General features: G+C 71.2%; 45 protein-coding genes and 6 pseudogenes (2 of these 51 running past the window's edge). 17 read left to right on the forward strand and 34 right to left on the reverse strand.

Features of this window, described 5'->3' with window-relative positions; genetic code table 11:
- From V6V16_RS03975 to V6V16_RS04005, 7 genes are all read right to left on the reverse strand, one after another.
- Nucleotides 1–1,100: the 5' portion of an argininosuccinate lyase gene (locus V6V16_RS03975; RefSeq protein ID WP_334559535.1), read on the reverse strand. The gene continues 391 nt to the left of window position 1, outside the view; 1,100 of the gene's 1,491 nt are visible here — the first part of the coding sequence; it begins with the start codon at nucleotides 1,098–1,100; the stop codon falls past the left edge of the window.
- Between the two features lie 969 nt (nucleotides 1,101–2,069).
- The gene (locus V6V16_RS03980) at nucleotides 2,070–2,288 is read right to left on the reverse strand and encodes a hypothetical protein (RefSeq protein WP_334559537.1); all 219 of its coding nucleotides are present in this window, start codon (nucleotides 2,286–2,288) and stop codon (nucleotides 2,070–2,072) included.
- 150 nt (nucleotides 2,289–2,438) lie between these two features.
- Nucleotides 2,439–3,122, reverse strand: a complete 684-nt coding sequence (locus V6V16_RS03985) for a GNAT family N-acetyltransferase (RefSeq protein WP_334559539.1) — start codon at nucleotides 3,120–3,122, stop codon at nucleotides 2,439–2,441.
- Nucleotides 3,123–3,447: 325 nt separating this feature from the next.
- Nucleotides 3,448–4,788, reverse strand: a complete 1,341-nt coding sequence (locus V6V16_RS03990) for a hypothetical protein (protein ID WP_334559541.1) — start codon at nucleotides 4,786–4,788, stop codon at nucleotides 3,448–3,450.
- Between the two features lie 108 nt (nucleotides 4,789–4,896).
- Nucleotides 4,897–7,770: an AfsR/SARP family transcriptional regulator gene (locus V6V16_RS03995; protein ID WP_334559543.1), complete on the reverse strand. Its 2,874-nt coding sequence runs from the start codon at nucleotides 7,768–7,770 to the stop codon at nucleotides 4,897–4,899.
- Nucleotides 7,771–7,902: 132 nt separating this feature from the next.
- Nucleotides 7,903–8,805: a C40 family peptidase gene (locus V6V16_RS04000; RefSeq protein ID WP_334559545.1), complete on the reverse strand. Its 903-nt coding sequence runs from the start codon at nucleotides 8,803–8,805 to the stop codon at nucleotides 7,903–7,905.
- Nucleotides 8,806–9,300: 495 nt separating this feature from the next.
- Nucleotides 9,301–9,966: a Type 1 glutamine amidotransferase-like domain-containing protein gene (locus V6V16_RS04005; RefSeq protein ID WP_334559547.1), complete on the reverse strand. Its 666-nt coding sequence runs from the start codon at nucleotides 9,964–9,966 to the stop codon at nucleotides 9,301–9,303.
- Between the two features lie 204 nt (nucleotides 9,967–10,170).
- Between V6V16_RS04005 and V6V16_RS04010 the strand changes: the two genes are divergently transcribed.
- From V6V16_RS04010 to V6V16_RS04020, 3 genes are all read left to right on the forward strand, one after another.
- Nucleotides 10,171–11,652 carry a gluconokinase gene (locus V6V16_RS04010; RefSeq protein ID WP_334559549.1) on the forward strand — a complete coding sequence of 494 codons (1,482 nt, stop codon included), beginning with the start codon at nucleotides 10,171–10,173 and terminating at the stop codon, nucleotides 11,650–11,652.
- Nucleotides 11,653–12,044: 392 nt separating this feature from the next.
- Complete coding sequence (locus V6V16_RS04015; RefSeq protein ID WP_334559551.1) at nucleotides 12,045–13,277, forward strand: RCC1 domain-containing protein; 1,233 nt, start codon at nucleotides 12,045–12,047, stop codon at nucleotides 13,275–13,277.
- Nucleotides 13,278–13,598: 321 nt separating this feature from the next.
- The gene (locus tag V6V16_RS04020; RefSeq protein ID WP_334559552.1) at nucleotides 13,599–14,354 is read left to right on the forward strand and encodes a formylglycine-generating enzyme family protein; all 756 of its coding nucleotides are present in this window, start codon (nucleotides 13,599–13,601) and stop codon (nucleotides 14,352–14,354) included.
- A 151-nt stretch (nucleotides 14,355–14,505) separates the two neighbouring features.
- Here V6V16_RS04020 and V6V16_RS04025 read toward each other — a convergent pair whose 3' ends face one another.
- On the reverse strand, nucleotides 14,506–15,162 hold the full coding sequence (locus tag V6V16_RS04025) for a ThuA domain-containing protein (protein ID WP_334559553.1): 657 nt from the start codon (nucleotides 15,160–15,162) through the stop codon (nucleotides 14,506–14,508).
- A 66-nt stretch (nucleotides 15,163–15,228) separates the two neighbouring features.
- Complete coding sequence (locus V6V16_RS04030; protein WP_334559554.1) at nucleotides 15,229–16,734, reverse strand: PQQ-dependent sugar dehydrogenase; 1,506 nt, start codon at nucleotides 16,732–16,734, stop codon at nucleotides 15,229–15,231.
- Nucleotides 16,735–17,144: 410 nt separating this feature from the next.
- Here V6V16_RS04030 and V6V16_RS04035 point away from each other — a divergent pair, with 410 nt between their 5' ends.
- The 3 genes from V6V16_RS04035 to V6V16_RS04045 all read left to right on the forward strand — a co-directional run bounded on the left by V6V16_RS04035 (nucleotide 17,145) and on the right by V6V16_RS04045 (nucleotide 19,704).
- A complete protein-coding gene (locus V6V16_RS04035) occupies nucleotides 17,145–17,726 on the forward strand; it encodes a hypothetical protein (RefSeq protein ID WP_334559650.1) in 582 nt (193 codons plus the stop codon).
- Between the two features lie 192 nt (nucleotides 17,727–17,918).
- Nucleotides 17,919–18,911 (forward strand): GlxA family transcriptional regulator, encoded by a 993-nt coding sequence (locus tag V6V16_RS04040; protein WP_334559556.1) that lies wholly within the window; start codon nucleotides 17,919–17,921, stop codon nucleotides 18,909–18,911.
- Entirely contained in the window at nucleotides 18,904–19,704 is an 801-nt protein-coding gene (locus V6V16_RS04045; protein WP_334559558.1) for a DJ-1/PfpI family protein, read from the forward strand. The genes V6V16_RS04040 and V6V16_RS04045 overlap by 8 nt, the downstream gene beginning before the upstream one ends.
- A gap of 87 nt (nucleotides 19,705–19,791) precedes the next feature.
- Here V6V16_RS04045 and V6V16_RS04050 read toward each other — a convergent pair whose 3' ends face one another.
- The 3 genes from V6V16_RS04050 to V6V16_RS04060 form a co-directional block, all read right to left on the reverse strand.
- Complete coding sequence (locus tag V6V16_RS04050) at nucleotides 19,792–20,196, reverse strand: hypothetical protein (RefSeq protein ID WP_334559559.1); 405 nt, start codon at nucleotides 20,194–20,196, stop codon at nucleotides 19,792–19,794.
- Nucleotides 20,197–20,352: 156 nt separating this feature from the next.
- The gene (locus tag V6V16_RS04055; protein WP_334559560.1) at nucleotides 20,353–21,069 is read right to left on the reverse strand and encodes a glycosyltransferase family 2 protein; all 717 of its coding nucleotides are present in this window, start codon (nucleotides 21,067–21,069) and stop codon (nucleotides 20,353–20,355) included.
- Between the two features lie 77 nt (nucleotides 21,070–21,146).
- Nucleotides 21,147–21,878 (reverse strand): YdcF family protein, encoded by a 732-nt coding sequence (locus tag V6V16_RS04060; RefSeq protein WP_334559561.1) that lies wholly within the window; start codon nucleotides 21,876–21,878, stop codon nucleotides 21,147–21,149.
- 315 nt (nucleotides 21,879–22,193) lie between these two features.
- On the opposite strand from V6V16_RS04060, the gene V6V16_RS04065 reads away from it, so the two are divergent.
- Nucleotides 22,194–24,164 (forward strand): cellulase family glycosylhydrolase, encoded by a 1,971-nt coding sequence (locus V6V16_RS04065; protein WP_442934024.1) that lies wholly within the window; start codon nucleotides 22,194–22,196, stop codon nucleotides 24,162–24,164.
- 258 nt (nucleotides 24,165–24,422) lie between these two features.
- Here V6V16_RS04065 and V6V16_RS04070 read toward each other — a convergent pair whose 3' ends face one another.
- The 6 genes and pseudogenes from V6V16_RS04070 to V6V16_RS04095 all read right to left on the reverse strand — a co-directional run.
- Nucleotides 24,423–25,307 carry an aminoglycoside phosphotransferase family protein gene (locus V6V16_RS04070; RefSeq protein WP_334559564.1) on the reverse strand — a complete coding sequence of 295 codons (885 nt, stop codon included), beginning with the start codon at nucleotides 25,305–25,307 and terminating at the stop codon, nucleotides 24,423–24,425.
- A gap of 152 nt (nucleotides 25,308–25,459) precedes the next feature.
- A pseudogene (locus tag V6V16_RS04075) lies at nucleotides 25,460–25,642 on the reverse strand (ISL3 family transposase); the annotation flags it as partial.
- Nucleotides 25,643–25,935: 293 nt separating this feature from the next.
- Entirely contained in the window at nucleotides 25,936–26,283 is a 348-nt protein-coding gene (locus V6V16_RS04080) for a transcriptional regulator (RefSeq protein WP_334559566.1), read from the reverse strand.
- Nucleotides 26,280–26,972, reverse strand: a complete 693-nt coding sequence (locus tag V6V16_RS04085; protein ID WP_334559567.1) for a hypothetical protein — start codon at nucleotides 26,970–26,972, stop codon at nucleotides 26,280–26,282. Before V6V16_RS04085 ends, V6V16_RS04080 begins: the two co-directional genes overlap by 4 nt.
- A 1,516-nt stretch (nucleotides 26,973–28,488) precedes the next feature.
- Nucleotides 28,489–28,719 carry a DUF2188 domain-containing protein gene (locus tag V6V16_RS04090; RefSeq protein ID WP_334559568.1) on the reverse strand — a complete coding sequence of 77 codons (231 nt, stop codon included), beginning with the start codon at nucleotides 28,717–28,719 and terminating at the stop codon, nucleotides 28,489–28,491.
- A gap of 238 nt (nucleotides 28,720–28,957) precedes the next feature.
- Nucleotides 28,958–29,662: pseudogene (locus V6V16_RS04095) on the reverse strand (helix-turn-helix domain-containing protein); the annotation flags it as partial.
- A 214-nt stretch (nucleotides 29,663–29,876) separates the two neighbouring features.
- On the opposite strand from V6V16_RS04095, the gene V6V16_RS04100 reads away from it, so the two are divergent.
- The 6 genes from V6V16_RS04100 to qcrA all read left to right on the forward strand — a co-directional run bounded on the left by V6V16_RS04100 (nucleotide 29,877) and on the right by qcrA (nucleotide 37,944).
- A complete protein-coding gene (locus V6V16_RS04100; protein WP_334559569.1) occupies nucleotides 29,877–30,560 on the forward strand; it encodes a DUF4097 family beta strand repeat-containing protein in 684 nt (227 codons plus the stop codon).
- 46 nt (nucleotides 30,561–30,606) lie between these two features.
- Nucleotides 30,607–31,836 carry a serine hydrolase domain-containing protein gene (locus V6V16_RS04105; RefSeq protein ID WP_334559570.1) on the forward strand — a complete coding sequence of 410 codons (1,230 nt, stop codon included), beginning with the start codon at nucleotides 30,607–30,609 and terminating at the stop codon, nucleotides 31,834–31,836.
- A gap of 1,404 nt (nucleotides 31,837–33,240) precedes the next feature.
- The gene (locus V6V16_RS04110) at nucleotides 33,241–34,167 is read left to right on the forward strand and encodes a mechanosensitive ion channel family protein (protein WP_334559571.1); all 927 of its coding nucleotides are present in this window, start codon (nucleotides 33,241–33,243) and stop codon (nucleotides 34,165–34,167) included.
- Nucleotides 34,168–34,355: 188 nt separating this feature from the next.
- Nucleotides 34,356–35,522 (forward strand): DUF2254 domain-containing protein, encoded by a 1,167-nt coding sequence (locus V6V16_RS04115; RefSeq protein ID WP_334559651.1) that lies wholly within the window; start codon nucleotides 34,356–34,358, stop codon nucleotides 35,520–35,522.
- 512 nt (nucleotides 35,523–36,034) lie between these two features.
- The gene (gene qcrC, locus V6V16_RS04120; protein WP_334559573.1) at nucleotides 36,035–36,859 is read left to right on the forward strand and encodes a cytochrome bc1 complex diheme cytochrome c subunit; all 825 of its coding nucleotides are present in this window, start codon (nucleotides 36,035–36,037) and stop codon (nucleotides 36,857–36,859) included.
- A complete protein-coding gene (qcrA, locus tag V6V16_RS04125) occupies nucleotides 36,856–37,944 on the forward strand; it encodes a cytochrome bc1 complex Rieske iron-sulfur subunit (RefSeq protein WP_334559574.1) in 1,089 nt (362 codons plus the stop codon). The genes qcrC and qcrA overlap by 4 nt, the downstream gene beginning before the upstream one ends.
- A 505-nt stretch (nucleotides 37,945–38,449) precedes the next feature.
- On the opposite strand, the gene V6V16_RS04130 is transcribed toward qcrA, so the two are convergent.
- The 13 genes and pseudogenes from V6V16_RS04130 to rpmB form a co-directional block, all read right to left on the reverse strand.
- Nucleotides 38,450–38,875 carry a hypothetical protein gene (locus V6V16_RS04130; RefSeq protein ID WP_334559575.1) on the reverse strand — a complete coding sequence of 142 codons (426 nt, stop codon included), beginning with the start codon at nucleotides 38,873–38,875 and terminating at the stop codon, nucleotides 38,450–38,452.
- 261 nt (nucleotides 38,876–39,136) lie between these two features.
- A pseudogene (locus V6V16_RS27845) lies at nucleotides 39,137–39,330 on the reverse strand (choice-of-anchor M domain-containing protein); the annotation flags it as partial.
- Between the two features lies 1 nt (nucleotide 39,331).
- Nucleotides 39,332–39,495, reverse strand: a pseudogene (locus V6V16_RS27850) (choice-of-anchor M domain-containing protein); the annotation flags it as partial.
- Between the two features lie 279 nt (nucleotides 39,496–39,774).
- Nucleotides 39,775–40,713 carry an anchored repeat-type ABC transporter permease subunit gene (locus V6V16_RS04135; protein ID WP_334559576.1) on the reverse strand — a complete coding sequence of 313 codons (939 nt, stop codon included), beginning with the start codon at nucleotides 40,711–40,713 and terminating at the stop codon, nucleotides 39,775–39,777.
- Nucleotides 40,713–41,426, reverse strand: coding sequence for an anchored repeat-type ABC transporter ATP-binding subunit (locus V6V16_RS04140; protein ID WP_442934027.1), 714 nt, complete (start codon nucleotides 41,424–41,426; stop codon nucleotides 40,713–40,715). The genes V6V16_RS04135 and V6V16_RS04140 overlap by 1 nt, the downstream gene beginning before the upstream one ends.
- Before the next feature lie 26 nt (nucleotides 41,427–41,452).
- The gene (locus tag V6V16_RS04145) at nucleotides 41,453–42,433 is read right to left on the reverse strand and encodes a choice-of-anchor M domain-containing protein (RefSeq protein ID WP_442934025.1); all 981 of its coding nucleotides are present in this window, start codon (nucleotides 42,431–42,433) and stop codon (nucleotides 41,453–41,455) included.
- Nucleotides 42,430–44,028: an anchored repeat ABC transporter, substrate-binding protein gene (locus V6V16_RS04150; protein ID WP_334559579.1), complete on the reverse strand. Its 1,599-nt coding sequence runs from the start codon at nucleotides 44,026–44,028 to the stop codon at nucleotides 42,430–42,432. Before V6V16_RS04150 ends, V6V16_RS04145 begins: the two co-directional genes overlap by 4 nt.
- The gene (locus V6V16_RS04155) at nucleotides 44,025–45,614 is read right to left on the reverse strand and encodes a TIGR03773 family transporter-associated surface protein (RefSeq protein WP_334559654.1); all 1,590 of its coding nucleotides are present in this window, start codon (nucleotides 45,612–45,614) and stop codon (nucleotides 44,025–44,027) included. The genes V6V16_RS04150 and V6V16_RS04155 overlap by 4 nt, the downstream gene beginning before the upstream one ends.
- Nucleotides 45,615–45,729: 115 nt before the next feature.
- Nucleotides 45,730–46,935 carry a WxL protein peptidoglycan domain-containing protein gene (locus V6V16_RS04160; RefSeq protein WP_334559581.1) on the reverse strand — a complete coding sequence of 402 codons (1,206 nt, stop codon included), beginning with the start codon at nucleotides 46,933–46,935 and terminating at the stop codon, nucleotides 45,730–45,732.
- Between the two features lie 123 nt (nucleotides 46,936–47,058).
- Nucleotides 47,059–48,531 carry a choice-of-anchor M domain-containing protein gene (locus V6V16_RS04165; RefSeq protein ID WP_334559583.1) on the reverse strand — a complete coding sequence of 491 codons (1,473 nt, stop codon included), beginning with the start codon at nucleotides 48,529–48,531 and terminating at the stop codon, nucleotides 47,059–47,061.
- Between the two features lie 103 nt (nucleotides 48,532–48,634).
- Nucleotides 48,635–48,940 (reverse strand): 30S ribosomal protein S14, encoded by a 306-nt coding sequence (gene rpsN, locus V6V16_RS04170; RefSeq protein WP_334559584.1) that lies wholly within the window; start codon nucleotides 48,938–48,940, stop codon nucleotides 48,635–48,637.
- Nucleotides 48,940–49,107: a 50S ribosomal protein L33 gene (gene rpmG / locus V6V16_RS04175; RefSeq protein ID WP_334559585.1), complete on the reverse strand. Its 168-nt coding sequence runs from the start codon at nucleotides 49,105–49,107 to the stop codon at nucleotides 48,940–48,942. Before rpmG ends, rpsN begins: the two co-directional genes overlap by 1 nt.
- Complete coding sequence (rpmB, locus tag V6V16_RS04180) at nucleotides 49,107–49,343, reverse strand: 50S ribosomal protein L28 (RefSeq protein ID WP_334559586.1); 237 nt, start codon at nucleotides 49,341–49,343, stop codon at nucleotides 49,107–49,109. The genes rpmG and rpmB overlap by 1 nt, the downstream gene beginning before the upstream one ends.
- A gap of 221 nt (nucleotides 49,344–49,564) precedes the next feature.
- On the opposite strand from rpmB, the gene V6V16_RS04185 reads away from it, so the two are divergent.
- The 3 genes and pseudogenes from V6V16_RS04185 to V6V16_RS04195 all read left to right on the forward strand — a co-directional run bounded on the left by V6V16_RS04185 (nucleotide 49,565) and on the right by V6V16_RS04195 (nucleotide 52,932).
- Nucleotides 49,565–50,284, forward strand: a complete 720-nt coding sequence (locus V6V16_RS04185) for an SAM-dependent methyltransferase (RefSeq protein WP_334559587.1) — start codon at nucleotides 49,565–49,567, stop codon at nucleotides 50,282–50,284.
- 35 nt (nucleotides 50,285–50,319) lie between these two features.
- Nucleotides 50,320–50,513, forward strand: a pseudogene (locus V6V16_RS27855) (hypothetical protein); the annotation flags it as partial.
- Nucleotides 50,514–50,685: 172 nt separating this feature from the next.
- Nucleotides 50,686–52,932, forward strand: a complete 2,247-nt coding sequence (locus V6V16_RS04195; protein WP_334559589.1) for a PQQ-dependent sugar dehydrogenase — start codon at nucleotides 50,686–50,688, stop codon at nucleotides 52,930–52,932.
- Nucleotides 52,933–53,120: 188 nt separating this feature from the next.
- Here V6V16_RS04195 and V6V16_RS04200 read toward each other — a convergent pair.
- From V6V16_RS04200 to V6V16_RS04210, 3 genes and pseudogenes are all read right to left on the reverse strand, one after another.
- Nucleotides 53,121–53,284: pseudogene (locus V6V16_RS04200) on the reverse strand (transposase); the annotation flags it as partial.
- Nucleotides 53,285–53,420: 136 nt separating this feature from the next.
- Nucleotides 53,421–55,865, reverse strand: coding sequence for an ABC transporter permease (locus V6V16_RS04205; protein WP_334559591.1), 2,445 nt, complete (start codon nucleotides 55,863–55,865; stop codon nucleotides 53,421–53,423).
- Entirely contained in the window at nucleotides 55,859–56,689 is an 831-nt protein-coding gene (locus V6V16_RS04210) for an ABC transporter ATP-binding protein (protein WP_334559593.1), read from the reverse strand. Before V6V16_RS04210 ends, V6V16_RS04205 begins: the two co-directional genes overlap by 7 nt.
- Nucleotides 56,690–56,857: 168 nt before the next feature.
- On the opposite strand from V6V16_RS04210, the gene V6V16_RS04215 reads away from it, so the two are divergent.
- Nucleotides 56,858–57,671, forward strand: the 5' portion of a protein-coding gene (locus V6V16_RS04215) for a sensor histidine kinase (protein WP_334559594.1). 344 nt of this gene lie beyond the right edge of the window; only the first 814 of its 1,158 coding nucleotides appear in the window; the start codon lies at nucleotides 56,858–56,860; the stop codon falls past the right edge of the window.

Below are 57,671 nucleotides of genomic sequence, written 5' to 3' on the forward strand. Positions count from 1 at the left end.
GCTTCCCGCATCCGGTCGGACCGGAAGCGCAGGTTGTCGATGACGGTCGAGAAGAGCCGCAGAGCGGTCCGCGTGGTGCAGACGGAGAGATGGAGGTTCGCGGTGGCCTCCTTGGACACCTCCACCATGTTGGAATAGGGCGTCGAGCGTTGGCCGAGGACGACGTCCACACCGAAGGCGCCGAGATGCGCCAGCTTGCCGCGGATCCGCTCCAGGATCGGGAAGTTCTTCTTCTGCGGCATCGCCGCCGAGATGCCGGAAAGCTCGTCAGGCAGGTCGATGAAGCCGTACTCGTTGCTCCCCCAGGCCATGAGATCAGTGACGAAGCGGCTCAGTTCGGCACTCAGGATGGAGAATTCCGCCATCATCTCCAGGGCCAGCGGCCGGGACGCCACCGCGGTCAGGGCGTGCGGAACCGGTCCCGCGAAGCCGAGCAGGTGCGCCATGCGATCGCGGTCCCAGGGCAGCTGTTGACCTGCCATCGAGCCCGCGCCGAGGGGCGAGAGGTCATTGCTGTCGTAGGTGGCGAGCCAGCGGCGCAGGTTGTGCAGAATCTGCTGGGAAAGGGCGGCCAGATAGAAGCCCGGAGTGATCACCTGGGCCGCCTGGAGATGGGTGTATCCCGGCATCAGCAGATCGGACGTACCGTTGGCGAGCCGATGGACGGCCTCACCGAGGTCCAGCAGGTCGTCCGCCGCCCCACCGAACCACTCGCGTGCCGCGAGCGCGTGCGCGGTGGCCTGAGAGTCGTTACGACTGCGGTCGACGTGCCAGCTCGGGACCGGCTCGGTCAGGTGACGATGCACCCACTGTTCGATGGCCATCGACGAATCGGACATGTTGGTGGAGGGGTCGGCGCTGAGCGTGGATTCGTCGATCCTGCCGAGCTTGTCCGCGATGTCTCGTCGTTGATCGCCGGTGATGACCCCCATCCGCTCGTACTCGGAGAGGATGACCATCTCCACAGCGAGATAGTGCGGAAGCAGGTGGGTCATGTCGAAGACGAACTGCGGTCGGAGGATTTCGTCGTGCACCTGACGGGACGGACCGCTGGACAACCGTCCTGACATCAGGGCGGAGCCCTCGGGAACGAGCTGCACTGGAGACCTCCGTTACGCAAGTTGCACGGCCGGACCGCAACCCGGATCAGCGCCTCGCGACGCGGGACACGGCATGCGGACCGGACCGCCTCGAAATGAAGGACAGTCACCTGAGCAAGGTGCGACGATTCACCGGAGAGGCGCGATCGGCAGCGGACGAATTCGACGTTCGCCGTCCGCGTACATGAATCCGACTCCCCCGTGGAGCGACTACGAATTCGGGCCAGCAATGGAGCATGAAACAACAGTCCGCGCCAATAAGCGATCTTCGATGCGGCGAGCGTAGCCGCGCACCTTGCACCACGCAAGGGACTGCATTCGCGCGCTATGTCTGGTAGCGGTCGTATTCGTTCATCCCGGCACCAGGCCCCGCGGCTCGACCGGGCGCCCTGACGATGGCGGGGGCATTTCCCCTGGTCGAGGCCGCTTGCGGGCCGTCGATCCTGCTGGCGGACCGGCGGCCCGGACGACCGAACGTCTCTAGCCTCTCGGGAAACTCGGAACGTTTCAGGGGATTTGGGCCAGTGGGAGTCGGCCCTGAACCGTCGTCAGCCGACACGGGACAGCGCCGGTCCACACCTGGCCCTCTCCAGCAGGATTCCAGGTTCCGTCGATAATGCCTAACCGCAAGGAGCCCCGCGACTACCGACCGTACCGCGGTAATGGCATTCCGACTTCCCCGGACCGCGACGACTCTCCGCCCATACCGATTGCGACCGACGGCGAGAAATGCTCTCTCGCCTGGGAGCCGCAGCGTCGCGGACAGCCCGCGCCGGCCCCGCGGCGGGCCTGCGAGGAGAAGGCGAGGAGGCGATGGCCACCGGATGGGTCGGCAGTACGGGTGCGGTGGCGCGCTCGTGCCGTGAACCGCACGTGACGTGAGCGCGATCGGCACGCCGGTAGCCGCTGCGAAACCGCCGGACCGAAGTGCGTGCCGATCCGGGCTACCGCGAGTATCGCGGTGGTCCGTCAGGCGTGCTCCCGGCCTTGTCTCGCCACTGCCGCGCGGAACGGGCGGCCGACCTCATCGACGGTGAAGATCGTCGGTGCCCAGGTGGCGCCATCGGGAAGAGCGACGAACGCGTCGACATCGGCCACCGGGTCCACGGTGTCCGTGCCTGGATCGAGCAGGAACCGTGCCACGAACGTCGGCTCGGTGATGGTGGTGTACGGACCGCCGGTGCCCAAGGACGCCAATCATGGCGTACGGCCCGCGGCATGCTCGTCGCCGCGATCCGCTCGTGCCGGGATCAGCGCGCCGTCGTCGTCGGACGCTGGACCGCGCGCCCGTCTGGGTGACGACGAGGAGCGTGGGTCGGCCGCGGCTGTTCGCGCCGTTCAGGACGGGTACGCGTTGCCAGGCGTCGTCGCGATCAGCACCTCGGCCACCGGCTGCCAGCCAAGCGTCTTGTACAGGCGCCGACCGTCCTCGCTGGCGATGAGAACGCCCCGTTCGACGCCTTCTTCGATCGCGGCACGGGCCAGTGCGCCCATCACCGCGGTGGCCAGACCCTTGCGGCGATGAGCCGGCATGGTTTCGATCCGGTCCGCGACCGCATCCGTGCCGGCCACTCCCATCGTCCCGCGCGCGCCGACCTCGTCCGACTCGTGCCACACCGTGGCCGTGACCACGCTGTCGCCTCCGTGTGCGTCGACCTGGGTCAGGAGCCGGTACGGCGCCACGGGCACGCTCCGCGGATGCCCGCGAAGATCGGCCGTCATCAGTAGTTCCGAGTGCTTGAGCACGATCAGGCCGGCGGCCGCCAGAGCCGAGGACGCCCTCGCCGGGTCGGTGGTGGGCACCGTCAGCCAGGTGACGGCGTCCTCGCCCGCGACCAGCTCGGCCAGCGTGCCGAGCGACGCGGGGTCCTCGTCGGCGTCGAGCGCCACATACTCGATGTCGCGGCCGGGCTGCATGCACCGGACCCGCAACGCGCCGCCCACGTCTTCGGCGAGGGGCAGCGCGCGAGCCACGCCCCAGCCGCGCTGCCAGCGGACGATGAGATCTCGCAGGTCGCTCACCCATCGAGTAGAGCACTGGCACGTGGGCGGCCGGTCACGCCCTGGGGCGCGATGAGCCGAGGTCACGTACGCCGATCCTGCCGGCACCCGTGCGTTGGCCCGTCGCCCGCAGCGACGCCCGGAACGTGGCGGCCGGCGTCGGTGGCGCCCCGAAGGCTGATCACAGGTGGTCCGGTTGCGGCGTCAGGTCGCGCGGTCGGAGCCGGAGAAGGAATCCCGAGAGGCCGCGGTGTTCTCCGCGCGGCCAGATGCGGTCGAGGCGAGGGCGGCGGAGTTCGAGACCGTGGTCAATGCCGGCGTACCCACGGGCCGGTCGGCGCGGTCGTCAGCTGCGGGTCTGCAACCAGGCCCGGAGCCGGTCCAGCAGGTCCCGGTCGGGCGGCGGGGGCAGGGCTCGGAGCAGTTCGTCCTCGCTCGCCGGACGGGCCGCCAGCGCCGCATCCCGCAGCAGCGACCGGTCGACGGAGACGCCGCCGGTGACACCGACGTCCACATCACCCCGGCGGAGCACGTACGCGTGGCTGTCCTCGCGCCGAACGTAGCTGAGCCCGGAGCCCTCGGACGTACAGGCGGCCTGGAAGCACGGATCCTGCTCGGCGGACGTGACGTGCAGCGCCACGCGCACGCTGGCGGCGCCGCCGGTGTGGTCGGCGGGGGCGTAGCCCACGCCCGGAGGGATGCCGATTGGCTGGGCCCGGTAGCCCGGCAGGTCGACCACGAAGAGGTCGGCCGGCCGTTCCTCGGTCGGCAGGTCGCCGGCGGTGGCCGAGCGTAACGTGCGGGTGGCGCGGCGCAGCAGGTCGCGGTCGACGGCCAGCGAGCCGAGGACGACGACGCCGCGGTCGCCGCGGGTCACCTGGTATCCGTGCTCGACGACCCCGCGGAGATAGACCGCCCCGCCCGGTTCGGTGGCGCAGCTCTCCACCGTCGGGGCGGCGTCGAGGTGCGGCTGGCCGCACACCCCTCGCGCGTCGCCGACGACCGGGCCGGCGATCACGTTGACGTGGCGCCCCGGCGGCACCGCGGCCGGGTCGGCGGGCATGAACTCCCCGGCGCCCAGTTCGCCGCCGTAGGCGGCGTCGACCGGGCGGTATCCGGGGATCTCGACCACGTAGGCGGCCCGGCGGTCCTGGGCCGCGTACCGCAGCCGCTCGGCGACCTCGTCGGGGCCGGAACGGGCGAGCGCGACCAGGCCGAGCCCCAGGAGGCCGACCAGCGCGAGCCCGGCGGCGAGCCGCGGCCGCCACCCGCGCAGCAGCAGCCCGGCGACGAGGACGTACGGCACGCCGCCCAGGAGCAGGGTGAGCGTCGCGTCGGAGCTGACGCCGAGCCCCACCTCGTCGGTCCAGCGCCAGCCGAGCCGGGCCAGGGCCAGCCCACCGACGAGAACCAGCAGCGCCCAGAAACCGGGACGGGCGCCGAGAACCGTGGCGGACGCCGTGGTCCGGGCGATCAGCCTCAGCAGCCCGACGGCGAGGACGACCACGACCAGCAGCCCGACCAGCACCGCGCCCCAGCCGACGAAGAGCAGCGGGGCCAGCGCGGGGATGGCGGTGGTCAGCAGCGCCGACCCGAGCAACCAGACCGCGCCGAGCTGCCCCAGAACGGGCCGCCCGGGCGTCGACGGGCCGCCCCGGGCCGCCGTGACGTCCGGCTCCGCACCCATACGAGAGGTTGTAGCAGCAGGCCGCCAACCGCCGCGACCCGATGAGGACACCGGCGTCTCCGTCGATCACGCGCGGACCCGGGCGGCCCCCTGCGGACGATCGTCGGGTCAGCCCGCGGGGCCGATCGCGGTCTGCCGGCGGATCTTCGCCTCGACCTGGTCACCTTCGGGGTGGCGCAGATCGTGGAAGATGCGCAGCGCGGCGCTCCAGGCGTCGAGCGCGTGCTGATGCTGACCGGCGGCGCTGTGCGCGTCGCCGAGGTGATCGAGCGCGAAGGCCTCGTGCGAACGGTCGCCGGAGTCGCGGAGCATCCGCGCGGATTCCTCGTAGTGGTACGCCGCCCGCTCGAAGTCCCCGAGCTGTTGGTACACGTAGCCGAGGCTGTCCAGCGTGTGTGCGGTCCCGGGCCGGTCACCGAGCCGCCGGTGGATGGCCAGTGCCTCTTCGCAGTTGCTGAGCGCCTCCTGGTGGGCGCCGAGCTGGGTCTGGTACCAGCCGATGTTGTTCAGCGCCTGGGCCAGGCCCGCCGGGTGACCGGTGGCCTCGTAGAGCCGACGTGCCTCTTGCGAGTGGGTCAGTGCCTCGCCCGGCCGGTCCAGGCCCTCCGACACGGCGCTCATCCGTAGGTGCGCGTAGGCCGCACCCCGCTCGTCGTCCAGCTCGGCGTAGAGCGCCAGCGCCCGTTCGAGGTGGCCGTGGGCGTCCTCGTACTGGCGCAGGCGGCTGCGCGCCAGGCCGAGTCCGCTGTGGGTGTGGGCTCGCCCGACGGCGCTGCCCAGACGTTCCGCCGCCGCGAGGGCGGTGTGCAGGGCGCTGATCCAGTCGTCCCACCGGCCCTGGCGGTCGACGAAGATCCCGATGATGGTGGCCAGCTGCCAGGCGTGATCGCCCAGGTCCGCGGCGGCGGCCTGATCCACGGCCGCGACCAGGGTGCGGTGTTCCCGGCCGAACCAGGCCAGTGCCTGCGCACGGTCCGCGATCGTCGCGACCGTCGCCTGCGGATCGGCCGGCGCCAACCGAACCTCGTAGCGGTGCGGGTGCAGTTGCCGGGCCGCCCGGTCGGCGGTGTGCAGAAAGTGGTCGAGCAGGCGACGCACGGCGGCTCGGCGGGTGGGCTCCGGATCGAGACCGGCGGCGAGTTCGGCGGCATAGGCGCGCAGCAGGTCGTGCATGACGAACCGGCCCGGACCGCACTCGACCAGTACGTGAGCGGCCGTCAGTTCGGTGAGCGGCGTCCGGGTCGCCGCCTCCGGCCGGCCGAGCAGGCTCGCCGCCGCGGTGATCGCGATCTCCGGACCGGGATGCAGACCCAGCCGGCGGAACAGCTGGGCCGCCTCCTGACCGAGGCGGGCGTAGGACCAGGAGAAGACGGCGCGGACGTCGGCACCGGAGTCCTCGGCGGCCAGCACGCTGAGGGCCCTGGCGTCGGCCAGCTGCGTGGCCAGCGCGCCCATGGGGACCTTGGGTTGGATGGCGGCGCGCGCGGCGACGACGGCCAGGGCGAGCGGGAGCCGCGCGCACTGGGCGACGATCCGGTCCACGGCGCGTTCGTCGGCCTCGATCCGGGCGGGACCGAGCCGCTCGACCAGCATCTCCCGGGCCTCGACATCGGTGAACACGTCCAGCGTCACCGGGTGGGCGCCCTCGGCCACCACGAGACTCGTGAGCCGGTTGCGGCTGGTCACCAGTACCAGGCAGCCGGCCGTGCCTGGCAGCAGTGGCCGGACCTGTTCGGCGCTGACGGCGTTGTCGAGCAGCACCAGCATTCGCCGACCCACCAGGCGGCTGCGGTAGAGCGCGGCCTGGGACGGCAGGCCGGTGGGGATCTGCTGTGTCGGAACGGCCAGCGCGGCCAGGAAACCCCGCAGCGCCTCGGCGGGGCTCATCGGCGTCGCGTCCGCCTCGAAGCCCGCCAGGTTCACGTACAGCTGCCCGTCCGGGAAGCAGTGGGCCACCCGGTGCGCCCAGTGGACCGCCAGCGAGGTCTTGCCGACGCCGGCACTGCCCATCAGCGCCGAGATCACCACCGTGCGGGGCTGGTCCGCGTCGGCGACCAACGCGTCGAGCAGGGCGAGTTCCGCCGTACGGCCGGCGAAGCCGCGTACGTCCAGCGGCAGCTGCGCCGGCACCGGCATCGAGTCCCCCGTACGGCCGGCGGGCGTCGCGGCTCCCGACGTCGACACGGCCACCGCGGGCCGCTCGGTCGCCGGGCCGGGTGCGTCCAGCGCGGGGTCGCCGAGCAGGATCTGCCTCTCCAGCCGGCGTAGCGCCGGACCCGGCTCCAACGCGAAGTCGTCGACGAGGATTCGCCGGGTCCGCTGGTAGACCCCGAGCGCGTCGGAACTTCGGCCGCTGCGGTACAGCGCGGTCATCAGCTGGGCCACCAGCAGCTCCCGGGTCGGCCGCTGGGTCACCGCCTCGGCGAGTTCCGCGATGATCTTCGTATGCCGGGCGACGCGTAGCTCGGCGTCGAAGAGCGCCTCCAGCGCGCCGCTGTGCTGCTCGTCCAGGTAGGTACGGGCGTCGGCGGCGAACGCCGCCCGTACGCCGGCCAACGCGTACCGGCCGCGCCAGAGGCCGACAGCCTGGCGCAGGAGCGCGATGGCCTCGGCCGGCGGCTCGGTACGCGAGCGGACGACGAGGCTGGTGAAGGCCGCGAGGTCGAGCTGCCCCTCGTGGATGCGGATCCGGTAGCCCGCCGGCTTCCATTCGACGGTGGCCGTTGGCGGGCCCCCGCGGGCCAGCGACGACCGCAGTCCCGACACCATGTTCTTGATCTGCAGGCTCGCGGTGCGGGGAACATCCTCGCCCCACATGCCGTCGACCAGATCGCTGACCGACGTCACCTGTTCCGCCCGCAGCAGCAGAAGGGCCAGCAGGTCCTGCTGCTGCCGACGGGAGAACGTCACCAACCCGCTGGCGGCGCGCACCTCGACCGGCCCGAGGATGCGGAAGGCACACTCGGCGCCAACATTGATCACCGCCGACATTTTACCGGCGGTCGCCAGTCGCCAGAACCCTTCAGTCGGAGACCATCCGGCAACGGCCACCGACGTTCACGAGTGGATCCCGCCTCCGTCGGAAGCGGGATCCGCACTCGGACTCGCGTGTGCTCAGATGCCAGGGACGCGGTGCGCTGTGTACGACGAGCTGTTGAGGTAGCTCGTCGCGTCGCTGATCACCACGCCGGTCCAGGTGCCGTCCGCGTTCAAGGTCTTCGGCGTCGCCTCCAGCACCGACGCCACCCCGTCGCCGTCGCCGTCGCCGAGGTACACGGCGACGTGGCCGTACTTGGCGAGCAGATCGCCGACCTGGATCTGGGACTTGGGCACGGCGGGCACGCCGTTCTTGACCGCGGTCGAGCTGTCCCAGGAGAAGGGCACTCCGGCGTGCTGGAACATCTTGGTGATCAGACCCGAGCAGTCGAAGCCCTTGACGCCGGCGGGCTGCTTGTAGACGCGGCTCTGACCGCACCGCCGGCCGTCGTGGTAGAGGGTGGAGGTCGGAATGGTCCCGTGCCGGTAGGTGCCGGCCGCGCAGCCGACGTAGACCGAGTCCAGCTGCGCGAGACCGAAGCTGAGTGCCTGCCGCACCTTGATCGAGGGCGACTCCTTCACCTTGCAGTGGTTCATGAAGTAGGGAATGCCGTTGGCGGGGATACCGACGGCCTGGCCGCCGTCCAGGTGGAATCGGAACTCGTCGTTGGGCACGAGGGCGACATTCGCGATCGAGCCGAGCTTCCACTCGCCGGGCGCGGCGACGTAGACCTGGTTGGACTGGAGGCCGACACCCGGGCGGATCACCTGCACCTGGGCCGTGTGCGCGCTGGCGGTCCCGTTGAGCAGGCCATTGCTGACCTGGTAGACGCCGCCGTAGGCGTTGACCTTCTGCCAGCAGGCAATGACGTGCGGATCGGTCCGGTAGATTGTCCAGTCCGCCCGCGCGGCCGGAGCGAACAGGGTGGCGCCCAGAGCAGCCCCAGCTGCCAGGACACCGACGCGACGCACCATAGACATCAGGCTGCACCCTTCGTGAGACGAATGTTCCCGGCTGCGACGACGCCGCCAGCCCGGTCCTGTACCACGATCGGGCAGGGCGATCATACGAACGGCACACATCGAGCGCGCGGGCCCGGCGAATGCCTCGCAAACTCGGTCAAGGCATTGCCCGACAACGGCGCTGCTGGCCGCTCGCATGGGTGGTGTCGGGGAGGTGGGCGATCAGGCAGTGCCGTCGATCTGCCTGATCCAACGACGGACCGCCGAGAAGATCACTTCGATCAGGCCCACAAATGGATCGACACGTTGCAGCAGCGTCGGCGCCGGGTGGTGTGCTGCCACCCATCGCCGTCGAGGTGCCTCCAATGTCGTTCGACACGATGAAGTCGGGTGCTCGAAGGAGCATGCCGACGTGTGGTCGGGACCGACAGAGGTACGAATGACGCCGCGTGGCGGGCTCCTGCCGCCCGGCGCGACCGCTCGGCGGCGGAGGGAAGGCCGTCCGGGCGGCAGTCACCCGAACTTCGTCCACTGGCCTTCCGAGACCACCTCGACGGAGCCGTCGACGACCTTGATGGCCGTCTGTTCGTCGATGGCGTAGGCCGGGCCGCCGATGCCGGCGGCCCACCGCTGCGCGTCAGACGGGGTGTTCGTGGGGAAAGCGTTCAGGTGCGGGAAGATCGAGAAGTCGACGATTCCCAGGGTGCGATCGTCCGGCGCGGACGGCCACTCGACGAAGTAGTCGCCGATCCGGGGCGTCATCACCATGCTCCCGGCGCTTACTCCCACCCAGACCGTGTCCGGCAGCGAAGGCAGCAGGTCGACCAGCCCGGACTCCCGCATCCAGTGGCACAGGTACGTCGCGTCGCCGCCGTCGACCAGGAGCACGTCGGCGTCGCGGACCCAGGGGACCCACCGCTCGGCGCCGATGGTGGGCAGTGCGGTGAGCTCGAGGACACCGAGGGACGCCCAACCCAGGCCGGACAGGTACTGCCAGGCGGACTCGGGCCGGGCGGCTACGAAGCCCCGAACCGACGTCGGGCCGCACATCGGGTGACCCCACTGTGCTGTCGGGACGCAGAGGGCGCGGCAGTCGGCGATCGGCTTGCCGAGGAGCTGCACGAGCGCCGAGTGGATGCTCGGATTCGTGACGCCGCCCGAGGTGAGCAGGAGCTTCACGGTGCCTCCGAAGCGCGCGGAAGGTGGATGTGCCCTGAAGGCCAGGGATCGAGCCGGGGCTCATCGTAGTTCGGGGCCCCCTTCCAAAGGTCCCTCAGCCGGCCGGGCGCAGAAGGTCGTGCCCTGGCCGGGCCACAGCGGGCACGCGGGCCTGGGGTTGGCTAGGGTTGCCGCAGACTCGCGCCACCAACGACGAGGACCACGATGACCCGGACCGACGATGATGTCACCCTTGACGCGGCGCTGGACCCGCTGGTCCTCGCGCTGGACATCGGGTCCACCGCCACCCGTGGCGGCGTGCATGACGCGTCGGGCCGGCGGGTCCACGGTCTACAGCACAAGGTGCCGCACGCCTTCACCGTCGCGCCCGACGGCACCTCGGTCATCGACCCCGACCAGGTGACCGCAGAGGTCGAGCAGATTCTCGACGCGGTGACCGGCGACCTGCGGCTGGGTACCCGAATCGCCGGCGTCGCGATGGACACCTTCGCCTCCTCGCTGATCGCGGTCGACGCGGCCGGACGCGCGCTGACCCCGTGCCTGACCTACGCCGACTCGCGCAGCGTCGACGCGGTGACGGCGCTGCGGGACGAACTCGACGAGCAGACGGTGCAGCAGCGCACCGGCACCCGCCTGCATACGAGCTACCACGCCCCGCGCCTGCGCTGGCTCGCGGCCACGGAGCCGCGGGTCGTCGCCGGGGCCGCCCTCTGGTGGTCCCTGGGCGAGTACGTTCTGGCTCGGCTGGTCGGGCACCCACTCGCCGGGACGTCCACGGTGGCGTGGACCGGCCTGCTCGACCGCCGCACCGGCGAGCTCGACGCCGAGCTGCTCGCTGCCGCCGGCGTCGGCCCTGAACAGTTCTCCGTGCCGCGGGACGTCACGGAGCCGGCGCCTTCGGCCTCCCCGGCGCGCTGGCCCGCCCTCGCCCGGGCCGTGTGGTTTCCCGTCATCACCGACGGCTTCGCCAGCAACATCGGGTCGGGGGCGGCCGACGCCACGGTGCTCACCGCGTCGACAGCCACCAGCGGTGCGTTACGGGTGCTGCTCGACGGTCCCGCCGAGCCGCTGCCCTTCGGGTTGTGGAACTACCGGGTCGATGCGGGACGCACGCTGCTCGGCGGGGCGATCAACGACGTCGGTCGCGCCGTCAGCTGGGCGCAGAGCACGTTGCGCCTCAGCCCGGCGCTCGCGGGCGTCCTCACCGCGCCGCCGAGCGACGCCACGCCGCTCGTGCTGCCGTACCTCACCGGGGAACGCGCACCAGGCTGGGTCGGCGGGGCACGCGCCGTGCTCGGCGGCGTGTCGGCGGCCACGGACGCCGACACCCTGTTCCGCGGCATCGTCGAGGGTGTGGCCCTGACGTACGCGCGCGTCGCCGAGGAACTGCGGCCAGCCGCCCCGCAGATCCTGCACGTCGCGGCAGCGGGGCGGGTCAGCAACGACCAACCCGAGTGGCTCCAGATCCTCGCCGACGTGCTCGGGCAACCCGTCACGCACGTGACCCGGCGGCGCACCACACAGCACGGCACGGCGCTGCTCGCGCTCCACGTACTGGCACCCGACGTCCCGCGCGCGCCCAGGGCCACCGGGGCGACGTACGAGCCCCGGCCCGCGCACGTCGAGCACTACGCGCAACGGCGCGCGAAGTTCGCCGAGGTGTACGACGCGCTCGTGCGCCACTGAGGGACCGAGTCGCGACTCCTCAGCCCGGCACACAGCGACGTCCCTCGGACGCACCGAGACGTACGGACCGCGGGGTGTCGTGCTCCGCACCGAGAGGGCCGGCTCCGCCCTGCGGCGGTGGTCAGCGTCCCGTCCGGCCAACTCCCCGGCGCCGGACAACCAGGGGGCCGGTGATCCGCTCGACCGACTCCGACACCCCCTCGACGTCTTCGGCCACCGCCCCACCAGGGCGTCGGGCGTCCAGGAAGCGGCCGGTCGGTGGGGGTCCGAGGAGGCGTGATCGACGCCCGCCGATGTATTGTTCCATCGATGTGAAGTGATGGGTCGCTGGGACCCGTCGGGGCAACGCCGCCTCCACCGTACGAAACCGACGATGTCTAGGGAGAACGACCATGATCGAACATCGGGAGGGGCGGCAAGGGACGCGGTGGCGGCGGGCAGCCCGAAGCGCCGTCGCGGCGGCGGCCGCTGTCGGGCTCACCGTGCTGGCCCTCGGGTTCACGACGGGTGCGGCCACGGCGGGCGCCAGCCCTGCCGACCGGGGCACGCCGAACGCCTCGCTCGCCGCCGCGTCGGTGTCCCGGGTCGCCGCGGGCGATCTGCACACCTGCGCGATCCGCACCGACGGCGCGCTCTGGTGCTGGGGCAACAACTTCTACGGGCAGCTCGGCGACGGGACCACCACGCAACGGACCGCTCCGGTCCGGATCGGCGACGCCACCACCTGGGCGCACATCGACGCCAGCATGAGCACCACCTGCGGGGTACGCACGGACGGAACGCTGTGGTGCTGGGGCAGCAACCACAACGGGCAGCTCGGCGACGGGACGACCACGAAACGGAGCAGCCCCGTACGGATCGGTAACGGCACCACCTGGGCCAGCGTCAGCACCGCCGCCAATCACACCTGCGCCGTCCAGACCACCGGCACCCTGTGGTGCTGGGGCTCGAACCGCCACGGGCAGCTCGGCACCGGCGCGACCCCCCATCTGGCGAGCGCCCCCGTGCAGGTCGGCACGGCGACCACCTGGGCGAGCGTCACGACCGGGTACGCGCACACCTGCGCCATCCGCACCGACCGGACGCTGTGGTGCTGGGGCAGCAGTTCGGACGGGCAGCTCGGTCTCGGCATCCGGGACTACCGGGCGACACCGACGCAGGTGGGCACCGCGACCACGTGGACCGGCGTGACGGCCGGTTACGTGCACACCTGCGCGGTCCGCGCCGACGGGACGCTGTGGTGCTGGGGCGAGAACGGGTACGGCCAGGTGGGCGGGGGCGCCGGCTTCCAGACCACCCCACTCCAGGTCGGCACCGCCACCACCTGGGCAAGGGTCGAGACCAGCGTCGACTCGTCGTGCGCGACGCGCACCGACGGCAGCCTGTGGTGCTGGGGCCACAACGCCTCCGGGCAGCTCGGCGACGGCACCACCACCCACCGGTCCACCCCGACCCGGGTCGGTAGCGCCACCACCTGGACGGACAGCATCGCCGCGTCGTACCACGCCTGCGCGATGCGCACCGATGGCAGCCTGTGGTGCTGGGGCGACAACTCGTTCGGGCAGCTCGGCGACGGCACCACCACCCACCGGTCGACCCCGGCACAGGTGGCCCTGCCGGGCTGACCGCCACCGGTCGACCTGACCGTCGGTCCGCGCCGCTGCCGCTTCGGCGACGGCGCGGACCGACAGCACCCACCAGCCGGTGTCGCAGTGGGGTCGGGAGAAGCAACCGTACGAAGGCAATTGGATGCCTCGGCCTGAGCCCGGCCCTACGCTACGAACTCCCGGCCCGCCACCTTGCCATCCGCAACCATGATGCGGACGGGACAGTCCGTTCGGGGAGCGAGAGAGTTCCGATCAAGAAAGCGCCAGGCAGTTGATTCATGCGCAGTCCGGGGCCGTCGGAAAGCACCGATCAGCGACGGGCTGCTAGCGTTCGGCGCCATGTGGAGCGGGGAGAGCGTGGCCGGGCGCCCGGCATGGCGGCACATCCCGTCGGGCGTGGTGTTCCGGAAGGTTCCGGGCGGCACGTTCCGGATGGGCCTGTCCGACGCGGAGCTGGACGCGGTACGCGCCATCGAGCGCAGCGGTGGGGTCGAGGACACCATCGAGCCGTTCCTCGCCAGTGCCGGAGACGCACAGCCGGTACGGGAGGTGCGGGTCGAGCCGTTCCTGATCGCCCGGCACCCGCTGACGGTGGCGCAGGTCCGGCACTGGCTGCCCGCGTACGAGGACGAGTACGCCGAAGCGGACACCGGCACGGCACGGCTCGAAGACGACCTGGAAGACCTGCTCGAGCTGATGCCGTTCCGGCTACCCAGCGAGGCGCAGTGGGAGTACGCGGCCCGGGCCGGCACCACCACGCTGACCTTCCGCGGTGACGGAAAACCCGGCGAGGACCAGCTGCTCGACGACTTCGGCGACGAGACGCGGACGTCCGCCGGGGAGAACGCGTTCGGGCTGGCGGCGATGGGATCGGCGAACGAGCTCTGCGCCGACGTGTGGATTCCCGGGTTCGCGGACGCGCCGGCAGACGCGCGGGCACGGACCGGCGACGGGCCCCGGACCGTACGTGGCGGAGCCGCCGACGTCTACCCATGGCAGGGCTGCGACGAGTGGCTGCTGCTGCTTGCCGCCACCCGGTACGAGCACGCCCAGTTCACGGCGGTTCGCCCGGTCGCATCACTACCAACCCGCTGAAAGCCGTCTCAGCCGATGCGGGGTGCGGAAACGCCCAAGCGGATCTCAGTGTCTCCACCGCCGTCTGCCGCCACGCCAGTGGCCTGAGAAACCGAACAACAACCTTCTGGCCGGACGGGTGACGGATCAAGTGACGGCGTTCCGTGACGCATCAACCGGCCGCCCACCGGATCCCGCCCAGCAGATGGGCCTGGAAGTCCGGCTCGTCGTACGCCTCGGCGGTGTGCCCACCCGCGGTGTAGAACGAGCGCCCGCCCGCGATCTCGACGCACCACGCGTGCGGATGGTCGGCGCCCATCGTCCCGCCCTCGTACGAGGTCTCGTCCACCGACAGCAGGACCCGCGCGGTCGACCGGACGCCGCACCGGTGGTTGTACCACTCGTCACGGCGGGTCCACGTCGATCCCAGATGGGCGGTCGCCGGGTGGTCGTGATCCTCGACGCGGAGCGTGGCCTGCTGCACCTCGGGGTGATCCGTGAAGTAGGCGGCGCCGAGCAGCCGGCCGTAGAAGGGCCACGAGTAGCCGGTGGTGGCGGCGGCGTGTACGCCCACGAAACCGCCTCCCGCGGCGATGAACGACTCGAACGCCCGCTGTTCGGCCGCGTCGAGCACCTCGCCCGAGGTGTTCAGGAACATCACCACCGCGACCTCGGCCAGCCGGTCGGCGGTGAACGTGTCACCGTCCTCGGTGGCGGTCACGGCGAAGCCGTGCTCCTCGCCGAGGGCCCGCACGGCGCGGATGCCGTCCGGGATGGAGTCGTGCCGGTATCCGGCCGTCCTGGTCATGACGATGACCTCGAAGCTCATGCGACCATGCTGCCGGCCCCGCGCCGCCGGCGTCAGGTCGCCGGCTGCCCGCACTCCCCCGCCTGTTCAGCCGAGTTGGCAGGTGGCGCCGTTGAACTGGAAGCCGGTGGGAGGCGGGTTGGCGGTGCCGTGGGTGCCCTGGATCCCGAAGCTCACGGTGCCGCCCCGCGCGATCGTGCCGTTCCAGCTGACGTTGCGGGCGGTCACCGCGGTCCCGGCCTGGCTGACCTGGGCGTTCCAGGCGTTGGTGATCCGTTGGTCGGCGGTGAACGACCAGGTCAACGCCCACCCGCTGAGGGCGGGCCCCCGGTTGGTGATGCGCACCTCGGCGGTGAACCCGCCCGTCCACTGGTTCGGGATCCAGGAGACGAGGCAGTCGGCGATCGGCGGCTGGGGCGTGGTCGTCGGCGGTGGCGTGGTCGGCGGCTGCGGCGTGGCCGTCGGCGGTGGCGTCGTGGGTGGCGGGCCGTCGAGCGGCGGGAACCGCAGGATCCGGTCGTCGGCGGGCGCCGGGGTGCCTCGCCCGTCGCGGTTGCTGGTCGTCACCCACAGCCAGCCGTCCGGCCCGTACTCGACCGTCCGCAGCCGCCCGTACGTGCCGAGGAGCTCGGCGACGGGGGTACCGGCGCCGCCGGCACCGTCCAGCGGGACGTTCCACAGGCGGGCGCCGCGCAGCGCGGCGACGAAGAGCCGGTTCCCGGCGATCGCCGCGCCACTCGGCGACGCCTGCGCCGTCGGCCAGACCAGCAGCGGATCCCGGAAACGGGGATCGTTGCCGTCCCCCTCCACGACCGGCCAACCGTAGTTGCCGCCGGGCACGATCAGGTTGACCTCGTCCCAGCTGCTCTGCCCGAACTCGGTGGCGTGCAGCCGGCCCTGCGCGTCCCAGGCCAGCCCCTGCACGTTGCGGTGGCCCAGGCTGTAGACCAGGGAGCCGGAGGACGGGTTGTCGGGCGGGGCGGTGCCGTCCGGCCGCATCCGCAGGATCTTGCCGTTACGACTCCGCGGATCCTGCGCGCTGGACGTCTGACCGGCGTCGCCGACCCCCGCGTACAGCATGCCGTCGGGGCCGAAGGCTATGCGACCGCCGTTGTGGACGCTCGCCCGGGCGAGGCCGGTCAGGATCGGCTGCTGCGTCTGCGGCGCGCTCAACCGGAACCGCACGATCCGGTTGTCGGTGGCGGTGGTCAGGTAGACGTAGACCCAGCCGTCCTGGGGGTAGGCCGGCGAGACGGCGAGACCGAGCAGCCCGCCCTCGCCGCCGGCCGCCACCCCGGCGATCTGGGCCACCTGCTCGGGTGCCTGTCCGGGGCGGATCCGCTGCACCTGGCCCGAGTTCCGCGACGCCACCAGGGCACTGCCGTCGGGCAGGAAGTCCATCCCCCACGGCACGGTGAGGCCGCTCCCGACGACCTGGGGGCGGCTGAAGTCGAAATCACCGACGGCCCTCGCACCGGGTGGCCCACCGGAGGCAGGGGCGTCGTGTCGCTCGCCGGCGACCGCGCCCGCTCCGAGCAGGGCCACCGCCAGACCCGCCGCCACGGCGGTCGAGATCATCGATCGGACTCGCATCACGGTCCTCCCATCACCCTCCGACCAATATATACATCGCCGTGATGAATCGCCTGCTCATACGCACTGGGACCGGCCGCGGACGTTGACCGGCCGAACCGGCACGACGATGAGCACCGTCGATGTTGCCGGAGCGGGCCCGGTCGTGTTGCAATGGCTCACATCGCCGCAGCGCGGGGGCAACCGCGCTGGGAACGGCAGCACGGGAGCAGCAGCGCCGGCAGCGCGCCGGTCTCACCGGCCCTCGCGCGCCACCTCGCCGGGCCCTCTCCACGACGACGGGCACGCCCCTGGGCAACCGTCCCCGCCGTACGTGTCCCACCACGGCCGACCGCCCGAGATCCGACCCGCCGGGGGCATCCGGGCCGTCTGTCAACGCACCGGAAACGGCGACCAGACAAGAGGTGAGCATGTTCTCCCGGCAGAGTTTCGCGGGATGGTACCGAAATCGATTCGTGTGGGTGGCGGCGATCCTGACCTTGACGGCCGGCGCGGTCGTACTGACCAACTCGGCCGGATCGGAGGCCGAGCCGGCGGATCTGCGGACGGGGATCACGGCCCGGATGCGGAGCACGCTCGAACAGGTGGACCCGGCGCAACACCACCACGCTGGACATCACGCGCCGCACGCCGCCACCGAGGGCGGCGCGAAACCGGCCGTGATCTGCGGAGTCCGCGTCTACGGCCACGAGCCGGCGGAGGCCACCGCCCTGGCCGACGTGCGAACGGTGTACGGCTTCCACCTCTGCGGGATCGCGGAGCAGAAGCGTCCGTGGGACTGGGCCGTCAAGCTCGTCGGCCCGGTCATCATGGACATGTCCACCGATCCCCCGGGCATCCGGGTGGTCGAGGCGAGCGCCGACGTCGCGTTCGTCGACCGGCTGCGCGAGATGTTCCCGCAGCAGTACGTGGAGCAGGCGCGCGAGGAGGCGCTGACCGGGCCGGAAATGGCGGACCTGCGTCGCCGGTACGACGCCGCGGCCGGGCTCTGACCGCGCCGGGAGGACCGGAACCGGCCCACCGGCAGGAACCGGAGGCCGGTCGCGGCCTCCCGGCGGCGTCCCCCGGGCGTCGGGGTGGGGCGGGTGGTCGTCCGGCGGGCGGCTGTGGTTCCGGACGAGCATGGCCGGATCTGTGGGACGACCGTCGTTGCCGCGACCGGCGCCTCCTCCAATACTCGCTGCATGGGAGCTCCGCCTTCACGCGTCGACGGCACCCGGGACGTGCTCATCGCGGCGGGAGACGGCGCGGTGCTGCTGGACGTCGCCGGGCCGTTGCAGGTGTTCGCGCTCGCGGCCAGGTGCGGGGGCGACTACCGGGTCCGGCTGGCCTCGCCCGGCGGCCGGCCGGTGCACACCCGGGAAGGGGTACGCCTCGGCGTCGACACGGCCCTGGACGCGCTGACCGACCCGGTGCACATCCTGATGGTCGCCGGGTGCGACACCGCGCCGACCGGCACCGCGCTGGTGCCGCTCGCGCAGGCGGTACGCCGCGTGCGCGAGCGGTGCACGGTGCTGGCCTCGGTGTGCGTCGGCGCGTTCGTGCTGGCCGAGGCAGGCCTGCTCGACGGCCGCCGGGCGACCACCCACTGGGCCTCCTGCCGGGAACTGGCCGAGCGGTACCCGAGCGTCACCGTCGAGTCCGACGGCATGTACGTGCGCGACGGCGACGTGTACACCGCCGCCGGGGTCACCGCCGGTATCGACCTCGCCCTGGCCCTGGTGGAACGCGACCACGGCGGTGCGCTCGCCCGTCAGGTCGGCCAGTGGCTGGTGGTCTTCCTGCAACGGCCGGCCGGCCAGTCGCAGCTGTCGGTACGCGGCCGCGCCCGGTCGTCGCGCCACCCGGCGCTGCGGGCGGTGCTCGACGCGGTCGCCGAGCAGCCGCACGCGGACCACTCGCTGGAGGCGATGGCCGTCCGCGCCGCGGTGAGCCCGCGTCACCTGTCCCGTCTGTTCATCGAGGTGCTGCGCACGACGCCCGGCCAGTACGTCCAGCGGATCCGCGTCGAGGCCGCCCAGCAGCTCCTCGAAGCCGGCGACGACCCCGTCGAGGTCGTGGCCAAGCAGTGCGGCTTCCGCAGCCCCGAAACCATGCGGCAGGCCTTCCACCGGGTCCTGGGGATGGCCCCGACCGCATACCGCCACCAGTTCCAGAGAGGTGCGAACCATGCCTGACAATCCGAGCCGGCGGCAGCTGCTGACCATCGGAGCCGCACTCGCCGCGACCGGCCTGACCATGGGCGGCGCCGATCCGGCCGCGGCCCACCGCGGGTCACCGGCCGGCGACGAGGAGCCGCTCGACATCGCGTTCCTGGTCTTCGACGGGCTCGTCCCGCTCGACCTGGTGGGCCCGCAGAGCGTCCTCAGCGCCGCCCGGCGCGCGGGCGGACCACCGGCGCGGCTGCACTTCGTCGGCCCGGACCTGACGCCGATATCCGCCGGCGACAGCGGCATGCAGTGGGTGCCGACCGCCACCTACGACACGCTCCCCCGGCCGGACGTGCTCGTCGTGCCCGGCCCGGGACAGCCGAGCATCCTGATGCGGGACCCGCGCATCCTGGCCTACATCCGCGCCGCGCACGAGCACACCCGCATCACGTTCGGCATCTGCACCGGCGTGCTGCTGATGGCCGCCGCGGGCATCCTGCGTGGCCGCTCGGCGACCACCTACTGGGCGTTCGCCGACGAGCTGCCCCTGTCCGGCGCGCGCTTCAGGCGGCAGCGCTGGGTCGTCGACGGGCGCATCGTGACCAGCGCCGGCGTCAGCGCCGGCATGGACGCCGCGCTGGTGGTCGCCGCGCGGCTGTGGGGAGAGCGCACCGCCGGGCGCGGGCAGGCGTTCCTGGAGTACGACCCCCAGCCGCCGTTCGACTACGGCAAGGTCGAGAACCTGCCGGACGCGGACGAGAGCCACCTCTGGAGCCTGTTCCAGGCGGAGCGCGACCGGGTCCGCGACGTGCTCACCTGAGGACCGCTCCCGGCACGGCGGGCGGTGGCCGGCGCCCGGCAGGACCCGTCCCGCCTGTCCCCCGCCCGGCGCGGCACCGACCCGTCGCTAGCCGCCGGCGAGGAGAACCTCGACGGGGGCGACCGGAACGAGGTTCTCCGCCCTCGCGGCCAGTGCCGCGTCGACCGTCACGAGGGCGTCGGCCTGCAACCGGGTGACCGCCAGGTACTCGGCGTCGCGCAGGGTGTCCCAGTCCTGTTGCCGGGCGATGCGCCACGCCGTCGCGCGGGACACCCGGTCGCCGAGGAGCCTCATCTTGACTTCGGTGATCCGCTCGTGGGCCGCCAGCGCGGCGCGGTCCGTACGCCCGCCGAGACGCACGTCGCGCAACAGCAGTTGCAGCGCCTCCGACCGGACGGTGTTCGGCGCCACCAGCTGATGGCTGCCGTCGACGGCGAGCGCGTTGTCCACGAGATGCAGCAGGGTGGGCGCATCGATCACGTAGCGGGCCATCCCGGCAGGGTAGCCGGCGCGTCTCCGGCCACCCTGCCGGCGCACTCCGGCTCGGGCCGAACTCGGCGCGGCGTCCGCCGCCCGGCCCGGCTACCCCGTGAGCGGGTACGGGAGGAACGGGCCGCGGTTGCCGTCCGGGCACCACGCCGCGCCGGCTCAGCGGCCGGCGCACGGCGCGTCGGGCCCGGGCGTCTCGGCGGGCACCAGCAGCGGCCGGTACGTCCGCACGGAGTCGACGAGCACGCCGAAGTGCGAGGAGGCGTTCCCGTCGAGGTACCGGGTGGGCACCGTGACCTGCTCGATCGGGCAGCGGTGGCGGGCGGCGGCGACCAGGACGGCCATCTCGTAGTCGAAACGCTCGCCCGGGATCGTCAGCAGCCAGCGCACCAGCTCGTGCGGATAGGCCCGCAGACCGGTCTGGGTGTCGGACGCCGTTACACCGGTGGTCACCTTGAACAGGGTCCGCGTGACGGCGTTGCCGATCCGGCTGCGTAGCGGCACGTCACCGTCGAAGCGACGTACGCCGAGCACGATGGCCCTGGTGTCGCGCACCCGTTCGGCCAGCCGCAGGATGTCTGCCGCCCGGTGCTGGCCGTCGGCGTCGGCGCACACCACGTCCTTTCCCGGGTGGGCTCGCAACACGTACCGGCAACCCTCCTTGAGCGCGCTCCCCTTGCCGCGGTGACGGTCCATTCGCCGCACCGCGCAGCCGAGGTCGCCCACCCGCCGCAGCAGTCGCGCCGAGTTCGGGCCGCTGCCGTCGTCCACCACGACGACAGCCGTGTGTGGTGCCGCCGTCCGCAGCTCAGCCACGAGTTCGACGAGCCTCTCATCCGGCTGGTACACCGGCAGGAGCACGACGGCATCTGTCATGCCACCCTCCTCGTCAGAGCACGACGCGTGTCCACCGCGGACCCGGTTCCGGCACCCTTACCCCCGGCGGGCGATCCTCACTCTGTCCGCCCGCGCGCGCTCCCGGGCCGCCGCGGCGGTGCCGGCGGACGGCGTCGTCGGGGGGCGAGCGTCGCCACCAGCGCGACGAGCCGCCGCTCGCGGCGCAGCAGCGCGGCGGGGCTGCGTGCGCCCAGCAGGCCCAGCCAGGCCGCGGCGTGCAGCGCACGCGGTGACCAGGAGGAACCGACGGTGCCGGCGTCCGGCACCGGGATGTCGAGCATCGCGCCGGGGGGAAGCCGAAGCAGCCGCCCGGCGAGGAACCTGACGCGGGGCAGGTGCCAGGGGTGGGAGACCAGGCCCAGCGGCTGTCGCGGGCCGAACGGGACATCCGTGAGCAGCCCGTCCTCGACCGCGTAGAGCACGTTCTCCAGCGTGCTCGTCGACCGCGTCTCGGATCTCAGGTCCGCGTACCGGCCGAGACCGGCTGCCCGGGCGCGGCTCAGCATCAGGTCGCCCTCGCGGCAGCCCGGCGGCGGCATGTCCTCGCAGCGGTGTCGCCCCGGCCAGCCACCGCTGAAGACGACGCGAGGTCGGGGAGGCCGTGCGGCACCGCTGCGGTAGGTGGCGACGTGGGCGACCGCCGCGTCGACGCGGGCGGCGCTGGCTGGCGTCAGCGTCCACCGCCCGTCGACCCGGTGCACACCGCACCCGAACACCAGCAGCACCGGCGCGGTCGGGCGGTGGGCGGACGGAGCCGCCCGACGCCACTGACGATGAGTTGCCGACATCCTCCTGCCCATCCCGTGCAGGGGTGGCGTACCACTGACGGTCGACGCGTTGCGGTGCGGACCACTCGCCGCGCGGCCCACACCGGGCGAGGCTACTCCTCCCCCAGCGCGCGGCCCGGCCACCTCCGCCGGCGCCGTGCCGGCGGCCGGTCCCGGCACCCGTTTTGCGGGTACGGCCAGGTGGTGTGCGGCAGGGCCGACCCGACGGGGGTCTTCCCTCGCGAACGTCTCGGCCATACTGTATGGGAGCGCTTCCATTCGTTCTGCTGGATGCGTTGCGATACCGCCCACCACCGCCTGGAGGCGTCAGTGTCCATGAAACGAAGAGCTCTCGCCGCCGCCGCCGCTGCCGTGCTGGCCGGCGCTGTCGCGGCCGGCCCCGGCGTCGCCGCCCCGGCCGGAGCCGTCCCCACCGCCGCACCCGCCGCGGCCGCGGTTCCCGCCACCGACTGGCTGCACACCGAGGGCAACAAGATCGTCGACGAGGCCGGCAACGAGGTCTGGCTGACGGGAACCAACTGGTTCGGGTTCAACGCCTCGGAACGGGTCTTCCACGGCCTGTGGTCCGGCAACATCACCCAGATCACCAAGTCGATGGCCGACCGGGGCATCAACATCGTCCGGGTGCCCGTCTCCACCCAACTGCTGCTGGAGTGGAAGGCCGGAACGTTCGGCCCCGTCAACGTCAACACCTACGCCAACCCGGAGCTGGCCGGCAAGAACGGCCTACAGGTCTTCGACTACTGGCTTCAGCTCTGCGAGCAGTACGGCCTGAAGGTCATGCTGGACGTGCACAGCGCGGAGGCCGACAACTCCGGGCACATCCATCCCATGTGGTACAAGGGCACGATCACCACCGAGCACTTCTACCAGGCGTGGGAGTGGGTCACCGCGCGTTACCTCACCAACGACACCATCGTCGCGATGGACCTCAAGAACGAACCGCACGGCACGCCGAACCAGCCGCCGCGCGCTAAGTGGGACAACTCGACCGACCAGGACAACTGGAAGCACGTCGCGGAAACCGCCGCCCGACGGATCCTGGCCATCAACCCCAACCTGCTGATCCTGGTCGAGGGGATCGAGGTCTACCCCCGCGAGGGCGAGACCTGGAGCTCGCCGAACACCGACCCCGATCTCTCGCCGAACTACTACTACAACTGGTGGGGCGGCAACCTGCGCGGCGTACGCACCCTGCCCATCAACCTGGGTGCCCACCAGGACCAACTGGTGTACTCGCCGCACGACTACGGTCCGCTGGTCTTCGAGCAGCCCTGGTTCCAGAAGGAGTTCGACAAGACCTCACTGACCAACGACGTGTGGCGGCCCAACTGGCTCTTCATCCACGAGAACGGCACCGCGCCGTTGCTGATCGGCGAGTGGGGCGGCCGACTCGGCCAGGACGCCCGGCAGGACAAGTGGATGACGGCACTGCGTGACCTGATCGTCGAGCACGGGCTGCACCAGACGTTCTGGGTGCTCAACCCCAACTCGGGCGACACGGGCGGACTGCTGCTCGACGACTGGAAGACCTGGGACGAGCAGAAGTACGCCCTGCTCAAGCCTGCGCTGTGGCAGCACAACAACAAGTTCGTCGGGCTGGACCACGCGGTCCGGTTGGGCGGCGCGGCCAGCACCACCGGCATCAGCCTGGCCGAGCGCTACGCCAACGGTGGGGGCGGCGACACCGTCGCGCCGACCGCCCCGGGGCAGCCCACCGTCAGCGGCATCACCGCCACCGGCGCCTCGCTGGCCTGGGCTGCCGCGTCCGACAACGTCGGCGTCACCTCGTACGAGGTGCTCCGGGCGACCGGGACCGGCGCGGCGACCGTGGTGGGCACCGTCTCCGGCACCAGCTACACCGCCACCGGGCTGACCGCGAACACCAGCTACACCTTCAGCGTCCGGGCCCGGGACGCCGCCGGCAACATCTCGACCCCCTCGCCGGGACGTACCTTCACGACCCTCGAAGGTGGTGGCGGCGACGCCGGCTGCACGGCGACCTACCGGGTGACCACCTCCTGGTCGGGCGGCTACCAGGCCGAGGTGGCCGTGAAGAACACCGGCACCAGCGCGACCAGGAACTGGACGGTCACCTGGACCTCGCCGAGCGGCACCTCGATCGGCTCGCTCTGGAGCGGCCGGCACACCGTCTCCGGCTCGACGGTGACGGTGCGCAACGAGGCGTGGAACGGTGCCCTGTCCCCGAACGGGACGACCACCTTCGGCTTCACCGCCAACGGCCCCAACACCGTGCCCGGCGACATCTCCTGCGCCGCGTCCTGATCGCCCTCGACCGGCATCCGTGCCGGTGACGCGACCGGCCGGTCACCCACGCTACGGGTGACCGGCCGGAAGCGCGTGGCCGCGACCACGACACCCGTCGCCATCCGCCGACCTGGCCGGGGTGCCGCTTCCCGCCTCCTACCTTGAGCCTTCCTCGAAGCTGACCCCGCAGCTCAGGGTGGGTGCGGCGAGCCCGGGACCGATGAGGGAGAGGCGCCGGGTAGGACAGGGTCATGGTGCCCGTAGCGGCACCGCCGGTCAGTCGTGGCGGTGCCGCACGATGTGGTCGATGTGGCGGATCGTGTCCTCGCGGTCGTCCTCGCTGATCGAGTCCCACAGGTCCGCCAGCCAGTAGAGCGACCCCGACAGCATCCAGGCCCACCCCCGCACCCAGGTCGCCTCGTCGAAACCGAGCGCCTCCCGGTAGGCGGCCCGCGCGCGGGCGTCGAACAGGCTCCAACCCGGCCGCACCTCGACCGCCGGATCGCCGCGGCCGAGACCGCCGAAGTCGATCACCCCGCAGAGCCTGCCCCGGTCCACCAGCAGGTTGCCCTCCAGGAGATCACCGTGCAGCCATACCGGCGGTCCGGGCCACTCGTCCGCCGCCATCGCCTCGTCCCACGCCGCGGTCACCGCCCGCCCGTCGATCCGGTCGCCCAGCGCCGCGATCGACCGACGGGTCAGCTCGTCGCGCCGCACCAGAGGTACGCCGCGCTCAATGCCCTCCTTGACCGGCCCGTCCATCGGGTCGATCGCGATCATCGTGCGCACGAAGCCGGCGAGGTCGACGGCGAGGTCGACGAGATCCTGCCCGGCTTCCGGATTGCGCCCGTCCAACCACGGGACGACCGTCCACGGCCACGGATAGTCCCCGCCCGGCCGGCCAACCGCGATCGGCACCGGCACCGGCACCGGAAGATGCGGCGCCAGCCGTGGCAACCAGGCCGCGTCGGTCGCCACCTGGTCGACCGCCCACTGCGCCCGCGGCAGCCGCGCGGTCAGGCGATCACCCAGCCGGAACAGCGCGTTGTCGGTGCCGTTCAACGGCTGCGCGACGATCGGCAGGTCCGACCACTCGGGGAACTGCTCGTCGAGCAGAGCGCGTACCTGCTCGACACGCACGACGATCTCTCCAGGCCGCATCGCGCGACCGTAGAACCCGCTCGATCCTCCGTCAATCGAGTTCGGACCACGCCGAACCGTGCGCCGGACGACCGCTTGTACCGCGGCCTCGGCGTCGACGGCGAACCCGCCGGGTCGCCGTCGGCCTGCGTCCGGCCGGCGAACACCTCGGCTGCCCTGTGGTCGGGCAGCACGTCGATGCGCTCACGGATGACCGCGTCGATCAGGACGGTCGCGTATCGCTGACGTCGGCGAAGCGCGAAGTCGTCGACACCGAACACTCGGGGCACCCGCCGCTCGGGCAACGGCGGGCGCAGCAGCGCCCGCAGGGCGGTATGCCGGGACACGAGCACCGCCGAGGGAGGCGGACGTGCCTCCGCCAGCGCGGCGCTCGTGGTCGCGACCAGGAGATCATGCGGCGGGCGTACGCCGAACTCCTGCCGGCCGTCGACGAGCTGTCATCGGGCAGCGGGGTTCTCGGCCTCGGGCCGGTGGGCCGATCACCTGGCGGCCACGGCTGCGACGCTCGATGAGGCATGAGGTCGTGGCGCCTCCTGGTGTGACGCGGCACCGGCCGCCCGGCCGGTGCCGCTGGACGCACGGTCGTCGTGCTCGGGTGCGGGGACGGTTGTCCGCTCGACGGGTGCCGCTACTGCCCGTTCGTCGTCTCGACACGGGCGATGAGCTGCTTGAGTCGCGCGATCTCTTCGGCGAGCGCGGCGTTGCCGGTGGCGGTGAGGGTGATCCAGGTGCGGCCGCGCCGGCCCTCGTAGCCCTTCTCCACCTCGATCAGGTGGGCCGCCTCCAACACGCTGAGATGCTTGGAGAGGTTGCCGGCGGTCAGCTCCAGCTGGGTGCGCAGGTAGCCGAACTCGACCCGGCGCGCCTCGTGCGTGATGGTGAGAATTCCCAGCCGCACCCGCTGGTGCACCACCTCGTCCAGGCCGTTGGCCGGGTGCGCGGCGTCCGGGTCCTGCGTGCCGGTCACGGCCGTCACCGGTTGCGTCGTCGGGCGGCCCGGAAGCCTACCGCGCCCAGCAGCAGCACCACGCCGACAATGAGCTGCGGCACCAGGAACTGCGCCCGGATCCCCCACTTCGGCGGTCCGATGCCGACGTTCAGCGGCAGCGCCAGCAGCACCAGAGCGAGGTAGGCGAGGGTGAACAGCAGCAGCGCGACGTTGCGCTCCAGCCAGGCCAGCACCAGCAGCGTGACCCCGATCATGCCCCACGGCATGACCAGCCGGTCCAGCACGAACCACCAGTACGGGAGCGGCCCTTCCGGCACCGGGTGGCTGGAGAGGTAGATGCTCATGGCGAGCCAGGCGGCAGGGAACACCACGGTCGTCGCGGCACCGGTGATCGCGTACGGCAACACCCGGGTGCCCAACCCTCGCGCCCGGGCGGCCCGCACATAGCAGAAGGCGATGATCCCGTACGCCAGGAGCATCGCCGGTGGCCAGTAGTACAACATGCCCCGTCGTGCGAACTCGCAGCTGCCGTCGGGCTGGCAGTTCACCTTCATGCCGAACCAGTCGAACGGGATCCCCACGAGCGTCACCGCGGCCAGCACCAGCAGCGCCGCCCAGGTCAACCGTTGGTCGAGACGCACGCGATGGGCGAGGGCGCGTACGTCGGACAGCAGTCGACGGGGGTCGCCGCCGGCAGGTACCGATTCGGTAGTCATGCCAACAGGTTGCCACAGCAAACCCGTCGGCGCTAGTGCCGCAGCCACGGCATGCCCGGCGCTCGGGTGACGAGCCGGAAGGCGTGCATCCGCGAGACGCCGAAACGGTCGGCGGTCTGCGCCTGGTCGGATTGCCGGGGAAGCACATGGTCAAGGTCCTGCGTGCGAGCGCAGGGTGGAGGGCGACGCGCATCACCGGCGAACTGCGGAGCTTGCCCAACGCGTGGGGACGAGACCGGAGGGAGCGCATGCCATCGCGGGTGAGTGTCACCGATCCACGGCTCGTACGGGATGATTAGCCGGTTGAGTGGGCGGATTCGCTCGCCCTCCCCGCCGAGCTGGCGGCGCTCGTCACCCAGGTCCACGGCGTCGGGGCGTTGACGCGTTCGAGATCCCGGCGGACCACGGTGATTTCGTGCGTACCCACGTCGGCAGCCTGTGGAGCCTGAACAAGGATGGCTCCGGACGCGTATGGGCGGAAGGTGTACCGGTTCTCCAGGGGCTCACAGCCACCGCTGGCCTCTACGAGAAGGCCCTCGAGCGCCTGGCGGACCAGGATATCCCGAAGTGGGACGGCCCAGCGGCGGTCGCGGCGATGCGGGAGGCCGGTGTGTGGCTCGAGATCGGCGGGGTCGGATGGCGGCACCTCCACTTTCTCTGCGGTGACCGGTCCCGCACCGAATTCGGGCAGGTCTACGACGTCAACGACGGGGATCCCTCGACCGGACTGGTCCCCGACCGAGAAACTCGGCAACGTCACCCGCGTCCGCATAGTCGCGTGAGCCGGGGAATCCGGCCTGGTGTCACGACTCTGACCGGGCGACAAGGTCGGCGGTGAGGTTTGGCGGTGGCCTGTCCGCGTCGGGCTGGGACGGTCTGAGGTTCGCGCCAGCGGCTCGACTGCCTCTGATTCCCGAAGCGCGTGCCCACAAACTTGACGAGGGTCAGGCCCCTCACACGCAAACGTCATGCCTGCTGCTGCAAGCCGGCGGAAGCAGATCCAGTTGAATACACCTCAATGCCAAGTGCGGCAGTCCAGGCAGGTGGATCCTCCAGGCCGCAGCCGGTCGTTCGGCGGAGCACACGTACCCGACGCAACTCCAGATGTACGGGTTGTCGTTCACAGGAACTGGTCACAAAAACCGATACCCAACGCGAATGGCGCATTGTCGGGGCTATCCCGCTCGCCTGGAATCACTCCACCTTGATGGGTCCCGAGCTTCCGCCCGGTGCCCGTCTCGGCACGAGAGCGGCCGACCGAAGCCGAGGGATGACCGGCCGCCGGCCGGCAGGCGCCAGCGAAGTGGGACCGGCGAGCGCCCGCCGGGGCGGCGGACCAGGACCCAGGCGCGGGAAGGCGTGAGCCAGCAGGCCCGGTGCGCCGACCAAACTCCTCTGTAGGACGTCATCCCGTACCGCGCCGACCTGGGACACGGTTGCGCTACACGGACCGGCGCTGAGGGCGGGCGGGCTGATCCCTGCCAGGATCGAAGGGATCAGCCCGCGCGGAGAACTGTCAGCCCTCGATGTCTCGCGGATCACGGCTGCGTGGGTAGGTGTTCTTGTCGCCAATCGTGCCGTCCTGCTTCTTGATCACATGTTCGACGCCGCGGTCGGCCGCCATCTCACGCCCGCGGTTCTGCGCATCGGCCTTGGTGTCGTGGGTGCTGCTGGCCCGCTCGTTGCCCTCCGGGCGGTTCTTCCACTGCCCATCCTCGTGGTACGTGTCGATGTCACCCTTAGCCATGGTGAGCTCCTCCCTGCGCGTGTGCTGTCGGCCATCTAGTTGCCTGCGGCCTTACCGGGCAAACCCTGGGCCGGTCTTCGCGGCGCAGTGATCAGGTCGGCCTGTCGCCGGTGGAGGCGGTCGAGGCGGTCATCCGCGTGCTCGGCGCGCGTGCCGTCTTCCTGGGAACGTCGTCCCCGCTCTCGACACCCACCCCTGGCTCCGCCGCCGACGCGGCGGCCTCCCGATCCGTGGCGGGCCTGGTGTAGAGGACGTCGCGGACCTGTTCGGCGGCGCGCAGGATGCTCTCGCTGATGAAGTCGCTGAAGCGGGCGATGTTTTCGAGGCGGACGGCGGCCGGAGTGCCCTGGCCGAGAACGCCGACGCCCTGCCGTGCGGTCTCGGCGACCCGGGCGATGCCACGGGCGCTGGCGATCGTCGACTGGTACCAGACGTCGTCGTCGACGAAGTAGCGCTCGCGGCGGCGCTCGTCGCGCTCGCGGCGGATCAGGCCTTGCCCTTCGAGGAACGCCATCGCCTTGGAGACCGATGCCGGGCTGACCTGCAGGTGCCGGGCGAGTTCGGACGCGGTGAGGCTGCCGGCGTCGGCGATGAGCAGGCAGCACAACACCCTGGCCATCATCTTGGGCAGGCCCTGACCCATGAGCAGGGTGGTCAGTGTCTCCTCGTACTCCCGGACGGCCGTTCCGTCACGCCCGTACCCCTGTCGGGGTGGCTGCTGTCCGCGGGGCGGCGCGTGGGTGCGCCGGTGCGCGCGGCGTTCGGTGGCGCGGTGAGCGAGATCGGCGCGGTAACCGGCCGGGCCACCGTTGCGCAGCACCTCGCGCGTGATCGTCGAGGTGGGACGGTCCAGACGTCGGGCGATCTCCGCGTAGGCCAGGCCGTCAGCCAGCCCGGACGCGATCTGCTGACGGTCCTGCTGGGTGAGTCTGCCTCCCGGCACCGCAGTCTCCCTCCACGCTGTCGCTGAGTCGCCAGCGTAGCGTTCACGCCGCACTATTGCAACGATGCGCCATCGACCGTTGCGTTATCTCGAACACCGACGCAACGAAATAGCTGCCTCTAGCTGCTATCACGTGCAGTTGACGCAATGACTTCGTTGCCAACTTCTCGAACGCAACGTAGCGTTTCGGATATAAGAAACGAGTTACACGCTCATGAGGAGTCCGCAGTGCACGTTCGCGACCCCCGCCCCCATCTCCGCCGTCCTGGACGTCCCCGCCGGGCGCATCCAGATCATCGCCACCGACCGGACGGCCACCACCGTGGAGATCCGGCCCGCCGACGCCGGCAAGAGCCGGGACGCGAAAGCCGTCGAAGGCACCACCGTCGAGTACCGCGACGGCGTCCTGCGGGTCAGCGCCCCGGCGGCGAAGAACCAAATCCTCGGCCCGTCCGGCACCCTCGAAGCGACCCTCCAGGTGCCCGCCGGCTCCCGCATCGAGGTCAAGGCCGGCGGCGCCGAGGTCCGGGGCGTCGGACGCCTGGGCGAAGTCACCGTCGACGGCGCCTACGGCACCGTCAAGTTCGACGAAGCCGCAGGCGCGCGGATCACCGCACACGGCGGCGATGTCACCGTCGGCCGCCTCACCGGCCCGGCACAGATCAGCACCGGCACGGGCACCATCCACATCACCGACGCCACCACCGGCGCGCTCGTGCTACGCACCGCGATGGGCGACATCACCGTCGGCACCGCCGCGGGTGTCTCCGCCACCCTCGACGCCAGCACCGGGTATGGCCGGGTTCACAACGCCCTGCGCAACACCGAGGGCACCACGGCCGGCCTGACCATCCGGGCCACCACCGACCGCGGCGACATCACCGCCCGTGGCCGCTGAGCACCCGGTCACCGACCCTCGGAACCCGCGAACAAGGAGCTCGACCATGGAACACAGCAACGGCGGCTTCACCAGGACCGGCCAGAACCGGCTGCGGAGGCTGCTGGCACGGCACGTCGAGTCAGGACGCATCCCCGGCGTCGTGGCCCTGGTCAGCCGGGGCGGGGACACGTTCGTCGAGGCACTGGGCACCATGCGCCACGACGGCGGTCCACCGATGCGCCGCGACACGATCTTCCGGATGGCGTCGACCTCCAAGCCGGTCTCGATCGCGGCGGCAATGATCCTGCTCGACGAGTGCCGGCTGCGCCTGGACGACCCGATCCAGGAATGGCTACCCGAACTCGCCGACCGGCGGGTGCTCACCCAGGCCGACGGCCCGCTCGACGACACCGTGCCGGCCCGCCGGCCGATCACCGTGCGCGACGTCCTGACCTCGACGTTCGGCCTCGGCATGGACCTGACCGCGCTCGGTACCCCGATCATGAACGCGGTGTTCGAGCAGGGTCTCACGCCCAACCTCCCCACCCCGATGCCCGAGCCCGACGAGTGGCTGCGCCGCCTCGGCACACTGCCGCTGATGTACCAGCCGGGCGAGCACTGGCAGTACCACATCAGCAGCGACCTGATCGGCGTGCTCGTCGCCCGCGTGACCGGGCAGCCGTTCGAGACCTTCCTGCACGAGCGGGTCTTCGGGCCACTGGGCATGACGGACACCGGATTCCACGTGCCCGCCGAGAGCATCGACCGACTGCCCCCGCTGTACGCGCCCGACCCGCAGACCGGCGAGTTCCACGTCTGGGACCCGGCCGAGGGCGGCCGACACAGCGAACCGCCAGCGTTCGCGGGCGGCGGCGGTGGCCTCAACTCCACCGCCGACGACTACCACGCCTACTTCCGGATGCTGCTCAACCACGGCGTCCACAACGGCGAACGGTTCCTGTCCCGTGCCGCCGTCGAACTCATGACCACCAACCGTCTCACCCCCGCACAGCAGGCGCCCCGCGCCGCCCTGGCCCGCGACAACGTCCACATCTCCTTCGGCCAGGGCCAGCAAGGCGGCTGGGGCCTCGGCATGGGCGTGCGCACGTACCGCGGTGACTACACGCCCATCGGCCAGTTCGGCTGGGACGGCGGCAGCGGCACCTCCGCCTACGCCGACCCGACCTACGGAGTCACCGGCATCCTGCTCACCCAGGTCGGCATGTCCGTCCCCCACTCCGCACGCCTCATCCACGACTTCTGGACCACGGTGTACCAGGCGATCGAGGACTGACACGAAAGCACATCGAACAACGGGTACGGGCCGTCGCCCAAAGCATCGAGCGACGGCCGTACCCGGCTCTGGCCTCTCCGGTCGGATGCCGTCAGCGGGAACCCGCGCGAACAACCGGTCCGAGCTGTGGTGAACCCGGTCAGGCGCCTGAGAGGCTTGTGAGACGGAAGAGCAAGAAGGCCTCGACCACGGTTAGGCGCATACCCCTGAGACCGATCCCTGCCTCGGAAAGCTCCAGACCCCGGTCTGCCGATGTCGGTGACTGCCGTTGACCCGCCCGTCTTCGCCTACGCGGCCAGACTGCTCGCCTGGGCCGCGAGACCCAGGAGCGCCGCCCGTGGCGCCAGAACCAAGTCATGACGGTCCTGGCAGGTGAGCTTGATCATCACGTGTAGCAGAAAATCGTATACGGATTGTAGTAGTCGTGATAGCCCCAGTACGGGGTTGAACGCTGCGTCGCACACGCCGTTGTAAAATTGACAGACGAGTCGGTCATCGTCGGACCACTGGTACACCGCCATCCGTTGATGTTGTTGTACCGAATAACGGAGTGCTTGCCGAAGTGGCTCTGACAATAACTTTCGACACTCACCCCGCCTACGATGCCAGCATGTGCGGCAGGCGCGCCGACCGCTGAGGTCACGGCTGCGGTCGTCGTGATCACCGCGATGTGAAGCACTTTGCGAATCCTACCCAAAGAACTCACCCCCTCTTCCGCGAGCCGGAAAGGCTTGATCTTTAGAATTGCTCCAGTGAATCCTTGCACAAATTCAGATCGACGGGCAAGAGGCGCGAGTCGAAGCACGTCAAGTGATCGGGGTGGGGCAAGTGTCCAATTTCGGTCGCCAGCAGCGTCGCGCGGGAATTGCATCCCTCGCATCGTGGACCGCGTTGTCGACGTTTGCGGGGCCGCGTTGTGCGCCGGGACCAGCGACCCTCCTCGACCCGGTCGCAAAAATTGACGATGATCAAACAGAACAACGACTACTCAAGCCTGACTGATCTTCATCAGCGAGGCGGCCCGCTGATCATCGACCCGGAGGCCACGATCATGGTGTCCCACTCGGAGAAGTACGGCGCTGCGCCCCCGGACAGCGTTGGCCGCACCGCCGGGATCAACGCCTCCCGGCCGGGCGGAAGGTCCTGGTCAGCACCGACGGTGCCGGGACGAGCAAGGAGTACCTGGCGTTCCTGACCCGGCGCGGCGTGCAGTAGTCGATTGGGCGGACCCTACCCTGGTCGAGATCGGGCAGATCTACCCGGCGGTCACGAACGCGCAGGGCTGGAACCCCCTGCTCCGCACCGGGGGAATTTCCGAGATTCCACGGTCGGCGGCACCTATGGTGAATTCGACGCGACGGACACGCACCGGGCGGTTGCTGTCGAGGAAGATGAGCAAGCAGCATGGATCGGTTCCTGGAGGCTGTCTGGGATACGAGCAGCGTGAGTGGTCGCCTCGTGACCAGCGTGGTGCTGATCGTGCTGGCTGTCGTGCTCGCCGTCCTGGTCGGTCGCCTGGCCACTCTGCGGGTCAATGACACCACCAACCGCTACTACCTGCGCAAGGCTGCGCATTACCTGACCGTCGTGGCGTTGCTGTTCGCGCTGGCACTGCTGTGGCGGCCGTTCGCCGGCCGGGTCGGTGTGGTCTTCGGTCTGCTCGCCGCCGGTCTGGCGCTGGCCATGCAGGAGGTCATCGGCGCGTTCGCCGGGTGGGTCAGCATCCTGACCGGACGGCAGTTCCGCGTCGGTGACCGGATACAGATGTGCGGGGTACGCGGTGACGTCCTGGACATCACCCCACTGCGTACCCGCATCCTGGAAAGTGGCTCCTCCTCCGACCCGGAATCCTGGATCCGCGGCCGCCAGTACACCGGACGGGTGGTCTCCCTGTCGAACCGCTTCGTGTTCAGCGCGCCGGTCTACAACAGCAGCACCGTGCTGGACCATCTGTGGGAGGAACTGACTCTGCCCGTCCCCTACGAGGCTGACTGGCACCTGGCCGAGCGCATCCTGTGCGAGGAGGCGCAGAACACCTCCTCGACGGTCGAGGCGCGGCGCGCCATCGAGCAGATGCGCCACCGCTACCCGGTCGCCGAGGCGGAGGTCGATCCCCGCGTGTTCGTTCGCGCCACCCCGAACTGGGTCGAGCTGTCGGCCCGGTTCGTGGTGCCGGTGCGCGCCGCCCGACAGGTCAAGGACCAGGTCACCCGGCGGGTGCTGGACCGCTTCGCGGAGAGCGGCATACGGGTGGCGTCGGTGACGCAGGACATCACCGTCCACCCACCGCGGGCATCGGCCACTGCCGCCGTCCCGGATGCCCGTCCGTGACGGTCACGACCGCCGGGCGTACCAGCGACGGCCGGGCCTGGCAGTGACCTGCCTCGCCGGTGCGGTAGAACTGCCGGCGTCGCCGGACACCCCCCGGGGAATCCCGGGGTGCGCCACGATGAGCGGGTGACGTCGACGAACCGGGCACCGTGAGCCGGCCCCGAACCGTGTCCGCGCGGCTCGCCGAGGTGCGGGAGAGCTTCTGGCTCGTGCCGGCGGCCTTCGCGGTGGGCGCGGTGGCGGCGGCGGTCGGCCTGTCGATCCTGGAGCTGCAGGTGGCTCTTCCCTTCGAGGGGGTCCTGCCCAGCGGTCCAGCCGGTGCCCGGTCGCTGCTGTCGTCGATCATCACGGCGATGATCTCCTTCACCGCGTTGGTCTTCTCCATCACGGTAGTGGCCCTGCAGCTGGCCAGCAGCCAGTACTCCCCGCGGGTCCTGCGGACCTTCCTACAGGATCGGATCATCCAGGCGACGCTCGGTACGTTCGTGGCCACCTTCCTGTTCGCGATGGTGGTGCTCGCGGCGCTGCCGGCCCGGGACGGAGAGCGGTTCCCGGAACTGTCGCTTGCGGTGTCCATGTCGCTCGTCCTGGCCAGCAGCGGCACATTCATCTACTACCTGCACCACATCACCACCGTGATGCGGGTGTCGCACATCATCGCCTCTATTGGAAGGCAGACACGGCGGTCGATCGCCCGCCTCCCCCCGCCGGACGAGCCGGCGGGGGTGGTGCCCGGCGTAGTCACGCAGACCGTGCTCGCTCCGGAACCCGGGATGATCAGCAGCGTCGATGTCGCTCTGCTGGCCCGCCTGGCACGCGAGTACGACTGCGCCTTCGCCGTCGTTCCCACGCCGGGTGACTTCGTCGCCGCGGGAGCACCCCTGGTCCGCGTTCACCGGACAGATGGGGGTACGGCTCGTCTGGTGCCGACCGGTCGGATCGAGCAGGGCGTGACCATCGGCGTGGAGCGCACCCCGGGCCAGGACGTCGCTTTCGGCTTCCGGCAGTTGGCCGACATCGCCGAACGCGCGCTGTCGCCTGCGGTCAACGACGTCACCACCGCCATCCGGGCGGTGCAGGAGACACACGACCTCCTGCGTCGGCTGGCGACCCGCCCCGATCCGACCCTCGTGGTCCGCGACGACGACGGTACGGTGCGCGTCCGCGTCGACGGCGTCCCGTACGACACCCTCCTGGCGATGATCGTCGACGACATTCGACTCGTCGCCAGCCAGCAGCCGCGCGTCGCACGGCTGCTGGACGCTGTCCTGCGTGACATCGCGACCGTCGCGCTTCCCGTTCACCAGACCGCGATCGGGCGTCGACTACCGCCGCCGACCGCCGACCGCCACTGACGACCTCGTTCGGGCGGCGCCGGGCAGCCGGCGTTCTCCCCGCTTCTCCGCCCGGTCGCGGTGACGGCCGCCATGCGAGGCAGCCTGGACGCGTCGACCGAGCCGTGCTTCACTCCGCCGAGCAGGCTGGCGGCCAAGATCTGAAACCAGACGACTGGTGTGAGGTTCACCAGCCGGCACCGGGGGCAGCCCTGCTCCTGCCACATCGGCACCACCAGCACCACTTTGGCTACCGGCCGGGGTCGACGACGTCGGCGAGGCTACTGCCGTCGCCAGGGGTTCTCTAGCACCATCGCAGTCCCGTACCCGCGCTGTCCGCCCGCCTGGCACGCAGAGGTAGGCCGAGCGAGCGCTCCCGTCGGTGCACCGCAGAAGGTAACGGTGCCCGCGCGTCAGGGGCTACCGAGGACGGGTAGCGGCGAAACGACCACACAACCGATGCGAATGCCGCATATTGGCATGAAGATCGTGGAGTAGTCGCCCATCTGCGCGCCAGTCAGACAGAGGACGCCATGTGCAAGTCACGCCGCGAGTTCACTCGATCGGGGGGATCGTCCCGCCCCAGCCGAACCCGACGACAGGCGGCCGGCGTCGTACGGATGATTATCGCTTTGATCCTGGCCGGTGGCGCCTACACCCTGTTCACTCCGGCCGCCCAGGCTCAGGAGGAGCCACGGTTGAGTGCCGCCGCCGCCGAGGGCGAGGCGTTGTTCGAGGTCGGCTGCATCACCTGCCACGGCCGCAGCGCCGGGGGCGTCGAGGGGCGCGGCCCTAGCTTGATCAACGTTGGTGGCGCGTCGGTGGAGTTCCAGGTCGGCACGGGCCGGATGCCCCTGGCCCGTCAGGAGGCCCAGGCGCAGCGCAAGCCCCAGCTGTACACCGACGAGCAGGTACGTCAACTCGCCGCGTACATCGACTCCCTCGGCGTGGGTCCCGTGGTGCCGGACAACGTGAAGGCCATGGTTGACGACGCCAACCTCGCCCGTGGCGGCGAGTTGTTCCGCGTCAACTGCTCGCAGTGCCACGCCTTCGGCGGCGGCGGCGGGGCGCTGTCCTCCGGCAAGTACGCCCCGAGCCTCTACCCCGCCAGCGACCGGATCATCTACGCCGCCATGCTCAGCGGTCCGCAGAACATGCCCGTCTTCGGCGACAGCACTCTGACGCCGGAGCAGAAGGCCGATGTCATCGCCTACATCCAGCAGGTCATCCAGAGCGACCACGACCCCGGCGGATTCAACCTCGGCCGCTACGGACCGTCCACCGAGGGGTTGGCGGTCTTCCTGGTCGGCATCGTCGCGCTGGTGTTCGCCAGCCTGTGGATCGCGGGCAAGTCGTGACCGAACACACCGCCCAACAGAGCCGCGAACCGGTCGACGTCACCGATCGGCCGCTGTCCCGGTTCGAGGTGGTGCGCGAGGGCGCCCGCCGCGACGACATCGAGATCGTGCACTACGAACCTCAGGTCCTCGCCGGCTCCAAGGCCGAACGGCGGCTGGTCCGTACCACCGCGTTGCTCTTCCTCGTCGCAGGACTCGCCAGTGTCGCGTTCCTTGCCGTGTTCGTCTGGTGGCCCTGGCGCTACCGGCTCCTCGGCGAGATCGAGGAGTACTACACCCCCCTGCTCGGAACGACCATGGGCACCGCCCTGCTGGGGATCGGGTTCGGCATCCTCATGTGGGGCAAGAGGCTGCTGCCCAAGGAGGTGTCGATCCAGGACCGCCACGAAGGTGCCGTCTCCCCCGACGACCGGCTCATCACCGGCCAGACCGTGCTGCACATGGTCGACGAACTCGGCGTGCGGCGGCGTCCCCTGCTGGGTGTGTCCCTGCTCGCGAGCCTCGTTCCCGTCGGTGCGGTCGCAGCCGCGCCCCTGGTCGGCGGTCTCATCTCCGACCCGCACGAGGACAACCAACTGTTCCGTACCGGCTTCGGCCCCGCCGACGACCAGGGCTCCGTCACCCGTGTGCGTCTAATCCGTGAGGACGGCCGTCCGGTACGTCCCTCCGACCTGCTCCCCGGAGGGCAGGTGACCGTCTTCCCCGGAATCCCGCACGGCGTCAGCAACCAGCACACCGACTCCGTCACCCTGCTCATCCACCTACGAGCCCAAGACGCCCTGCGGGCACGCGAGAACAATGTAAAGGCCGGCAAACAGGACTGGATGTGGGGCAACTACATCGCCTACTCCAAAATCTGCACCCACGCCGGCTGCCCCGCCAGCCTCTACGAACAGCAGACCAACCGACTGCTCTGCCCCTGCCACCAGTCGCAGTTCCTCATCACCGACAACGCCAGACCCATCTTCGGCCCCGCCAGCCGGCCCCTCCCCCAACTCCCCATCGAGGTCGACGACGAGGGCTTCTTCGTCGCCTCCTCGGACTACCAGGAGCCCATCGGGCCCGATTTCTGGGAACGCCCCTGACCGCAGATGCATCACGCAGCGGAAGCCGGAGGCCACCGCCGCCGAGCTTCACGGCGGTCCGCTCGACAGAACCCGTCGACTGGAGTTGACCCGGCTCGACGCGGAGGCGACGAGTGCGAGCTGAACCATAGTTACGGTGCCGGCTGGCTGCTGGAGTTCGCCGATCCCGAAGCGACGCACCACCTGAGGCCGGCGACAGTCCGTGCTCTGGCTCGTCCGCAATCACCAGCCGTCTCCGGTCGCCTCGCCGGCTACCGGCCCGGGAGGTCGTTAGCAGGCCGAAGCCGGGCCGGCGCGGCCCGCTTGCGGGCCGCCTTGATCCAGAATACGAACAACTCGGCAGATGATCCGGCTAGCCACCTGCAATTTGACCAGCATCAAGAAGCGCTACTTACCGCCAACTTGACCGATCTTGCTCCCCGGCATACCAAGAGGGCCGATCCGATTTCCGGATGAGTCCTCCGACTTGTCAGTGAGGGCCGCTCCGTAGCCGTCCATGACTGGATCAAGTAGCTTGGACAGGCTTGATGTGCAGGTTCAGCAGCATGTCCTCGAAGGCCTGGGGTCCGAATCGCGCCGCCACTATGTGCACCGGTGAACACGCCATGTCCAGTGTCACATCGCCGATGGGGCGTCTCTCGACGCCGGTCACCACCAGAGTCGTTTCCCGCACGGTAACGTCTTCGATCGTGACGTCGTAGCCCAGAACGGCGCGGGTCCCTATCGAAAGCATGATGACGGTCTCGTGAGTTAGATCTACCAGCGGCGGCGGCGGGACGGGCTGCCTTCCGGCATTGATCGATGACCAGTGCTGCGCCCATGATCCTGATCGGCGAATCAGAAAAAGGCCATAACTCGATGCGGCGCCAACTGTGGCCTGCCCGTGGTACAGGGTGCGGAAGTTCGCGGTGCGTCTGGACGATCTGCTCACCCGCTGACCCTACCGGCGCTGACCCACGGGACAGCGCCCCATCTTCTGGCGCAGCCGCACGAATTTCGCCTGCGTTCCTCGGACTTCGGCCGGACCCACAGGCCGGGAGCACACGGAGGCCTTTTCATCGTGATCGGCCTGGTCACGGTGGGTGCAGGGAGACACCTGCCGACGCAGGAGGAAGCTTCCGGCAAAAAAGCAATCGACCAAGATCGGTGCCTCAACCGGGAGCCTCGCTGTGCTGTCTTACCCGTCCGCAGTCGCGCTGTTGGCACGCGCAAGGACGACGTCGGCGCGGTTGCGCTCCACGACGGGCTGACGGTGTCGTCGAGCAGGTTGACGCTCAGCGCGCCGCCAGCGTAGTCGACGTCGATGACGTCGACGTGGCCGCTGGACAGCACGATCGGCACTGCGGCGGCGGGGATGGCGGTGCCGGCGAGCAGGGCGGCGGTCAGGACTGGCGTGCAGGTGGTCGCCGGCGGCCAGGGCGACGGGAGTCGGGCGGGCCGTCGCCGCTGTCGGCGAGGACGTGGGCTGTCCGACGGCGTTCCCGGTGTAGATGGCGAGCTGTCCGGGCCCGCTGACTGATTGCACGTTGAGTTGATTGCGTCGGCGGTGAAGCGTCGGCGGCCGCAACGTCAGCGCCGGACGCGTGGCTGGGGCGGGCTGGCGCCTTGTCCGACAGCACTGGCGAGTAGGTGTCTCGACGACACATCTGGACGCTGCGGCATCCGGGTCGGCGCCCCGCACCGACGTGGCGGCCTCGTCGACCGAGACCGCCACGCCTCCCCCTGATCCGCCCACCGGAGGTACCACGTTCCTCGGCGGATCATAAAAATGATAACCGGGTTCATCTTATTGCGGTGACCGACCCGCCATCCGCGACTTGCGGCGTCGCCCTATCGCACCGACGGTGACGGGTCCTGCGGGTGCGCCAGGTCGGACAGCGGCGCGGGTCGGGTGACGTCAGCGGGTTCCCGTCCACTCGGACGTCGCCACCGTCTGGTCAACAGGCCGTGCCGTGGGGCGAGCAGCCAGGCGGTGAGGAAGACGGCGGTGGCGACCAGGACGATGGTGCCGCCGACCGGAGTGTCGTAGCTCCAGGACAGGTACAGCCCGACGGTCGCTGACGCGCCGCCGACCACCGGGGCGAGCAGCATCATCACGCCGAGCCGGTCGGTGAGTAGGCGGGCGGCGGCGGCGGGGGTGATCAGCAGGGCGAGGACGAGGATGTTGCCGATGGTCTGCAGGGAGATCACCACGGCCAGGGTGACCAGGACGTAGAGCACGATGTCGAGCCAGAACACCGGGAGCCCCACGGAACGGGACATCTCCCGGTCCAGGCAGACCGCGACGAATTCCTTGTGCAGGGCGAGCACCAGGCCGAGGATGACCAGGCCGGTGCCTCCGACGAGGTAGAGGTCCCGGTCGGGGATGCCGGTGATCGAGCCGAACAGGAACTGTTGCAGTGACCCGGCGTATCCGGGGGCCCGCGAGATGATCACGATGCCGAGGGCAAACGCGCCGACCAGGAAGACGCCGATGATCGAGTCCTCCTTGACCCGCCGGTTCTGCGCGAAGATCGCGATCAGCAGTGCGGTGGCGACGCCGGCGACGGCGCCGCCGAGGACCAGGCTGCCCTGGAGGACGAAGGCGACCGCGATGCCCGGAAAGACCGCGTGGGCCACGGCGTCGCCGATGAACGCCATGCCCCGCAGGACGACGTAGCAGCCGACGACGCCGCAGACGATGCTGGACATCACCGCGATCGCGAGCGCCTTGGGAAGGAACGCGAGGTCGGGGTTGAGCAGGTCGGTGAGGAAATCGGTGATCGACATCAGGCCGTCCTCACGAGTTTCAGCAGCGGGGAGGTTTCGCTCACGCCGAAGGTCTTCCTCCACAGCTCGGCGTCCTGCAGGTCCGCCGGGTGTCCGTCGGCGATGATCCGACCGTTGAGCAGGGCCAGGCGGGTGCAGGTGTCCACCGCGGCGACGAGGTCGTGGGTGGTCATCAGCACCGCGTGCTGCTCGCGGGCCAGGCTGGTGAACAACTGGCCCAGCAGTTCCTGGGTGGGCATGTCCAGTCCGGTGAACGGCTCGTCGAGCAGCAGGATGCGCGGCGCGAGAGCGAGGGCCCGCGCGACCAGGACACGTTGACGCTGCCCACCGGAGAGCTCGCCGACTGGCCGGCGCCGCAGCTCGGTGAGCTGCACCCGGTCCAGTGCGTCGCCGACGGCCCGCCAGTCGGTCACGCCGGGGCGGCGGAGCAGGCCCAGGCGGCCGGTCCGGCCACTCATCACGGCTTGCTCGACAGAGATGGGGAAGTCCCAGGTGAACTCGTGGCGCTGGGGGACGTAGCCGATTTCGGACCGGCCGGGACGCGAGGGCTTGCCCTGCACCAGCACCCGGCCGGCGCGGGTGCGGGTCAGTGCCAGGATGGCGCGCAGCAGGGTGGTCTTCCCGGCGCCGTTGGGTCCGAGCAGCCCGACCAGCTCACCCCGGTCCAGGTGCAGGCGGATGTCCCGCAGGACCGGCCGGCCGCCGAGGTCCACGTCCAGCCCTTCGATGTCGAGCACTCTCACGGCTTCTTCTCCGACGGTGCGGCGGCGCGTTCCCGTTCGGCTCGCCGCTTCGCGCCGCGCCCGCCTAGGAGCAGCAGGACCAGGCCGATAGACAGCAGGACGGCTGCGCCCGTCAGCCCCACCGCGAGCAGGCTGCCGGAACCGTCGGTCCGATCGGCGGCCTCGGTCCGGTCCGTCCCGGACCCGACCTGACCGGCCGCCAACGGGATGTCCGCCGCCGCGGCGTACGCCTCGTCGGCGCTGGTGGCGTCTCCCACCGCGAAGCGCAGCGTACGGGTCGCTGACACCGTCTCGCCTCCGATCAGTTCGGCGGAGATCTGCACCGCGACCAGGTAGACGCCGGGTGCGGTGAAGACCCAGTTGGCGTGGGTGTGGGTGTTGACCTCGGCCCAGAAGGGCTGCGCCTTCGGCTCGGTGGATCGCCACAGCGGCTGAGGAGCGGCGAAGTTGCCCGCCTGCAGATACGTCGTGAGGGTCCCCGGCCCCCGTACGCCGAGCAGGGTCAGGGTGACCCCGCGGTCGATGCTCTGCATCACCCGGGGGTCCTGGGTGTTCCAGCCGAGCCAGACGACATCGGGGTTCTGCACCTGCGGCACCACATGCACCCGCTTGCCGGCGTCGACGCCGAGGAAGGCGTACGCCGGGTCGTCCGGAACGGTCTGCAGCGCGGCGTCGGAGACTCGCAGGAGGGTCTGGTCGGGGTTGCGCCACACCGGTCGTTCCTGCGTGCCGTCGTGGATCAGCAGCGTCCACTGGTTGTCGACGTAGCGGGGGCCGAGGTCGACATGTCCGGCGGAGAGTTCCGCCCGACCGGTCGTCAGGGGCTGGTCGGCGGCGATCGACTGGCCGAGACCCGGGGTGGGCTCCTTCGCCGTCGCGGGAGTCTGGGCCGCCGTAAGCACGATGAGCGTCACCAACGCGCATCGCGCGACCAGCCCGGTTGCGCGGGTGCGCGGTCGCGCCCGTCCTGCCGTCACTGGTTCCTCCCCTGCTTGTCGGTGGTCAGGCACTTGTGCAGCGACTCGGCGTTGAACCGCATCATCTGCGCGTAGCTGGTGATGTCGCCGTCGAGGGTGTCGCCGTAGATCGGACACACCCGTAGTCCCTCTTCCCGGGCCACCTCCGTCAGGGTGGTGGAGCGGGCAGCGAGGCCGGGTTCCAGGAACACCGCGGGGATCTTCAGGTTGCGGATGGTCTCGGTGAGCCGGCGACGGTCGGCCAGGCTCGGCTCGGTAGCTGGATTCGGGGTGACGAAGCCGGAGATCCGGACACCGTACGCCTGCCCCAGGTAGCCGAACGCGTCATGCGTGGTGACCAGGTGCCGTCGCGACGGCGGGATCCGGGCGATGGTGTCCCGAACGTCAGTGTCGAGCTTCTCCAGTTCCCGGATGTAGGCCGAGGCGTTCGACTGGTAGGCGGGCGCGCCCTGGGGGTCGGCCCCGATGAGGGTGTCGCGGATGAGCTCGGTGTAGGAGATGGCGTTGCGGACGTTCTGCCACAGGTGCGGGTCGATCTCGCCGTGCACGTGCTTGCCGAGGACCGCCTGCGGAAGCTGGTAGACCTGGGTGCCGGGCCGGCCGAGGAACCGGAACTTCCGGTCACCGGGCACCTCGAGCAGCGCCTTGCTCGGTACCTCGATGACGGTGCGGGCCGGATCGTAGACCCGCTGGTTCGCCTCTCCGCTGCCCTCGGGGTCGGCGAACAGGTAGAGACGCCGCTGGTCCAGGTCGACGGTGAGGTCGGCGTGCCCGGAGTTCAGGACCGCCGCTCCGGCCAGGCCCGGCACCGAGTGCGGATCCACCCCGACGGCGAACGTGAACACCTGCTCGCCCATCGAGACCGGCGGCGACTGCGGATTTACGGACAGCTGCGCCCGCATGGTCAGCCGGTAGACACCCGGCTTGGTGAACGCCCAGCTCATGTGCGTGTGCGCGTCGGGCGGCAGCGTGGCGGTGTCGTCGCGGAAGCCGGTGGCGGGATCGAACCCGTCGGTGGAGTCGACGTAGAACGACGGGTTGCCGAACGACTCAGTCAGGTACGCGACCACACCCCCCGGACCGTCGGCGGAGGTTGCGCTGAGCAACACGTCCGAGGCGCGGTTCGCCCCTTGCGCCGCACCGGTGCCGCGCACCCGCATGCCCAGCCAGATGGTGTCCAGCGACACGTCCTCCACCAGCGGGATGATCTCCGCGGCGTACTTCACCGCTCCCTCGGCCAGCGAGACGTTCGGTACGCCGTCGCGCAGGTTCGCATCCAGCGCCTTGATGATGGCCTGCTCTTCCAGCAGCAGGTAGTTGCTGAACGCGACGTCGGCGTAGACGACGTCACGGATGTCGCGCAGCGACGGCTCGTAGCTGTGCGGATCGGCACCGTCGGGCACCAACGAGGTGACCGCTACCCGGTCACCGCCGACGTTGCTCACCAGGTCTCGCAGGATTCCGGTGGTCGTGACGACCTGCAGACGCTCGTCGTTCGCGCTCAATGCCACCTCGGACCGGCAGCCGGCGACCAGCCCCACGAACAGCAGCGGCAGGATCGCCCGCCGCAGCCGTGACGCGACCAGCGGGCTCACGTGTTCGCCGTTGCGGTGTCGGCGAGGCCGGCGCGACGGCGACGGGCCAGCAGCACCAGCAGCGCCCCGGCGGCGACGAGAACCACGCCGACGGCGCCGGCCGACAGCACCCAGCCGGTGCCGGTGCGCGGGAGACGGCCAGCACCGCCCTGTTCCTCCCCGTTGTTGTCCCCACCACTCGCGGGGCCGCTGCCCGGTCCGAAGCCGCTGGTCGGGTCGGTGCTCTCGCCGACGGCGATGGTCAGCGTCTTCGTGTCCGTGACCGCCTTGCCCGTGGTGGTGGTGCCACTCATCTGCACCGCGAGGCGGTACAGGCCGGGCTTGCTGAACGCCCAGTTGCCGTGCGCATGGGTGTTCAGCGGAACGGCCAGCTGCTGCGGGAACGGCTTGGCGGAGTCGAACAGCACGTCGGCCTTGCCGAACGAGCCGGTCAGGAAGAGAGCGAACCGCCCCGGACCGTTGACCCCCTTGAGCGCCCAGGTGACGTTGCCCTTGACGCCGGACACGACGGACTGGTGCTGGGTGTTCCAGCCGGGCCAGACGATGCCGGCCTGCTGGGACTGCGGCAGCAGCCACACCGTGTCGCCCTGCTTGCCCAGGAACTCCGCCGCGGCCGGCACGGTGATCTTCGCGTTGTCCCTGATGTGCAGGACCACGTCGGTGGTCTCCCGCCACACGGCAGGGCTGGCGCGGTCGTCCTTGATCCGGATCGTCCAGTTGTCTCCGGAGAATTGCGGGCCCATGTCGACGTGCCCGTCGGCGATCACCTGACGGGAGCCGGTGGAGGTGTTCGCCGCCGCCTTCGCCGTCGGCGGTGCGGCTGCGGCGGGCTTCGGCGCAGCCGCAGCCTTCGAGGGTGCGGGTGCGGGTGCGGCCAGTGCCCGCGCCGGTCCGTCGGGCCGCATCGCCGGCTCGGGCGCGACCGGCAGCGGCGCCTGTTCGGCAGGGCTGATCACCGGCACACGCACCTGGTACGTCGCGTCGGCGCTGACCTTCACGCCCGAGCGCAGGGTGGCGGAGCCGGTCAGGGTGAAACGGTAGGCTCCTGCGGCGTCGAAGGCCCAGACCACACCTCCGGTACGCATCCCCACCGGTAGCTGCGCCGTCCGCGTCACGCCCGGGCGGCTGCCAAAGAGCGGGCTCGCCGTGCCGATACCGGCCAGGGTGTAGGCGGTGAAGTTTCCGGGCCCCTGCACCGAGTGCAGGGTGAGGGCGACCGTGTCGTCGGCGACGACGCCGGGGCGTACTCCGGTGGTGTCCAGGGCCGGGAACCCGGTGTCGCCGGCGGACAGTGACCACACCGCCTGGCCCGGTGTTCCGAGGAAGGCGAAGGCCCTCCCGGCCGGCACCCGGCCAGCCAGGCCGCCGTCCGGGCCGAGCACCACCTCAGCCGGGTCGCGTCCGGGCGCATCGCGGGTCGCCTGCGCGGCGTCGCGGATGCGCAGCGACATCGCAGCACCGTCGAGCGCCACGGAGACCAGGTCCGCACCGGCCGCGGTGACCGCGACCGGTTCCGCGGCGGCCGGCGCGGCTCCTGCGGCCAGCGACAGTACGACCAAGGCAAGGCTGGCGGCACCGGTACGCATGCTTTTCGTTCTCATTGCTCGCTCCCAAGGCGACGTGGTCGTTCGTGGCGGTGTGGCCGGTGGCGGTGCCCTGCGACGTGATCGAGCGCGCCGGCGCGGTACCGGCGCGGCCGTGTCACTGCTTGCCCTTCCTCGTATGGCCGATGTCCGGTCGTGAGTTGTCACGGCTCTGTCCAGGCCGATCGGCGTCTGGTGCCGAACGGTCGGGCGCTGGATCGCCGTCGCCGCCGGCTCGGGGACCCGCGCCGACGACGGCGGGGATCGCGGCATCCTGGCCGTCCGAACTCCGTTCGGTCTCCCGGCTGGCCTCGTTGCGGCCCTCCTCGCGGGCGGTGGCCACCGCCCGCGCGAACTGTCGGGCCCGCCGGCGGCGGACGGCGATCAACACCCAGACTGCGAGGGCGTGCACGGCCAGCAGGGCCAGCTGCGGCCCGGGCACCGCCCAGATCGAGGCCTGCGCCGTGTCGACCGCGGGAGGCGGATCGAGGACCTGGTCGCCCACGGCGGCGGGCGTGACGGCGGCGCTCGCGGTCAGCCGGAACAGCGGCGGGACGTCCGTCATGCGTACGGTGGTGGTCAGTTCACCGCCGGGCAGGATCTCCGGCAGGGCCGCCGCGTCCACGGAGCGCCGGCCGAGGCCGAAGGGGCCGGCCGCGTTGAGCGTGGGTCGTCCGGTGAGCCGGACGTTGCCGGTGTTCCGGACGGTGAAGGTGGCGGTGAGCGTGCCGCCGGCCAGGGGGTTGAGCGAGCCGCTGTGTCGCACCCGGAGGTTCTCGACGGTCAGCGCGGGCTGCAGCTCACCGGTCACCCGCAGGTAGATCCGCGCGCCGACCCGGTGGTCGACGGCGACCTGGTTGCCCTGGGCGTCCGCCGACGTGGCGGCGAGCGAGGCGACGATTCCCCCGGCGTGGTCGCCCGGCGTGGCGTTGCGCGGCACAGTGAGGGTGAACGGGACGTTCAGGCGGGACGTCGAGGGGATCGTCACGCTGCGTTGGCTCAGGCGGACCCAGGAGCCGACATCGGTGGGTTGCCGGCCGCCGGCCAGCAGGTCGAAGCCGCCCTGTGCGGTGGTGAACGCGTCGCTGGCGTAGAGGTTGAGGGTGAGCGGGCGCGCCGAGTGGTTGGTGACCGCGACGTAGTCGGTCAGGGTGGCGCCGGGGTCGAGCTTGTAGGTGAACGCCGGCCGGCCGTTCGGGCCCTTCGCGGTCGACGGCGCCACCCCCCAGGTTACGGCCGACGATGCGCCAGGCGTCGGTGTGGGCGGCGCCGGGGCCGCGCCGAGCAGGGCGATGCCGGTGGCGATGGCGGCGAGCAGGCGCATGGCGGAGAGGTGATCCGTTCCTCGGCGATGACGGGCGGGTGGGGTGGGCGCGGCAACGCCCGCCCACTCTGGTGACCGCCCGGTGGCTCGGCACGGCGCCGGCCACCGGGCGGGTTGAGGCGATCAGATCGCGGTGAGGGTGAGGGTCGCGGTGTAGGTCCCCGCGGCCGTCTCGGTAGGCAGGCTCAGCCGCAGGCCCGCGCCGAGCTGTGCGGTACCTCGACCGGCGCCGGGCGAGGCCGAGCCCAGCACCGCGCTGGTTCCCAGACCGCCGCCGGTTGCGACGACGTAGGGTGCCACCTGCGGGCCTGCGACCACGCCCTGCCCGGAACCCTGTGCCAGCACCCGGGGGCTCCAGCCGAGGTAGCCGGCGCTGAACGTCGCACCGTCCGGGCCGGTGAAGTCGGCCGGGATCTGTCCGGAGGCGCTCCATCCCGGCTGGCCGGCGCGGGTGTCGGTCACCGTGACCGGTCGGAGCTCACCGTTGCTCTCCCACCGGTCGCCGCTGGCGGTGAGCTGCGCTGGCGGCAGTACCACGGCCCGGTCGTCCGGGTTGACGCTGATCACCAGGGAGCCCTGCGTCTCGTCGATCGACGCGGTGATCGTCTGCGTCGTGCCGGGGTCCTGCGGCGGGAACGCCACCCGGAGAGTGACCGGCTCGCTGGTCGCGGCGACGCGGTGGTCGTCGTCGTAGAGCTTGGCCACGTACTCGCAGGCGTTCAGCTCCCGAGTCGCGGTGAAGGAGTAGCTCGCGCCCGCCTCTCCCGCGATGACGGTCCAGTCGGCCGCGCCGGGGCACTTGCTGAACCAGTGATAGTGGTCCAGTTCGGTCCGCGGGGTCTGCACCGCGTTGAGCGTGACGGTGTCGTTGGGCTGGTACTCGTCGGCCATGCCGCTGATCGACAGGTCGACCTGCGGTCCGCTGCCGGGCAGTTCACCCACGACGAACGAGTAGTCGACGGGCCCGGTGCTGAGCGTGGTGCCGTTGGCCAGGGTCGCGTCGGCCTGGAACTTCAGGGTGTAGCTGCCCAGCGCGCTGAACGCCCAGTTCGAGTGCGCGTGGGTGTGCACCGGGACGTCGATCGCGTCGGGCAGCCCGTCGTCGCCGCGGAACTTGACGATCGGACCGCCGAACGAGTCCTGGGTGAACAGCGTGACGTTGCCCGGTCCCTGCACGCCGACCAGGCTCAGCCGCACCTTGTTTCCCTCGAACACCCCCGAGTCGAGCGTCGTGGTGTTCCAGCCCGGCCAGAGCAGATCCGGATCCTGGGTCATCGGCAGCAGCCAGACCTGGCTGCCGGCCTGCCCGAGAAAGGCGAACCGGGGGTCGTCCGGGACGGCCATGGCCGCCTCCGGCAGGACCTGGAACGTCACGTCCGCCGGGTCCCGCTCGACCGCGGGGCTGACGGTGTCGTCGTTGACCTTCAACGACAGCTTCCCGTCGCTGTAGTGCACGTCGACCGCGTCGGTGTGCCCCTTGGACAGCACCACCTTCTCCGCCGCCGACGCAGCCGTGGGCGCCAGCACCGTACCGGCGACCACCACCGCCCCGGCGACCAGGGCCGCGAAACCGCGGACCCTCACTGTCGCATTCATACCTCCCCCTTCACACCGCGCACGCCTGCGCGCGGTAATACGTGCGATCCGAACCGGCGGTGCTGCGCCGCCCGGTCTCTCCGGCCCGGACGGTGTGGCGGCGTCACCACGACGCCTTGCGTACTCCGGGCATCTCGCCGCGTAGTGCCAGCTCGCGGAAGCGCACCCGGGACAACCCGAACCGGGACAGCACCCCACGTGGACGGCCGTCGACCTGGTCCCGCGACCGCAGCCGCACCGGGCTCGAATCCCTCGGCAGCCGGCTGAGCCGGCGGACCGCCCCGGCACGTACGTCCGGGTCGGTGTCCGGGTGACCGACCAGCCGCTTCAGCTCCGCGCGTGCTCGCGCGTGCCGAGCCACCAGTTCCTCGCGGCGGGCCTGCCTGTCGACCAGGCTCCTCCTGGCCATCAGCGCGCCTCACGGAACTCGACGTGCCGGCGTACGACCGGGTCGTACCTGCGCAGGACGAGGCGGTCGGGGTCGTTGCGGCGGTTCTTGCGGGTCACGTACGTGTAGCCGGTGCCGGCGGTGCTGCGCAGCCGCACGATCGGACGCACGTCGCTCTGCCGGGCCATCAGAGCTTCACCCCCCGGGCACGCAGCTCGGCCACGACCGCCTCGACGCCCCTGCGGTCCACGGTCTTCAGCGCCTTCGCGGTCAGGGCCAACCGCACCCAGCGCCGCTCCGAGGGCAGCCAGTAGCGGTGGTTCTGCAGGTTCGGGTTCCAGCGGCGGCGGGTGCGTCGGTGGGAGTGGGACACGGCGTTGCCGAAGCTTGGCTTCGCGCCGGTGACGTCACAACGTCGGGACACAGTGTTCGCTCCTCGGTCAGAGGCACAACGATAACGACAACGGTTTTCAGTATTGCATCAGCCGATCGGCCAGTTCCACCCCGGGGTCGTCGACGATCGCGACAGAGCAGTCCGCAGCGGTCGTGGGACGTGCTCGCCAGCGGCCTGGACGGCTTCGGTGTGGTGCGCGGCAGCCCGCACCACCCAGTGGCAACGGAAACGGTTTGCATTATGGTGGCGCTGTGAGTGACGAGTACGCGATCTCCGCGGAGTATCTTCACCTGCTCAGCGAGCCGGCCTGGCGGGCCCTGCGCACGCCGGTGACCGAGGCGTTGCGCGGCGCGGCCGGTGACGCGACGTTGCTCGACGTGGGCGCCGGCAGTGGTCTAGGTACCGAGGTGCTCGCCGCCACCGTCTCGGACGCCGACGTGGTGGCGGTGGAGCCGTCGCCTGTGCTGCGGGCGGTGCTGCTGTCCCGGATGACCGCGCGACCCGACCTGCGGCAGCGGGTGACCGTGGTGGCCGACGACGCCCTCGGTGCCGATCTACCCGCCCGACTCGGCGCGGTGCTGGCCATGAACATGATCGGCCACCTCGACCCGGAGGGACGCCGGACGTTCCTGCGCCGGGTGGCCGACCGCCTCGTCCCCGGCGCGCCGTTGGTGCTGAACCTGCAACCACCGGCGGAGCCGACCCCGATTCCGTTCTCGGTCTTCGCCGTTCCGGTCGGCCGCTACACCTACGAGGGCGGCGGCTCCGCCGAGCCCTCCGGCCCGGACACGGTGACCTGGCGGATGCGCTACCGGGTACTGGACGCCGACGGTACCGTCCTGCGGGAGGACCACGCTCGCCACCACTGGCACGTCATCTCCGCCGAGCTCCTGCTCGCCGAGCTCGCCGACGCGGGCCTATCCGGCGAGATCGGGTCGCTGGACGTCGTCCGGGCCGTGCGCCGGCCCTGAACCAGCTCTGCACCGCCGCTTCATCCGTCGAGCCGCACGCCAACCCGGGCCGACACGGCGACCGGCTCCCGGAACATGAACTGGACAGCGCGGTCCGGTCCTTCACCCGGCACCTGATGCCGCACTGACCAACATCGCATCGTCGAGGTCCCCGCTCGGTCGACACCATGGCAGCAGTCGGTCGAGCGGGGCCCGGACAATGCGGCGGCCTACGGGGTCGTTGATCTAGAGGCCGGGCCGCGGGCCAGTGCCTCCCTCACGCCCGCCCACGTGAGACCTCGGCCTCGGAGGCCGCTCTCCGGCCGAGACCCGGCGAGGACAGTGGGCTGTCATTTAAGCGACAGTCGCTTGATCGGGCTCTGTCTATATCATGGCGCTGTTGCCTACCGCTGGAGGACAGCATGCGCCGCAACCGTTGGCTGACCGGCATACTGACCGTGTCGCTGGTCGTCGTGACGGCCTCCGCCGGTTGGCCGGAGCCGGCGGCTCAAGCGGCGACAGTGCCGACAGGGTTTCAGGAGCAGATCGTCTTTGCTGGGCTGAGCCAGCCGACGAACATCGAGTTCGCCGCGAACGGCAAGGTCTTCGTCGCCGAGAAGGGCGGCAAGATCAAAGTCTTCGACAGCATCGCGGACCCCACTCCGACCGTGTTCGCCGACCTGTCGGCCAACACCCACAACGTGTGGGACCGAGGGCTGCTCGGCCTGGCGCTGGCTCCGGGATTCCCCGCTGATCCGTGGGTCTACGTCCTCTACACCTACGACGCCCCACCCGGGCAGAGCGCCCCGTACTGGAACGACAGCTGCGACAGCGTCGCCGGCGGCGCCAACGGCGGCAAGTGCCTCGTCACCGGCCGGCTGTCCCGGCTGCAGGCCAACGGTGATGTGATGACCGGGACCGAGCAGGTCCTCATCCAGGACTGGTGCCAGCAGTTCCCGTCCCACTCGGTGGGGGACCTGGGCTTCGGCGCCGATGGCAAGCTCTACGCCACCAGCGGTGACGGCGCGAGCTTCAGCGCCACCGACTACGGGCAGCTCGGCAGCCCCGCCAACCCGTGCGGCGACCCCGCCAACGAAGGCGGTGCGCTGCGGTCGCAGGACTCCCGTTCGGCCGCCGACCCGACCGGGCTCAACGGCGCCGTACTGCGGCTGGAGCCGGCGACCGGCGCCGCCGCGGCGGGCAACGCCAACATCGGCTCCGCCGATCTGAACACCCGGCGGATCGTCGCGCAGGGACTGCGCAACCCGTTCCGGTTGACCGTCCGACCGGGCACCAGCGAGATCTGGACCGGCGACGTCGGCTGGACCGCCTGGGAGGACATCGAACGGATCGTCAACCCGACGGCGACGCCGGCCAACTTCGGCTGGCCCTGCTACGAGGGCGCCGCCCGCAACACCAGCTACGACAGCGCCAACCTGCCCCTGTGCGAGACGCTCTACACCGGCAGCGGGCAGACCGCGCCCTACTTCACCTACCACCACAACGCGGCCGTCGTCGATGGCGAGACCTGCGCCAGCGGCGGTGACTCCCTCTCCGGCCTGGCGTTCTACCCCACCAGCGGCGGGTCCTACCCGCCGGCGTACCAGGGAGCTTTGTTCTTCGCCGACAACTCCCGGGGCTGCATCTGGGCGATGAAACCAGCGACCGCTGGCGGTCTGCCGTCGACGACGAACATCGCGACGTTCGTCCAGTCCGCCGCCAGCGTCGTCGATATGGCCATCGGTCCCGGCGGGGAGCTCTACTACGCCGACATCAACGGAACGGTACGGCGTGTCCGCTACTTCCCGGCCAACCAGCCGCCGGTCGCCCAACTGTCGGCCACCCCCGTCACCGGCCCAGCCCCGCTGACCGTGTCGTTCAGCGGGACCGGATCTACCGACACCGACCCCGCGGACCAGGGACGACTCACCTACCAGTGGGACTTCACCAACGACGGCTCCTGGGACGCCACCACCGCGACCACCAGTTACACCTACCCCACGAGCGGCACCCACACCGCCAAGCTGCGGGTCACCGACACCCTCGGCGCCTACGACGACGAGACCGTGACCATCCAGCCGGGCAACACGGCACCCGTTGCCGTCATCGACACCCCCACCGCTGCTGTCACCTGGAAAGTCGGCGACCCGCTGTCGTTCACCGGCCACGCCACCGACCCCCAGCAGGGAAACCTCCCCGCCTCGGCGCTGACCTGGCAGCTGCGGATCCAGCACTGCGCCACCCCCACCAGCTGCCACAGCCACGTCGTGCAGAACTGGAACGGCACCGCGAGTGGCTCGTTCATCGCTCCAGACCACGAATACCCGTCCTACCTCGATCTCGCGCTCACCGCGACGGACGCCACCGGCCTGACCCACACCACCGTGCGTCGGCTCGACCCCAAGACCGTCCAGCTGACATTCGCCACCAATCCGAGCGGAGTGAGCCTCACCGTCGGCTCCTTCACCGGCGTCGCGCCGTTCAGCCGGCAGGTGATCCAGGGCTCGGTCAACACCATCAGCGCACCCAGCAGCTACACCGTCGGCCTGCAGAAGTACCGCTTCGACCACTGGTCGGACGGCGGCGCGCAAAGCCACGTGATCAACGCGCCGACCGCCGACACCACCTACACCGCGGTCTACAAGGCGTGCCTGCTCATCCTCTGCTGACCGCTGACCGCTGACCGCACCGGGGCCGGAGACAGCGCGACCTCGCCACGGGAGAGGGCGAAGAGGCTGTCATCGGATTCAGCGCCCTGTGTAACCCGGGCAGCGGTGACGGCGAGGTAGGCGGGCCTGCTCCCCGCGCAGGCGGGGGAGATCCGCCACCGAAAAGTAGCTGATCACCACTCGGTTCCTGCCGGTGCGTCCCGCCACGGCGCACCGGCACGAACCCGCCACCGCATGCCGTCGATGAGCTGCCGCCTGCTGCACCGCGACGGTCGACCTGGCCGTTACCCGCAGGCGGCAGCCGCGCCAGGACCGCCAACCGCGCGTCGGTCAGGTCGTGCCGCCTGGTCACCGGGCGCGACCGATGACCAGGCGGCACCTACGGTCGGCGATGTCGCCGAACTCGCACCCACCGAACACGCGAGCCTGCCAGTACGTGGAGGGGATGCCACCCCCGCCGCCCGGCTCGCGGGCCCGCGCGGGTGAGGTCAGCGCTCGCCGACCATGCTCGGATGGCCGACCGGGGACCGGGCGGGACGGTGACGCAGTGACCGCCAGGTCGGCAGCGCGCTCGCCAGCACCGCCAGCAGCAGGCAGAGCCCCACCACTCCGCCGACCACCGACCACGGCACCACCAGGTCGACCGGCGCGCCGACCTGCTCGGCGAGGCCGGCCCGGATGCTCAGCAGACCCACGAATGCGACGGCACCCCCGAGCAGCGCGCCGATCAGCACCACCAGGGCGGACTCGGCCGTGACCAGCCAGATGACCTGCCTGCGGGTCGCTCCGGCCAGGCGGATCAGCCGCAGGTCGGCCACCCGACCGACAGCGGCCAACAGCAGTGTGTTCGCCACCGCGACCGCCCCGTAGCCAGCCGAGACACCGATCAGCAGCAGCGTGAACAGCCAGACGAGGCGGTCCTCGGCGTGATCCGCTTCGGCCGCCCAACCGGACACGTCGATGATCCGCGCTCCCACCGGAGGGTCGACGCGGTCGGAGACGTACACCGCCGAGGTGAGCGCCGACGGGTCGTGCGCCCGCACCACGTGCCGGGGCAGGAGCAGGTCGCCGGGGACCGAATCGTCGGTGACGACAGCGACGACGCGCAGCGACACCGACTCGCCGTCGGCGAAGACCAGTGCGTACGGCTCGGACGGCAGCCGGTTCGCCGAGTCGGTGACGACCACCGTGTCGTCGCCGTTCAGGTCGTCCAGGGAACCGGCGACGACGGTGAGGGCCCGGTTCGCGGCGGCGAAGCCCGCCGGGTCCACGCCGAGCGCGGTCAGCGGCCGGTGCTCCGGCGACGTGCCCGGGTCGCTCTCGAAGACCGTCGTCGGCAGCAGGGCGGTGCCCCCGGTCGCCGCGACGGCCTGGTCCGACAGGCCTGGTGCGCGGTCGGGCACGACGATCCAGCCGGCGTTCACGCTCTCGGCCCGACCTGCCTCGTACGCGGCCGTGGTGGTACGCACCATCCCGGAGACCAGCACCGCGAACGCGACCGTGAGCAGCACCGGGGCGGCGGTGGAAGCCGTCCGCCGGGTCGCGGTCGACGCCCCGGCCCGGACCAGCATCCCGATCGCGCCACCCCGCCGCCGCACCGGCGAACGCAGTATCCGCACCACCGGGCCGACGACCGCCGGGGCCAGCACGGTGGCCCCGGTCACCAGGGCCATCACCGCGTAGAGGGCGAACGTCGCGGCGCTGCGGGCGTCGTCGGACGTCGCGGTGCCGAGGCTGAGGGCGCCCCCCGCCGCGACCAGCAGCACCCCCGTGGCGACCCGCGGCCGCCCGATCGGTCGCTGCTCCACCGCCGCCTCGCGCAACGCCTCCAGCGGGCGCACCCGCGCCGCTCGGCGCGACGCCGACCAGACGGCCAGCAGCGCGATCACCGGGCCGGCGGCGAGCGAGACCGCGACCGGCCAGGGTTCGTACCGGACTCGGAAGGTCGCCGGCTCGAATCCGACGTCGATCAGCAGTCGGCCCAAAACCGGGGCGAGCGCCGCGCCGACCAGGAGGCCGGTGAGCCCGGCCGTGGCACCGACGACGAGCGCCTCGGTGTCGACCATGCGGCGGACCTGACGGGGAGTGGCGCCGACGGCGCGCAGCAGCCCCAGCTCGCGGCGGCGCTGCGCGACGGTGAACGCGAAGGTGGAGGCGACCACGAAGACCGTGACGAAGCCGGCGAGGGCCGCCGTGGCGGTGAGCACCTGCATGCCGATCCAGCGGGTGCGGGCGTCACCCCGAGGCTCCAACGCGCCGCGTCCGTCGCCGGTCAGCACCTGTCCGTCGCCGCCGACGACGCCGCGAGCCGCCTCGGCGACCTCCTCGGGATCGGCACCCGGCGCGACCAGCAGGCCGATGGCCCGGACCCCGGGCGCGAGCGCGGCGGCGACCTCGTCGGCGACAAGGACGCCGGGTGCGTCGACCAGACCGGTGACGGTGTACGGCTCCGGGCCCGCCGCCGTGAGCAGGGTGACCGACCCACCGGGACGCAGCCCGAGCGCACGGTCGACGACGACCTCGCCGGCCCGCCGGGGCGGCTCGCCGGCCGCGAGACGGGTTCCGCCCAGCCGGGTGCTGGACCAGCCGTGCCCCTGGTGGGCATCCTCCCGCTGGGCATCGGTGCCCGAGGGCCGGCCGTCGACCAGCGGCTGGGCGTAGAAGGTCCGGTCCGGCACCGCCGCCGCGACGCCCGGCACCTCGACCAGCCTGCTGGTGAGTTCCGCCGCCCTGCTGGCGGACCAGGGCAGGGTCGGCGCGAACGAGTCGGCCGGCGCACCGGCCTCGGGGCTCTGCACCACGACTGCCGCCCGCGCCAGCCGGTCGGGCACCTGCGGGCGCCCGGAGGCGAGCAGCAGGGTGGTCGCCGCGACCACGGTGACGCCGATGGCGACGGCCACGAACGCGCTGGCCGACCGCCGGACGCTCAGCACGGGCGCTGCACGGCCGCCTGCGCCCTGGCCGTCTCCCGCCGCACAGTCGTCCCGCCGCTGGCCGTCCCCTGCCGGTCACTGGTCCTGCCGCTGGCCGTCTCCCGCTCGGCGATCGTCGCGGCGACGACGGCGGCGGTGATCCCGCCGGTCAGTTCGTCGACGACGCGGCCGTCGGCGAGCAGGAGGACCCGGTCGGCAGACGCGGCGGCGGCGGGGTCGTGGGTCACCATCACGACGGTCTGCCGGTGGTCGTCGACGAGCGCGCGCAGCAGCCGGAGCACCTGCCGGGACGCCGCGCTGTCCAGTGCCCCGGTAGGTTCGTCGGCGAAGACCACGGCGGGTCGGGTGATCAACGCCCGGGCCACGGCGACGCGTTGCTGCTCGCCGCCGGACAACTCGCTCGGCCGGTGCCCGGCCCGGTCGGCCAGTCCGACGGCGTCGAGCGCGGCAGTGACGTCCCGGGCCGGTGGACGGCGGCCGGCCAGGCGCAACGGCAACTCGACGTTCTGCGCCGCAGTCAGCGTGGACACCAGGTTGAACGCCTGGAAGACGAAGCCGACCCGCTCGCGGCGCAGCCGGGTCAGCTCGTCCTCGCCCAGGTCGTCGAGGCACCTGCCGTCGATCGTGACGCTCCCCTCGGTCGGCCGGTCCAACCCGGCCGCGCAGTGCAGCAGGGTGGACTTCCCCGAGCCCGACGGGCCCATCACGGCGGTGAACGTACCGCTGGCGAAGCTGGTCGTCACGCCGTCGAGCGCCGTCACCCGGCGGGCTCCGGTGCCGTACACCGCGCGCAGCCCTGTCAGGGTCACCGTATGTCTGGTCATGACCGCCAGGGTGCCGGCTCCGGCGGGTGCCGGGCGTCGTGCCGGTGTGGACACTTTCCGGCCCTTCCCCGGGCGGATCCGGGTCCGGTACGCGGCCGGACGTCATACCCGGGGACGACCACCCGCAGGCGGACGCCGCCGGCCCGGGCGGCCGATACGCTCTGACGGGTGACTGCCCTCCTGCTGACCCGGCGGCTGCGGCCGGCGGAGCTGGCCACCGTGGACGCCGCGCTCTCCGTGGCGGTCGGCGGGCTGCTCTGCCCGTACGCGGCGCTGGAATCGCCGCTGCACGGCGGCGTACGCGAGCCGCTCTGGGTGTCGGTGCTCGTCGGGATGGCCCTCGGGCTTCCGTTGGCCGTCCGGCGGCGGTGGCCGGTCACCGCCGCCGTCGTGATCAGCTCCGTCGCCGCTGTTGCCCTGATCACCGGCGTGATCCCCAACTATGCCGCCGCCGCGCCCGCGCTCGCCATCGGCCTGTCCTTCTACACGGTGGCCGTGGCGACGAGCACGCGCCGGTCGAGGTTCTGCGCCGTCGGCTGCCTCGCGCTGGTGAGCGTCGCCCTGGTGCTGACCGCGGGCGACCTCTGGTCGCGCTCCGGCGCGGTCGTCTACGCCGTCGTCATGATCGCGCCCGCCTGGGTGATCGGCTGGCTGGTCCGCGAGCGACGCGCCCTCGCCGCCCGTCAGGGCGAGCACCTGGTCCGCCAGGCCGCCGCCGAGGAGCGGTTACGGGTGGCGCGCGAACTGCACGACGTGGTCGCGCACACGCTGAGCCTCATCGTGGTGAAGGCGGCCGTCGCCAATCATGTCGCCGAGGCCGACCCCCGCGAGGCGGGGGCCGCCCTGCGGGTCATCGAAGAGACCGGACGCAACGCACTGACCGACGTCCGCCGGGTGCTCGGCGTGCTGCGCGAGGGCACTCCGTACGCCCCGACACCCGGGCTGGCCGAGCTGCCCGTGCTCGCCCAGCAGGCGGCGATCG

The sequence above is a fragment of the Micromonospora sp. CPCC 205561 genome (genome assembly GCF_036906775.1).
Lineage (GTDB): Bacteria > Actinomycetota > Actinomycetes > Mycobacteriales > Micromonosporaceae > Micromonospora.

What these genes read in the sequence shown, in the direction of transcription:
- V6V16_RS03990 (WP_334559541.1), bottom strand. Translation starts at nt 4,788, where the DNA reads ATGGGTGCGGAGCCGGACGTCACGGCGGCCCGGGGCGGCCCGTCGACG.
- V6V16_RS04000 (WP_334559545.1), bottom strand. Translation starts at nt 8,805, where the DNA reads ATGTCTATGGTGCGTCGCGTCGGTGTCCTGGCAGCTGGGGCTGCTCTG.
- V6V16_RS04010 (WP_334559549.1), top strand. Translation starts at nt 10,171, where the DNA reads ATGACCCGGACCGACGATGATGTCACCCTTGACGCGGCGCTGGACCCG.
- V6V16_RS04015 (WP_334559551.1), top strand. Translation starts at nt 12,045, where the DNA reads ATGATCGAACATCGGGAGGGGCGGCAAGGGACGCGGTGGCGGCGGGCA.
- V6V16_RS04020 (WP_334559552.1), top strand. Translation starts at nt 13,599, where the DNA reads ATGTGGAGCGGGGAGAGCGTGGCCGGGCGCCCGGCATGGCGGCACATC.
- V6V16_RS04025 (WP_334559553.1), bottom strand. Translation starts at nt 15,162, where the DNA reads ATGAGCTTCGAGGTCATCGTCATGACCAGGACGGCCGGATACCGGCAC.
- V6V16_RS04030 (WP_334559554.1), bottom strand. Translation starts at nt 16,734, where the DNA reads ATGCGAGTCCGATCGATGATCTCGACCGCCGTGGCGGCGGGTCTGGCG.
- V6V16_RS04035 (WP_334559650.1), top strand. Translation starts at nt 17,145, where the DNA reads ATGTTCTCCCGGCAGAGTTTCGCGGGATGGTACCGAAATCGATTCGTG.
- V6V16_RS04040 (WP_334559556.1), top strand. Translation starts at nt 17,919, where the DNA reads ATGGGAGCTCCGCCTTCACGCGTCGACGGCACCCGGGACGTGCTCATC.
- V6V16_RS04045 (WP_334559558.1), top strand. Translation starts at nt 18,904, where the DNA reads ATGCCTGACAATCCGAGCCGGCGGCAGCTGCTGACCATCGGAGCCGCA.
- V6V16_RS04050 (WP_334559559.1), bottom strand. Translation starts at nt 20,196, where the DNA reads ATGGCCCGCTACGTGATCGATGCGCCCACCCTGCTGCATCTCGTGGAC.
- V6V16_RS04055 (WP_334559560.1), bottom strand. Translation starts at nt 21,069, where the DNA reads ATGACAGATGCCGTCGTGCTCCTGCCGGTGTACCAGCCGGATGAGAGG.
- V6V16_RS04060 (WP_334559561.1), bottom strand. Translation starts at nt 21,878, where the DNA reads ATGTCGGCAACTCATCGTCAGTGGCGTCGGGCGGCTCCGTCCGCCCAC.
- V6V16_RS04065 (WP_442934024.1), top strand. Translation starts at nt 22,194, where the DNA reads ATGAAACGAAGAGCTCTCGCCGCCGCCGCCGCTGCCGTGCTGGCCGGC.
- V6V16_RS04070 (WP_334559564.1), bottom strand. Translation starts at nt 25,307, where the DNA reads ATGCGGCCTGGAGAGATCGTCGTGCGTGTCGAGCAGGTACGCGCTCTG.
- V6V16_RS04085 (WP_334559567.1), bottom strand. Translation starts at nt 26,972, where the DNA reads ATGACTACCGAATCGGTACCTGCCGGCGGCGACCCCCGTCGACTGCTG.
- V6V16_RS04090 (WP_334559568.1), bottom strand. Translation starts at nt 28,719, where the DNA reads ATGGCTAAGGGTGACATCGACACGTACCACGAGGATGGGCAGTGGAAG.
- V6V16_RS04100 (WP_334559569.1), top strand. Translation starts at nt 29,877, where the DNA reads ATGAGGAGTCCGCAGTGCACGTTCGCGACCCCCGCCCCCATCTCCGCC.
- V6V16_RS04105 (WP_334559570.1), top strand. Translation starts at nt 30,607, where the DNA reads ATGGAACACAGCAACGGCGGCTTCACCAGGACCGGCCAGAACCGGCTG.
- V6V16_RS04110 (WP_334559571.1), top strand. Translation starts at nt 33,241, where the DNA reads ATGGATCGGTTCCTGGAGGCTGTCTGGGATACGAGCAGCGTGAGTGGT.
- qcrC (WP_334559573.1), top strand. Translation starts at nt 36,035, where the DNA reads ATGTGCAAGTCACGCCGCGAGTTCACTCGATCGGGGGGATCGTCCCGC.
- V6V16_RS04135 (WP_334559576.1), bottom strand. Translation starts at nt 40,713, where the DNA reads ATGTCGATCACCGATTTCCTCACCGACCTGCTCAACCCCGACCTCGCG.
- V6V16_RS04155 (WP_334559654.1), bottom strand. Translation starts at nt 45,614, where the DNA reads ATGCGTACCGGTGCCGCCAGCCTTGCCTTGGTCGTACTGTCGCTGGCC.
- V6V16_RS04160 (WP_334559581.1), bottom strand. Translation starts at nt 46,935, where the DNA reads ATGCGCCTGCTCGCCGCCATCGCCACCGGCATCGCCCTGCTCGGCGCG.
- V6V16_RS04165 (WP_334559583.1), bottom strand. Translation starts at nt 48,531, where the DNA reads ATGAATGCGACAGTGAGGGTCCGCGGTTTCGCGGCCCTGGTCGCCGGG.
- rpsN (WP_334559584.1), bottom strand. Translation starts at nt 48,940, where the DNA reads ATGGCCAGGAGGAGCCTGGTCGACAGGCAGGCCCGCCGCGAGGAACTG.
- rpmG (WP_334559585.1), bottom strand. Translation starts at nt 49,107, where the DNA reads ATGGCCCGGCAGAGCGACGTGCGTCCGATCGTGCGGCTGCGCAGCACC.
- V6V16_RS04195 (WP_334559589.1), top strand. Translation starts at nt 50,686, where the DNA reads ATGCGCCGCAACCGTTGGCTGACCGGCATACTGACCGTGTCGCTGGTC.
- V6V16_RS04210 (WP_334559593.1), bottom strand. Translation starts at nt 56,689, where the DNA reads ATGACCAGACATACGGTGACCCTGACAGGGCTGCGCGCGGTGTACGGC.